At 60.5% G+C, this 55,945-nt stretch carries 55 protein-coding genes and 1 other RNA gene (1 of these 56 cut by a window edge); 33 read left to right on the top strand and 23 right to left on the bottom strand.

Features of this window, described 5'->3' with window-relative positions:
• Positions 1–610: the end of an FTR1 family protein gene (locus MF6394_RS26025; protein WP_047712049.1), read on the top strand. The gene continues 1,286 nt to the left of window position 1, outside the view; the window shows 610 of its 1,896 coding nt (coding positions 1,287–1,896); the start codon falls outside the window, past its left edge; its stop codon occupies positions 608–610.
• A gap of 1 nt (position 611) precedes the next feature.
• The gene (locus tag MF6394_RS26020; RefSeq protein WP_032894581.1) at positions 612–1,067 is read left to right on the top strand and encodes a YaiI/YqxD family protein; all 456 of its coding nucleotides are present in this window, start codon (positions 612–614) and stop codon (positions 1,065–1,067) included.
• Between the two features lie 106 nt (positions 1,068–1,173).
• On the opposite strand, the gene elbB is transcribed toward MF6394_RS26020, so the two are convergent.
• A complete protein-coding gene (elbB, locus tag MF6394_RS26015) occupies positions 1,174–1,839 on the bottom strand; it encodes an isoprenoid biosynthesis glyoxalase ElbB (protein WP_044269766.1) in 666 nt (221 codons plus the stop codon).
• Between the two features lie 115 nt (positions 1,840–1,954).
• Between elbB and MF6394_RS26010 the strand changes: the two genes are divergently transcribed.
• Positions 1,955–3,190: a sterol desaturase family protein gene (locus MF6394_RS26010; RefSeq protein ID WP_047712048.1), complete on the top strand. Its 1,236-nt coding sequence runs from the start codon at positions 1,955–1,957 to the stop codon at positions 3,188–3,190.
• On the opposite strand, the gene MF6394_RS26005 is transcribed toward MF6394_RS26010, so the two are convergent.
• Positions 3,171–3,806: a DedA family protein gene (locus MF6394_RS26005; protein ID WP_047712047.1), complete on the bottom strand. Its 636-nt coding sequence runs from the start codon at positions 3,804–3,806 to the stop codon at positions 3,171–3,173. The genes MF6394_RS26010 and MF6394_RS26005 overlap by 20 nt on opposite strands.
• Before the next feature lie 208 nt (positions 3,807–4,014).
• Between MF6394_RS26005 and hemB the strand changes: the two genes are divergently transcribed.
• Together hemB and ppk1 are read left to right on the top strand one after the other, a co-directional pair.
• On the top strand, positions 4,015–5,028 hold the full coding sequence (gene hemB / locus MF6394_RS26000) for a porphobilinogen synthase (RefSeq protein ID WP_032894586.1): 1,014 nt from the start codon (positions 4,015–4,017) through the stop codon (positions 5,026–5,028).
• Between the two features lie 18 nt (positions 5,029–5,046).
• Positions 5,047–7,269 carry a polyphosphate kinase 1 gene (ppk1, locus tag MF6394_RS25995; RefSeq protein WP_032894587.1) on the top strand — a complete coding sequence of 741 codons (2,223 nt, stop codon included), beginning with the start codon at positions 5,047–5,049 and terminating at the stop codon, positions 7,267–7,269.
• A gap of 137 nt (positions 7,270–7,406) precedes the next feature.
• Here the strand turns inward: ppk1 and ppx are convergent, their stop codons facing one another.
• Positions 7,407–8,909 (bottom strand): exopolyphosphatase, encoded by a 1,503-nt coding sequence (ppx, locus tag MF6394_RS25990; RefSeq protein ID WP_044269760.1) that lies wholly within the window; start codon positions 8,907–8,909, stop codon positions 7,407–7,409.
• Between the two features lie 479 nt (positions 8,910–9,388).
• On the opposite strand from ppx, the gene MF6394_RS25985 reads away from it, so the two are divergent.
• The 4 genes from MF6394_RS25985 (at position 9,389) to MF6394_RS25970 (ending at position 13,889) form a co-directional block, all read left to right on the top strand.
• Complete coding sequence (locus tag MF6394_RS25985) at positions 9,389–10,036, top strand: DUF1120 domain-containing protein (protein WP_078467842.1); 648 nt, start codon at positions 9,389–9,391, stop codon at positions 10,034–10,036.
• 176 nt (positions 10,037–10,212) lie between these two features.
• Positions 10,213–10,842 carry a fimbria/pilus chaperone family protein gene (locus tag MF6394_RS25980; RefSeq protein WP_044269865.1) on the top strand — a complete coding sequence of 210 codons (630 nt, stop codon included), beginning with the start codon at positions 10,213–10,215 and terminating at the stop codon, positions 10,840–10,842.
• A gap of 7 nt (positions 10,843–10,849) precedes the next feature.
• On the top strand, positions 10,850–13,348 hold the full coding sequence (locus MF6394_RS25975; protein WP_238597318.1) for a fimbria/pilus outer membrane usher protein: 2,499 nt from the start codon (positions 10,850–10,852) through the stop codon (positions 13,346–13,348).
• Positions 13,314–13,889 (top strand): hypothetical protein, encoded by a 576-nt coding sequence (locus MF6394_RS25970; protein ID WP_411829316.1) that lies wholly within the window; start codon positions 13,314–13,316, stop codon positions 13,887–13,889. Before MF6394_RS25975 ends, MF6394_RS25970 begins: the two co-directional genes overlap by 35 nt.
• Here the strand turns inward: MF6394_RS25970 and MF6394_RS25965 are convergent.
• From MF6394_RS25965 to MF6394_RS25950, 4 genes are read right to left on the bottom strand one after another with little or no spacing between them, the layout of a single operon-like run.
• Positions 13,861–14,598, bottom strand: coding sequence for an amino acid ABC transporter ATP-binding protein (locus MF6394_RS25965; RefSeq protein WP_032894589.1), 738 nt, complete (start codon positions 14,596–14,598; stop codon positions 13,861–13,863). The two genes, MF6394_RS25970 and MF6394_RS25965, sit on opposite strands and share 29 nt — an antisense overlap.
• Entirely contained in the window at positions 14,585–15,235 is a 651-nt protein-coding gene (locus MF6394_RS25960) for an amino acid ABC transporter permease (RefSeq protein ID WP_078467841.1), read from the bottom strand. Before MF6394_RS25960 ends, MF6394_RS25965 begins: the two co-directional genes overlap by 14 nt.
• Positions 15,232–15,900 carry an amino acid ABC transporter permease gene (locus tag MF6394_RS25955; RefSeq protein WP_017736949.1) on the bottom strand — a complete coding sequence of 223 codons (669 nt, stop codon included), beginning with the start codon at positions 15,898–15,900 and terminating at the stop codon, positions 15,232–15,234. The genes MF6394_RS25960 and MF6394_RS25955 overlap by 4 nt, the downstream gene beginning before the upstream one ends.
• Positions 15,901–15,914: 14 nt before the next feature.
• Complete coding sequence (locus MF6394_RS25950; protein WP_044269753.1) at positions 15,915–16,700, bottom strand: transporter substrate-binding domain-containing protein; 786 nt, start codon at positions 16,698–16,700, stop codon at positions 15,915–15,917.
• Between the two features lie 255 nt (positions 16,701–16,955).
• Between MF6394_RS25950 and MF6394_RS25945 the strand changes: the two genes are divergently transcribed.
• The 6 genes from MF6394_RS25945 (at position 16,956) to MF6394_RS25920 (ending at position 24,229) form a co-directional block, all read left to right on the top strand.
• A complete protein-coding gene (locus MF6394_RS25945; protein WP_078467840.1) occupies positions 16,956–17,651 on the top strand; it encodes a FadR/GntR family transcriptional regulator in 696 nt (231 codons plus the stop codon).
• Between the two features lie 120 nt (positions 17,652–17,771).
• Complete coding sequence (gene trxA, locus MF6394_RS25940; RefSeq protein WP_044269751.1) at positions 17,772–18,101, top strand: thioredoxin TrxA; 330 nt, start codon at positions 17,772–17,774, stop codon at positions 18,099–18,101.
• 234 nt (positions 18,102–18,335) lie between these two features.
• The gene (gene rho / locus MF6394_RS25935) at positions 18,336–19,595 is read left to right on the top strand and encodes a transcription termination factor Rho (protein WP_003176825.1); all 1,260 of its coding nucleotides are present in this window, start codon (positions 18,336–18,338) and stop codon (positions 19,593–19,595) included.
• A gap of 157 nt (positions 19,596–19,752) precedes the next feature.
• A complete protein-coding gene (locus MF6394_RS25930) occupies positions 19,753–21,735 on the top strand; it encodes an acyltransferase family protein (protein ID WP_078467839.1) in 1,983 nt (660 codons plus the stop codon).
• 59 nt (positions 21,736–21,794) lie between these two features.
• Positions 21,795–23,261, top strand: a complete 1,467-nt coding sequence (gene ubiD, locus MF6394_RS25925) for a 4-hydroxy-3-polyprenylbenzoate decarboxylase (RefSeq protein WP_003195329.1) — start codon at positions 21,795–21,797, stop codon at positions 23,259–23,261.
• Positions 23,261–24,229 (top strand): CDP-6-deoxy-delta-3,4-glucoseen reductase, encoded by a 969-nt coding sequence (locus tag MF6394_RS25920; protein WP_078467838.1) that lies wholly within the window; start codon positions 23,261–23,263, stop codon positions 24,227–24,229. The genes ubiD and MF6394_RS25920 overlap by 1 nt, the downstream gene beginning before the upstream one ends.
• A gap of 577 nt (positions 24,230–24,806) precedes the next feature.
• Here MF6394_RS25920 and MF6394_RS25910 read toward each other — a convergent pair.
• Positions 24,807–25,289 carry a sn-glycerol-3-phosphate transporter gene (locus MF6394_RS25910; RefSeq protein ID WP_078467837.1) on the bottom strand — a complete coding sequence of 161 codons (483 nt, stop codon included), beginning with the start codon at positions 25,287–25,289 and terminating at the stop codon, positions 24,807–24,809.
• 250 nt (positions 25,290–25,539) lie between these two features.
• Here MF6394_RS25910 and MF6394_RS25905 point away from each other — a divergent pair, with 250 nt between their 5' ends.
• A complete protein-coding gene (locus tag MF6394_RS25905) occupies positions 25,540–26,193 on the top strand; it encodes a gamma-glutamylcyclotransferase (RefSeq protein WP_032894602.1) in 654 nt (217 codons plus the stop codon).
• On the opposite strand, the gene glpT is transcribed toward MF6394_RS25905, so the two are convergent.
• Complete coding sequence (gene glpT, locus MF6394_RS25900) at positions 26,190–27,527, bottom strand: glycerol-3-phosphate transporter (RefSeq protein WP_032878817.1); 1,338 nt, start codon at positions 27,525–27,527, stop codon at positions 26,190–26,192. The two genes, MF6394_RS25905 and glpT, sit on opposite strands and share 4 nt — an antisense overlap.
• A 291-nt stretch (positions 27,528–27,818) precedes the next feature.
• The gene (locus MF6394_RS25895; protein WP_044269739.1) at positions 27,819–28,796 is read right to left on the bottom strand and encodes an NADPH:quinone oxidoreductase family protein; all 978 of its coding nucleotides are present in this window, start codon (positions 28,794–28,796) and stop codon (positions 27,819–27,821) included.
• Between the two features lie 150 nt (positions 28,797–28,946).
• On the opposite strand from MF6394_RS25895, the gene MF6394_RS25890 reads away from it, so the two are divergent.
• A complete protein-coding gene (locus MF6394_RS25890) occupies positions 28,947–29,354 on the top strand; it encodes a flagellar basal body-associated protein FliL (RefSeq protein WP_014720413.1) in 408 nt (135 codons plus the stop codon).
• A gap of 38 nt (positions 29,355–29,392) precedes the next feature.
• Here MF6394_RS25890 and MF6394_RS25885 read toward each other — a convergent pair whose 3' ends face one another.
• Complete coding sequence (locus MF6394_RS25885) at positions 29,393–29,842, bottom strand: EVE domain-containing protein (RefSeq protein ID WP_044269738.1); 450 nt, start codon at positions 29,840–29,842, stop codon at positions 29,393–29,395.
• Positions 29,843–30,037: 195 nt separating this feature from the next.
• Between MF6394_RS25885 and MF6394_RS34360 the strand changes: the two genes are divergently transcribed.
• Positions 30,038–30,187, top strand: a complete 150-nt coding sequence (locus tag MF6394_RS34360; protein WP_010207387.1) for a hypothetical protein — start codon at positions 30,038–30,040, stop codon at positions 30,185–30,187.
• A gap of 12 nt (positions 30,188–30,199) precedes the next feature.
• Here the strand turns inward: MF6394_RS34360 and MF6394_RS25880 are convergent, their stop codons facing one another.
• The 4 genes from MF6394_RS25880 to MF6394_RS25865 form a co-directional block, all read right to left on the bottom strand.
• Entirely contained in the window at positions 30,200–30,829 is a 630-nt protein-coding gene (locus tag MF6394_RS25880; protein WP_069558541.1) for a 5-formyltetrahydrofolate cyclo-ligase, read from the bottom strand.
• A gap of 56 nt (positions 30,830–30,885) precedes the next feature.
• Positions 30,886–31,064, bottom strand: a non-coding RNA gene (gene ssrS, locus MF6394_RS25875) — 6S RNA.
• A gap of 30 nt (positions 31,065–31,094) precedes the next feature.
• A complete protein-coding gene (locus MF6394_RS25870; protein WP_014720410.1) occupies positions 31,095–31,412 on the bottom strand; it encodes a cell division protein ZapA in 318 nt (105 codons plus the stop codon).
• Positions 31,409–31,618 (bottom strand): TIGR02449 family protein, encoded by a 210-nt coding sequence (locus MF6394_RS25865; protein WP_003177365.1) that lies wholly within the window; start codon positions 31,616–31,618, stop codon positions 31,409–31,411. Before MF6394_RS25865 ends, MF6394_RS25870 begins: the two co-directional genes overlap by 4 nt.
• A 138-nt stretch (positions 31,619–31,756) precedes the next feature.
• Between MF6394_RS25865 and MF6394_RS25860 the strand changes: the two genes are divergently transcribed.
• From MF6394_RS25860 to gcvH, 9 genes are all read left to right on the top strand, one after another.
• Entirely contained in the window at positions 31,757–32,314 is a 558-nt protein-coding gene (locus tag MF6394_RS25860) for a YecA/YgfB family protein (protein WP_044269733.1), read from the top strand.
• A 20-nt stretch (positions 32,315–32,334) separates the two neighbouring features.
• Positions 32,335–33,657 (top strand): Xaa-Pro aminopeptidase, encoded by a 1,323-nt coding sequence (gene pepP / locus MF6394_RS25855; protein ID WP_044269731.1) that lies wholly within the window; start codon positions 32,335–32,337, stop codon positions 33,655–33,657.
• Positions 33,654–34,841 (top strand): 2-octaprenyl-6-methoxyphenyl hydroxylase, encoded by a 1,188-nt coding sequence (gene ubiH / locus MF6394_RS25850; RefSeq protein WP_069558540.1) that lies wholly within the window; start codon positions 33,654–33,656, stop codon positions 34,839–34,841. The genes pepP and ubiH overlap by 4 nt, the downstream gene beginning before the upstream one ends.
• Complete coding sequence (locus MF6394_RS25845; RefSeq protein WP_060763919.1) at positions 34,834–35,319, top strand: DUF4442 domain-containing protein; 486 nt, start codon at positions 34,834–34,836, stop codon at positions 35,317–35,319. Before ubiH ends, MF6394_RS25845 begins: the two co-directional genes overlap by 8 nt.
• Positions 35,320–35,327: 8 nt before the next feature.
• Positions 35,328–36,545 (top strand): 2-octaprenyl-3-methyl-6-methoxy-1,4-benzoquinol hydroxylase, encoded by a 1,218-nt coding sequence (locus tag MF6394_RS25840; protein ID WP_171905491.1) that lies wholly within the window; start codon positions 35,328–35,330, stop codon positions 36,543–36,545.
• 219 nt (positions 36,546–36,764) lie between these two features.
• Positions 36,765–37,769 (top strand): extracellular solute-binding protein, encoded by a 1,005-nt coding sequence (locus MF6394_RS25835; protein WP_047712039.1) that lies wholly within the window; start codon positions 36,765–36,767, stop codon positions 37,767–37,769.
• Positions 37,770–37,919: 150 nt separating this feature from the next.
• Complete coding sequence (locus MF6394_RS25830; protein ID WP_078467836.1) at positions 37,920–39,536, top strand: ABC transporter permease; 1,617 nt, start codon at positions 37,920–37,922, stop codon at positions 39,534–39,536.
• A 156-nt stretch (positions 39,537–39,692) separates the two neighbouring features.
• Positions 39,693–40,775: a glycine cleavage system aminomethyltransferase GcvT gene (gcvT, locus tag MF6394_RS25825; protein WP_044269722.1), complete on the top strand. Its 1,083-nt coding sequence runs from the start codon at positions 39,693–39,695 to the stop codon at positions 40,773–40,775.
• A gap of 52 nt (positions 40,776–40,827) precedes the next feature.
• On the top strand, positions 40,828–41,211 hold the full coding sequence (gene gcvH, locus MF6394_RS25820) for a glycine cleavage system protein GcvH (RefSeq protein WP_044269720.1): 384 nt from the start codon (positions 40,828–40,830) through the stop codon (positions 41,209–41,211).
• Between the two features lie 128 nt (positions 41,212–41,339).
• Here the strand turns inward: gcvH and MF6394_RS25815 are convergent, their stop codons facing one another.
• The 6 genes from MF6394_RS25815 to MF6394_RS25790 all read right to left on the bottom strand — a co-directional run bounded on the left by MF6394_RS25815 (position 41,340) and on the right by MF6394_RS25790 (position 46,602).
• Complete coding sequence (locus tag MF6394_RS25815) at positions 41,340–42,485, bottom strand: DegT/DnrJ/EryC1/StrS family aminotransferase (protein ID WP_044269718.1); 1,146 nt, start codon at positions 42,483–42,485, stop codon at positions 41,340–41,342.
• A gap of 164 nt (positions 42,486–42,649) precedes the next feature.
• Positions 42,650–42,964, bottom strand: coding sequence for a DUF2388 domain-containing protein (locus MF6394_RS25810; RefSeq protein WP_003176799.1), 315 nt, complete (start codon positions 42,962–42,964; stop codon positions 42,650–42,652).
• Positions 42,965–43,032: 68 nt separating this feature from the next.
• Positions 43,033–43,479, bottom strand: a complete 447-nt coding sequence (locus tag MF6394_RS25805; RefSeq protein ID WP_044269716.1) for an NfeD family protein — start codon at positions 43,477–43,479, stop codon at positions 43,033–43,035.
• 10 nt (positions 43,480–43,489) lie between these two features.
• Positions 43,490–44,410: an SPFH domain-containing protein gene (locus tag MF6394_RS25800; protein ID WP_003195285.1), complete on the bottom strand. Its 921-nt coding sequence runs from the start codon at positions 44,408–44,410 to the stop codon at positions 43,490–43,492.
• 76 nt (positions 44,411–44,486) lie between these two features.
• Positions 44,487–46,181, bottom strand: a complete 1,695-nt coding sequence (locus MF6394_RS25795; protein WP_078467835.1) for a GspE/PulE family protein — start codon at positions 46,179–46,181, stop codon at positions 44,487–44,489.
• Positions 46,182–46,263: 82 nt separating this feature from the next.
• A complete protein-coding gene (locus tag MF6394_RS25790) occupies positions 46,264–46,602 on the bottom strand; it encodes a hypothetical protein (RefSeq protein ID WP_034134021.1) in 339 nt (112 codons plus the stop codon).
• A gap of 127 nt (positions 46,603–46,729) precedes the next feature.
• On the opposite strand from MF6394_RS25790, the gene MF6394_RS25785 reads away from it, so the two are divergent.
• On the top strand, positions 46,730–47,200 hold the full coding sequence (locus MF6394_RS25785) for an Lrp/AsnC family transcriptional regulator (RefSeq protein ID WP_069558544.1): 471 nt from the start codon (positions 46,730–46,732) through the stop codon (positions 47,198–47,200).
• Between the two features lie 563 nt (positions 47,201–47,763).
• On the opposite strand, the gene MF6394_RS25780 is transcribed toward MF6394_RS25785, so the two are convergent.
• The gene (locus MF6394_RS25780; protein WP_078467834.1) at positions 47,764–49,131 is read right to left on the bottom strand and encodes a CYTH domain-containing protein; all 1,368 of its coding nucleotides are present in this window, start codon (positions 49,129–49,131) and stop codon (positions 47,764–47,766) included.
• A 158-nt stretch (positions 49,132–49,289) separates the two neighbouring features.
• Here MF6394_RS25780 and argE point away from each other — a divergent pair, with 158 nt between their 5' ends.
• Positions 49,290–50,438, top strand: a complete 1,149-nt coding sequence (gene argE / locus MF6394_RS25775) for an acetylornithine deacetylase (RefSeq protein ID WP_003195275.1) — start codon at positions 49,290–49,292, stop codon at positions 50,436–50,438.
• 133 nt (positions 50,439–50,571) lie between these two features.
• A complete protein-coding gene (gene argA, locus MF6394_RS25770; RefSeq protein WP_003195273.1) occupies positions 50,572–51,870 on the top strand; it encodes an amino-acid N-acetyltransferase in 1,299 nt (432 codons plus the stop codon).
• 133 nt (positions 51,871–52,003) lie between these two features.
• On the opposite strand, the gene tauA is transcribed toward argA, so the two are convergent.
• Positions 52,004–52,990 carry a taurine ABC transporter substrate-binding protein gene (gene tauA, locus MF6394_RS25765; RefSeq protein WP_078467833.1) on the bottom strand — a complete coding sequence of 329 codons (987 nt, stop codon included), beginning with the start codon at positions 52,988–52,990 and terminating at the stop codon, positions 52,004–52,006.
• 370 nt (positions 52,991–53,360) lie between these two features.
• Between tauA and MF6394_RS25760 the strand changes: the two genes are divergently transcribed.
• The 3 genes from MF6394_RS25760 (at position 53,361) to MF6394_RS34355 (ending at position 55,794) form a co-directional block, all read left to right on the top strand.
• On the top strand, positions 53,361–54,704 hold the full coding sequence (locus MF6394_RS25760; protein ID WP_044269685.1) for an OprD family porin: 1,344 nt from the start codon (positions 53,361–53,363) through the stop codon (positions 54,702–54,704).
• Positions 54,705–54,978: 274 nt separating this feature from the next.
• The gene (locus MF6394_RS25755) at positions 54,979–55,617 is read left to right on the top strand and encodes a peroxiredoxin (RefSeq protein ID WP_003195267.1); all 639 of its coding nucleotides are present in this window, start codon (positions 54,979–54,981) and stop codon (positions 55,615–55,617) included.
• 33 nt (positions 55,618–55,650) lie between these two features.
• On the top strand, positions 55,651–55,794 hold the full coding sequence (locus MF6394_RS34355) for a hypothetical protein (protein ID WP_177345157.1): 144 nt from the start codon (positions 55,651–55,653) through the stop codon (positions 55,792–55,794).
• The last annotated feature ends 151 nt before the right edge of the window (positions 55,795–55,945 follow it).

The following is a 55,945-nucleotide window of genomic DNA, read 5'->3' as shown; positions in this document are numbered from 1 at the left end:
GGCGGCCTATGTCATCGACGTCAGCGGTGCCCAGCGAGAATTGCTCGAAGGCTGCACGGCGCTGTTCGCCAGTGTGATGGTGCTGTGGCTCGGCGTGTGGATGCACGACCGGCGGCACGCGGCGGCCTGGCAGGACTACATCAAGAGCAGCCTGGTGGGCGGCGGTGGGCGTTTCGGTTTTGCCGTGCTGGCGTTCTTCTCGGTGTACCGTGAACTGTTCGAAGTGATCCTTTTCTACGAAACCCTGTGGCTGCAGGCCGGCCCTGCCGGGCACAACGCGGTGCTGGCCGGTGGTGCCACGGCGCTGGTGCTGCTGGTGGGCCTGGCCTGGGTGATCCTGCGCGGTTCGGCGAAGCTGCCGCTGGCGCTGTTCTTCGGCATCAACGCCGCGTTGCTGTGTGCGCTGTCGGTGGTGTTCGCCGGGCACGGTGTGAAAGCCTTGCAGGAAGCAGGCATCTTCGGCACGCGGCCGGTGGCGTTCTTTGACTTCGATTGGCTGGGCATTCACGCCGATGCGTATTCGCTGGGCGCGCAGGCTGTGGCGATCCTGGCGATTGTGGTGCTGTATGGCCGTAGTCGACTGAGCGAAAAGCGCCGGGTGGCGGCGTAGCATGCGGGTGTGGATCGACGCCGACGCCTGCCCTCGGGCGGCCAAGGACCAGGTGGTGAAGTTCGCCCTCAAGCGCCAGTTTGAGGTGGTGCTGGTGGCAGGGCAAAGCCAGATCAAACCGAGCTTTGCCTGTGTGAAGTTGATTGTGGTGCCCAGCGGGCCGGATGCCGCCGATGATTACCTGGTGGAGCATGCCGTGCCCGGCGAACTGGTGATTTGCAGCGACGTGCCCTTGGCCGACCGCCTGGTAAAGAAGGGGGTCACGGCCCTTGACCCGCGTGGCAAGGAATTCAGCCCGGCGAACATGAGCGAGCGGTTGGCGGTGCGTAACCTGTTTACCGACCTGCGCGAGCAAGGCCAGATGGGCGGCGGCCCACCGCCCCACGGCGAAAAGGACAAGCAGGCGTTTGCCAATGCACTGGACCGTATCCTCACCCGCTTGATGAAGCCTCTGTAGGAGCGAGCTTGCTCGCGAAAAACGTCAACGATAACGCGGGCACTCTGGATGAACGCGGCGCTCTCAGGTTCTTCGCGAGCAAGCTCGCTCCTACAGAAAGAGGGCGTCAGTCGTTCTCGTGGGTCAATTCCAATACCCGATCCACCAGCTTGTTGATGCCTGACGCCACCTCGCTGATGTTCTTGCCCAGCATATAGGCCGGCGTACTTACCAGCTTGCGCGCCGGGTCCTCGACGATGTCCTCCACCGTGCATTCGACGTGGGTGGCGCCCATCTTGTCCAGGGCTGCGGCAGTGTCGGCGTCGTTACCGATGGTGCAAGTCACGCCAGGGCCGTAGATCTTGGCGGCCAGGGCCGGCGAGATGCAGATCAACCCCACCGGCTTGCCCGCTTCGGCAAAGGCTTCAGCCAGCGCCAGCACCTGCGGGTTGATGCTGCAGCCGGCGCCTTCCACGGCAAAGTTCGACAGGTTCTTGGCCGCGCCAAAACCGCCCGGCACGATCAGCGCATCAAAGTCTGCGGCGTTGGCTTGGCCAATATCCTTCACGGCGCCACGGGCGATGCGCGCAGATTCCACCAGCACATTGCGCGACTCGGGCATTTCTTCGCCCGTGAGGTGGTTGATCACGTGCAACTGCGCAACGTCGGGTGCAAAGCATTCCACTTGAGCGCCGCGCTGGTCCAGGCGCAGCAGGGTGATCACGCTCTCATGGATCTCTGCGCCGTCGTACACGCCACAGCCGGAAAGGATCACTGCAATCTTTTTGCTCATGGGCATTTCTCCTGATTCATGGCGTTAAATGTCTACTAATTTGTAACCTGTTGCCAATGGGATCTCACGTCGCTGCACCTAATCTTGATGTAACAAAAATAGACCGGACTAGCCCATGGACTTTGTGCCTTACGCAGTACCGTTTTTTATTGCCCTGATCGTGGTGGAGTTGTTGGCCGACCGTTGGCGCGGCGTGCGTAACTACCGGGTGGCGGATGCCATCAACAGCCTCAGCACCGGTGTGCTGTCCACCACCACCGGCTTGCTCACCAAGGGCGTGGGCCTGCTGACCTACGCGTTCGCCCTCAAGCACTTGGCGCTTTTTGACTTGCCGGCCCAGAGTGCCTGGACCTGGGTATTCGCCTTCGTGTTCTATGACTTCTGCTACTACTGGCTGCACCGTATGGGCCATGAGCGCAACATCCTGTGGGCCGCGCATTCGGTGCATCACCAGAGCGAGGACTACAACCTCAGCACTGCCTTGCGCCAGACCAGCACCGGTTTCCTGCTGAGCTGGATCTTCTACCTGCCGCTGGCGGTGGCCGGCGTGCCGCTGGTGGTGTTTATCAGCGTGGCGTCGCTCAACCTGCTGTATCAATTCTGGGTCCATACACGCCATGTTCCCAAGCTCGGCTGGGTCGAATGGTTTTTCGTCACGCCGTCCAATCATCGGGCCCACCATGCACAGAACGCTCTCTACATGGATCGCAACTACGGCGGGGTGTTCATTATTTGGGACCGGCTGTTCGGCACCTTCCAGGAGGAAGACGACAACGAACCGGTGATTTTCGGCGTGACCACACCCCTGGCCAGCTGGAACCCGCTGTGGGCTAACCTGCAGTTTTATGCGCAGCTCTGGAGTGACGCCCGGCGCACTGAGCGTTGGTGGGACAAGCTGCGCATCTGGTTCATGCGCACCGGTTGGCGGCCGGCGGACGTCAAGGCCCAGTACCCGATGGCCAAGCCGGACCTGAGCCAGTTCCGCAAATTCGAGGTGCCGCTGGACGTGCGCCAACAGGTCTACATCGCCTTGCAGTTTGCGGCTTATGTGGGGTTTGGCAGCTATCTGATGAATTTCGGTGAGGGCTTGCCCACCTCGGCGCTGGTCCTCGGCTGGGGCACGATGGCGCTGGGGCTGTTTACTCTGGGGGTGGCGCTGGAGAATCGGCCATGGGCACTGAAGGCCGAGCTGGCGCGCCTGGCGCTGAATGTGCCCTTGGTATGGCTGGCGCCGCTGGTGGGGTTGTGGCCCGCCAGCAACCTGGGCTGGCTGGGCCTGGCGAGCTACAGCCTGCTCAGTATCATCGGCCTCTACTGTTGCAGAAGCCGGCTTACTCGGTTGGCGTCTTAGGCGTTTCGACCGGGGCTGGCTCGTTGGCCAGCCGAGCCTTGGCCTCGACACAGGCTTGGCGGGCGATGCGGGCATTCTTGAAGCGACGGCGCAGCCACAGGCCAAAGCCCAGCACCAGCAAGGCGCCCAGCACCCACAGCTCGTATTTCTTGACGCTGCCGAGCATGCCTTCCAGCACCGCGCCGAAGTGATAGGCCGCCGCCCCCAGTGCCGCGGCCCAGATCGCCGCGCCAATACCGTTGAGGACCAGGTAGCGCAACGGTGGATAGCCAGACAAGCCAATCGCCACGGGCATCACCGTGCGCAAGCCGTAGACGAAGCGGAAACTCAATACCCAGATATCCGGATGCTTGCGGATATGTTCCAGTGCCTTGTCGCCCATCAATTGCCAGCGCGGCTTGCGCGCCAGCAACTTGCGGCCGTGCTTGCGCCCCATGTAGTACCAGAGCTGGTCGCCGGCGTAGCTGCCAAAAAAGGCAACGACCACCACCAGGTTGATATCCATGTAGCCACGGAACGCCAGGAAGCCTGCGAGTACAAGGATGGTCTCGCCTTCGAAGAACGTGCCGAGAAAAAGGGCAAAGTAGCCGAAGTCATGCAGAAATTGTTGAAGCATGGTCTAGGGTGCTGGCGAAATGAACGCGCAGCCTACGCCTTCACGAAGATTCATGAAAGTATCGAGATGTGTCACGAAGTGAACAATTCCTACGCAAATGACGAATGGGACTACAGGTCGCGTCGATAAGCACAACTGTCATTCATTCGTCATAATGGCCGCTTATAACTGCAACGCTCGCCCGTAAACACGGGCTCAGGAGTCTGTCGTGAGCTTTACCCCTGCCAATCGCCTGTTCCCCGCCACCCGTCTGCGTCGCAATCGTCGTGATGATTTTTCTCGTCGCCTGGTACGTGAAAATGTACTGACCACGAATGATCTGATCCTGCCGGTTTTCGTGCTTGACGGTGAAAATCGTCGGGAAGCGGTGGCGTCGATGCCGGGTGTGGAGCGTCTGACCATTGATTTGTTGCTTGAAGAAGCGGCGAATTGGGTCGAGTTGGGCATTCCGGCGCTGGCGCTGTTTCCGGTGACTCCGGCGGAACTCAAGTCCCTGGACGCCGCTGAAGCCTGGAACCCCGAAGGGATTGCCCAGCGTGCCACCCGTGCCCTGCGCGAGCGCTTCCCGGAACTGGGGGTGATCACCGACGTGGCGCTGGACCCGTTCACCACTCACGGCCAGGATGGCATTCTTGACGAAGACGGTTATGTTCAGAACGACATCACCGTCGATGCACTGGTCAAGCAGGCGTTGTCCCACGCCGCGGCAGGCGCCCAGGTGGTTGCACCGTCTGACATGATGGACGGACGCATCCAGGCGATCCGCGAAGCCCTTGAGCTGGCTGGCCACGTCAATGTACGGATCATGGCCTACTCGGCCAAATACGCCAGCGCCTACTACGGCCCATTCCGCGATGCGGTAGGCTCGGCGCTGAACCTGGGCAAGGCCAACAAGGCCTCGTACCAGATGGACCCGGCCAACAGCCAAGAGGCCCTGCACGAAGTGGCAGCCGACCTGGCCGAAGGCGCCGATATGGTGATGGTCAAGCCGGGGATGCCCTACCTGGACATTCTTTACCGGGTCAAAGAGGAATTCAAAGTGCCGACCTTTGTCTATCAGGTCAGCGGTGAATACGCCATGCACATGGCGGCAATCCAGAATGGTTGGTTGAGTGAAGGGGTGATCCTCGAATCCCTGACTGCCTTTAAACGTGCCGGCGCTGATGGCATTCTGACCTACTTCGCCGCCCGCGCCGCCCAATTGCTTAGAGAGCAACAATAGCCCTCACAGGAACACTCGATGAATACCGAAGGACTCTCAGAAGTTGCCGTAAAAGACGCTCACCCGGTGGTTGAACAAGTCGCCCAGACCCCGCCGGAGCTGGAGCCCGCACCGCCTGCGGTGGTGGCTGAAGCTCCCGCGCCGGCGCCGGTGCCCGTGGTCACCAACCTGGATGACAGCAGCCTGTACATCCACCGCGAGTTGTCACAACTGCAATTCAACATCCGTGTGCTCGAGCAGGCGCTGGATGAGTCCTACCCCTTGCTGGAGCGGCTGAAATTCCTGCTGATCTTCTCCAGCAACCTGGACGAGTTCTTCGAGATCCGTGTTGCCGGCCTCAAGAAGCAGATCACCTTCGCCCGTGAACAAGCCGGTGCCGACGGCCTGCAACCGCACCAGGCCCTGGCGCGCATCAGTGAACTGGTGCACGGCCATGTGGACCGCCAGTACGCGATCCTCAACGATATCCTGCTGCCGGAACTGGAAAAGCATCAGGTCCGCTTCATTCGTCGTCGTCACTGGACCGCCAAGATCAAGACCTGGGTGCGCCGTTACTTCCGGGACGAGATTTCGCCGATCATCACGCCTATCGGCCTCGACCCGACGCACCCGTTCCCCTTGCTGGTGAACAAGAGCCTCAACTTCATCGTCGAGCTTGAAGGTATCGACGCCTTTGGCCGCGACTCGGGCCTGGCGATCATCCCGGCACCGCGTCTGTTGCCACGCATCATCAAGGTACCGGAAGAGGTGGGTGGCGCTGGCGACAACTATGTATTCCTGTCGTCGATGATCCACGCGCACGCCGATGACCTGTTCCAGGGCATGAAGGTCAAGGGCTGCTATCAGTTCCGCCTGACCCGTAACGCCGACCTGGCGCTGGACTCCGAAGACGTCGAAGACTTGGCCCGTGCCCTGCGTGGCGAGCTGTTCTCACGGCGCTACGGCGACGCGGTGCGCCTGGAAGTGGCGGACACCTGCCCCAAACACCTGTCGGACTACCTGCTCAAGCAGTTCAACCTGGCAGAGTCGGAGCTGTACCAGGTCAACGGCCCCGTGAACCTGACGCGCCTGTTCAGCATCACCGGCTTGGACAGCCACCCGGAGCTGCAATACAAGCCGTTCACCCCGCAGATCCCGAAACTTTTGCAAAACAGCGAGAACATCTTCAGCGTGGTGAGCAAGCAGGACATCCTGCTGCTGCACCCCTTCGAGTCGTTCACCCCGGTGGTCGACCTGTTGCGCCAGGCCGCCAAAGACCCGCATGTGCTGGCCGTGCGCCAGACCCTGTACCGCAGCGGCGCCAACTCGGAAATCGTCGATGCGCTGGTGGATGCGGCGCGTAACGGCAAGGAAGTCACCGCGGTGATCGAGCTGCGTGCACGTTTCGACGAAGAGTCCAACCTGCAACTGGCCAGCCGCTTGCAAGCGGCCGGTGCGGTGGTGATCTACGGCGTGGTCGGCTTCAAGACCCACGCCAAGATGATGCTGATCCTGCGCCGTGAAGCCGGTGAGATCGTGCGCTACGCCCACTTGGGTACCGGCAACTATCACGCCGGCAACGCCAAGCTCTACACCGACTACAGTTTGCTGACGTCCGACGACGCGCTGTGCGAAGACGTCGGCAAATTGTTCAGCCAGTTGATCGGCATGGGCAAGACCTTGCGCATGAAGAAACTGCTGCACGCGCCGTTCACGCTCAAGAAGGGCATGCTCGACATGATTGCCCGTGAGACCCAGTTCGCCCTTGATGGCAAACCTGCGCACATCATCGCCAAGTTCAACTCGCTGACCGACCCGAAGATCATCCGCGCGTTGTACAAGGCCAGTCAGTCCGGTGTGCGCATCGACCTGGTGGTGCGTGGCATGTGCTGCCTGCGTCCCGGCATTGTGGGCGTGTCGCATAACATCCACGTGCGCTCGATCATTGGCCGCTTCCTGGAGCACACCCGCGTGTTCTACTTCCTCAATGGTGGCGAAGAGCAGATGTTCCTCTCCAGCGCCGACTGGATGGAGCGCAACCTCGACAAGCGCGTGGAGACCTGCTTCCCGGTGGAAGGCAAGAAGTTGATCATGCGGGTCAAGAAGGAGCTGGAAAGCTACCTGACCGACAACACCCACAGCTGGAGCTTGCAGTCGGATGGGCGCTACGTGCGTAATACCCCGACCGGCAACCAGAACCCGCGCAGCGCGCAGGCGACGTTGTTGGAGAAGTTGGGTAGCCCGATTCTTGCGGTGAACTAAAACCCAACGCAGTTCAAAAGGTGGGAGCGGGCTTGCCCGCGATAGCGGTAGGTCAGTCAAAGATGCATTGGCTGACACTCCGTCATCGCGGGCAAGCCCGCTCCCACATGTGTTTTGCAGAATGCTTTTAGATTTGCTTAGCGCAGGTTCAGGCTGAACCCTACCCGCGTCAGCCATTCCGCTTCCTGGGCGAAGTCCGCCTGGGTCAGCTGGTTTTCATCCAGCCAGCCTTTGGGGAACATCACTTCCAGGCTGTCGCCATCGGCGCGCAGTTTGACCTGAGGCATTTCCTGGGTGCCACGGATGTGGTGGAACAGGATTGCAAAGCGCAGCAGCGCACACAGGCGGATCAGCTTGATGCCGTCTTTACCGAACTCGGCAAACTTGTCCTTGGGAATATTGCGACGATGACCGCGCACCAACAGCGCGAGCATTTGCTGGTCTTCCCGTGAGAAACCGGCCAGGTCCGAGTGTTCGATCAGGTAGGCGCCGTGCTTGTGGTAATGGTAGTGGGCGATGTCCAGGCCCACTTCGTGCACCTTGGCTGCCCAGCCCAATAGCTCGCGCCAGACGCCGTCTTCCAGGTCCCAGTCCTCGGCCACCTGGTCAAAGGCGTGCAAGGCTTTGCGCTCCACACGGGCGGCTTGTTCCAGGTCGACGTGGTAACGCTCCATCAGCGAGCTGAGGGTGCGCTCGCGCACGTCTTCATGGTGATGACGGCCCAGCAGATCGTAGAGCACACCTTCGCGCAGGGCGCCGTCACAGTGGTCCATGCGTTGCAGTTCGAGAGCGTCGAAGATCGCTTCGAGAATCGCCAGGCCCGCAGGGAAAATGGCGCGACGGTCGGGCTTGATGCCGTCGAAGTCGATTTTCTCTGCATCCCCCAGCTTGAACAGCTTGCGCTTGAGCCACGCCAGGCCTTCGGCGTTCACCTCGCCGGTGCCATGGCCGCCGGCTTTCAAGGCCAGGCCAATGGCACGGATGGTGCCGGACGAGCCGATGGCTTCATCCCAGGTCAGGCGGTGCAGGGCATGTTCGATGCTCATGATTTCCAGGCGCGCTGCGGTGTAAGCCTGGGCGTAGCGCGCCGGGGTGATCTTGCCATCCTTGAAATAACGCTGGGTGAAACTCACGCACCCCATCTGCAGGCTTTCACGCAGCAGTGGTTCGAAACGCTGGCCGATGATGAACTCGGTGCTACCGCCGCCAATGTCGGCCACCAGGCGTTTGCCGGGGGTATCGGCCAGGGTGTGGGACACGCCGAGGTAGATCAGGCGCGCCTCTTCACGGCCCGAGATGACTTCCACCGGATGCCCGAGGATTTCCTCGGCGCGATGGATGAACTCGTTGCGGTTGCGCGCTTCGCGCAAGGCGTTGGTGCCTACGATACGCACCGCGCCAGGGGGCATGCCGTTGATCAACTGGGCGAAACGCTTGAGGCAATCGAGCCCGCGCTGCATGGATTCTTCATTGAGCTTGCGCTCGTCGTCGATCCCGGCGGCCAGTTGCACTTTCTCGCCGAGCCGCTCAAGGATGCGGATCTCGCCGTTCTGGGCCTTGGCCACGACCATATGAAAGCTGTTGGAGCCCAGGTCGATGGCGGCGATCAAGGACAGATTCTTGGCTTGGGATTGCGGCATGGTTTGGGGATCTCGGTCGATAACCTTGCCATCGTGCCACGATCGACCGCTGACGCCAACGCGTTGTGCTTCGGTAATTGGCCCGATGTTGCCCGCGGGGAAATATCTGGGAAGTGTAGGGCGGCTTCGCGCACTTTAAGCGAATAGGTAATCCGATACTGTAAGACGTTTTAACTGTATGTCGTCGTAAGTTGCGTACGACACTGCCTACAAGTAATCGGGGTAGTAGATGATTTGGTTGCAGGTAGAGGACTACTTTGCTGGTGGAATAAAGTCGCTTCCAGACTTAATAGAGGCCACAGTAAATACCGTGTTGTCTGATTTTTTTACCAAGCACCCAAGCACCAGACTGTCAGTCGGCAATTTTGCCTGGGTGTTATTTATTTATAGTTTTGTATTACGGAAAATAAGGTGTTGGGCGATGGAGTCGCCAGAACCGAAATAAAGAACGCCTGTTAATTCCAAATGACAGGACGAACATGAAAAAGATTATTGGATTAACCGTCGGTATGGCGTGCCTGGCTGCGGCCCTCAATGCCCAGGCAACCACCAGTGCGCAGTTGGTCGTCAGGGGCACGATTACACCGGCTGCCTGCAACCTCAGCCTGGCAGGCAGTGGCATCATCGACTACGGCACGATTCGCTCGGGTGAGTTGTCCCGCACGGCATTCAACCCGCGCGAAGAGAGGACCACTTCGCTGGTGATCAATTGCGGCACCACGCCTGCCAGGTTCGGGCTCACGTTTACCGATTTGCAAGCGGGCAGCAAGGTGACGGGCATCCTCGGCGCGGGCTTCACCGAAGCACAGAACTATGGTTTGGGTATGGTGGGCGCCCGGCGTACCGGTGGCTATTCGGTCACTCTCAGGGACCTCAGGTCGTCCGGCACGACGCTGTTTCCGATCATGCGCACCGGCCTTGGGGCCTGGTACAACAGCGATGGCAAGGTGGCCCAGTCGCCCAGCCAGTACTCCTGGCGTAATGGAGCGGCGATTACCCCTGCCGCTATCAGCCAATTGACCGGCACGCTTGCGGTGAAAGCGGTGATCAATAAGGCTCAGGATCTGGATTTAAGCCGCGACATTTCCATTGATGGGCGCGCCACGCTTGTATTGAGCTACATCTAAATAACCCAAAACAGCCGATCAAGAAACTGACCCTTTCTTATTGGCTGTTTTTCTATGGGCGCGTAATTACCAATCGTCAACGGCATGAGTGAGGGGAATATTGAGTGCGTGGGTTTTTAATAAGTTGTGCGCTGTTGTGGCATCTGTTTTTCAGTACTGTTGCCGCCGCCGACGGTATGTTGCCGGAAACGACAGTGGTGGTGCTTTATGAAGAGGACGGCGAAGCTACTCTTAGTATCAAGAACACCGATGCGGGGCCGGCGCTGCTGCATTCCGTTGTTGAGAATGTGCCTGAAGACCTGGAGCCGCTGCTGATTGTCACACCGCCGGTTACCCGTGTGGAGGCAGGCGACACCCAGCTGGTGCGTTTTATCAGCACCCTGAAACAGCCGCTCAAGACCCAGCGGCTCAAGCGCGTGTCGTTCGAGGGCATACCCCAGGCGCGTGCTGCCGGTGGTGCGACCATCGGCATCACCCTGCGGCAGAATTTGCCGCTGATCCTGCACCCGCAAGGCCTGCCACGGCACCACACGCCCTGGGAGTTGTTGACGTGGAAGCGCGTCGGGGACCGGCTCAGCGTCCACAACGACAGCGCCTATGTAGTGCGCCTGGCGCCGGATGTGCAACTGCTGCCACAAGGCACACTGGCGACATTGCCGCGCACTTACATTTTGCCAGGTGAGGCATTGGTGGCGAAGGGCGAAGGTCCGTTGGGCAATGTGGCTCACGTAGAGATCCAGCCCGCCACGGTCTACGGTTTTTCGGTAGATAACTACCGAGCGCCGGTCACCACCGATGAAGGTTGATCGGTTCATGATCCCTTCGAGGCGGGGCATCGCTGGTACTGCCTGGCCCGGTCGGTCCAAGTTGTCCATCGGCTTCGCGGCGCTCTGGAGTTTGCCTGGTATCGCGACCGCACTGGAACTCGGTGAAGGGTTTGACCTGGCGGCCCTCACCACCCACGGCATAGACCCCAAGGTTGCCGATTACTTTCGCAGTGCGGCGCGCTTTCGCGAAGGTGTCCAGGTGGTGGGGTTGCGGGTCAATGGCAACCCGCTTGGGCGGGTGGATGCTCGTTTTGGTCCACAGGGGGAGTTATGTTTCACCCCTGGGTTACTGGAGAAGGCCGGGCTGGTGAAACCCGGCGCAATCCTGCAGCCAGGCGCCCGGCCAGACCAGGCCTGTCATGATTTTCTCGGCGCATTTCCAGCGACGATGGCGCGCCTGCGTCCCGGTACCGACGAAGTGGTGTTGGTGGTGCCGACCCAGGCCTTGCGCGAACCCGAGTGGGATAGCGGGGATTTTTCCCAGGGTGGCGCGGCAGCGTTGTTCAACTATGACGTGCTGGGTTACGACAGCCATTCGCGCAGCGGACCCAGCCGGTTCGTGTCGGCCCACACTGAAGCGGGTTTCAACCTCGACGATTGGATTGTCCGCAGCCGCCAGTTCTACGTGTCGGACAACGGCCAGACCCGTACCGAACACTTGCACGCTTATGCCCAGCGGGATATCGCCGCGTTGCGTTCGACGTTCCAGGCAGGCCAGCTCTCCAGTAATAACCCGCTGTTTGGCGGGATCCAACTATCGGGCGTGCAGTTCTCCCCCGATGGGCAGTCCAGAACACCCGCAGGCGGCAATCTCGCCGTGGTCGAGGGGTTGGCCCAAAGCCAATCGCGGGTCGAAATACGCCAGTCCGGTGTGTTGGTCCACAGTACGTTGGTGCCTGAAGGACCGTTCCGGCTGGCGGGCTTGCCCCTGCTCAACGCCACCAGCGACCTTGAGGTCAGCGTGATTGATGTGCGGGGCGCCAAGCGCAGTTTCGTGGTACCGGCGGCATCATTCGCGGGGGCTGCCCCGGCGGCGCCTGGTTACTATTTATCGGTGGGCGAACTGCGCAGAGCGGCGGGTGAGGAAGGGCCATCCCCGGTGATCGCCATGGCCAGTGGCACCTGGGGGCTGGGGAGCCACTCGTCTGCGGGTTTTGGCTTGTTGAGTACCGATGACTATTGGGCGGCAGGGGGCACCCTGAGCAGCGTGTTTTTCCAGCGGGTTTCTGTCAACGCACGCCATAACCTGTCCCGGGACAGCCATAAGGCCGTGTCCGGCTCACGCAGCAGCCTGTCACTGAGCAGCCCGGTCGGGGCCAATATCGACGTCAACCTCAGCGCCACCACGCAGACGCGTGGTTATCGCGAAGTCACGGAGGTGGGCCAGTCGCTCAGGGCCGATGATCTCAATTCGCACTTCAAAAACCAGTACACCGCGGGCGTGAGCTGGGCCGAACCCACGCTGGGCGTCTTTTCTTTGAATTACACCCGCAGCGCGCAATTTGGCGGGCAAACCAGCGAGCATGTGTTTGCCTCATGGAACAAGTCGTTTGGCCGGGCCGATGTGGCACTGATCGCTGACTCCCAAGTGGGCGGCTCACGGGCTCGCCGTGACGCCAACTATGCCGGTAGCCGGCGTGATCGTGCGGTAGATAACGACGTGTCCCTGCGGTTGCAGGTCAGTGTGCCCCTGGGCGGCGATCGCCGTGTGAGCAGCTACACCAGCCGCCGGGGGGAGCAATTTACCGCCGGCACTGCACTGAGCGAACGGGTCAACGAGTATGTGAACTACGAAGTGGCTGTGGAGCGTGACATGCGAGCCCGGGAGCAATCGTTGCGTGGGCAAGTGGACGTGTTGCCACGCTATGCACGAGTGGGCCTGGGCGTCAGCCGCGACCCGTTGGGTAGCAGCTACACAGGCCAGTTGCAGGGGGGCGTGGTGGCTCACGACGGCGGGCTGACCTTTTCGCCGTACAGCGTGCAGGACACGTTTGGCATCGTCTCGGTCGGCGATATCGGCTCGGCGAAAGTAGAGACGCCACAAGGCCCGGTATGGACCGACTTCAGCGGCCAGGCGGTGATCGCCGGCTTGCCGGCCTACACCAACAGCCGCGTCCAGGTGCAGACCCCTTCGTTGCCCAAGCAGGTAGACCTGAAAAACGGCACCCAGGTCATTTCGGCGGGCCGAGGCTCATTCAATCACGTGGATTTTGACGTGGTGAAAGTACGCCGGATGCTGGTGACCGCCAATGATCAGCACGGCCGGCCATTGCCTCAGGGCGCCTCGGTGTTCGGCAAGGACAATCGCTTTGTCACCAGCGTGGTGGGCGAGGGCATGATTTTTCTCAACGACGTCTCCGAGTCGCAAAACCTGAGGGTTTCATTGCCCGACTCTTCCACTTGCCTGTTGCACATCGACCCCGAGGCCAAGCCCGACAATGACAAATTCTATGAAGCTGCATCGGCGGTATGCCAGGGTGGTTAAGCGTACCAGCCTGCCCTTGGCGCTCTCTTGCATGCTGCTGGCAACGCTCGATGCGCAAGCTGAAAACTGTCGGCTATCGCTGAGCCAGTCGCACGTCGACTATGGCGCAATACGCCGCGATGCAGTGGTCGAAAACGCCGCTGTGGTGCTGGCCACTCGCACGTTCAACCTGACTGTGCTCTGCGTTGAGCCGGCGGCAATGGCCCTGCGTTTTGTCGCAGCGCCTGCCGATGGGCAAGGGTTTCGGTTTGGGCGTGAGGGGCGTTTTCGCTTGCGTCTCAAGCATGCCCAGGTCGACGGGCGAGCTGTCGGCTGGGTGTCTGCTCAAGCACCTGATGAGTCGGCCAAAGGCCAGTTGTTACCCGGCCAGGCCTTGATTGCGCGCGCCGCAGGTGTGCCGGTGACAGGGCGGCGACTCACAGCCCAGGTCGATATCGACACCGAACTGCCCTTCGATGCGTTGATGGTGCGCGGGGAGGCGCGCCTTGAAGGGCAGGGCAGTTTCGAACTGATCAGCCAGGCTGTTCCACCGAGCCAATGAAGTTGGCGAGCTCGACTGTTTGCGGGTTGGCGAACAACACCTTCGGGTCACCGGTTTCATGCACCTTGCCCTGGTGCATGAACACCAGCTTGTCGCCGACCTCACGGGCAAAACGCATTTCGTGAGTCACCATGATCAGGGTCATGCCGTCCTGGGCCAGTTGGCGCACCACGCTCAGCACTTCATTGACCAGTTCGGGGTCCAGGGCCGAGGTGATCTCATCGCACAGCAACACCTTGGGCGACATGGCCAGGGCGCGGGCAATGGCGACGCGCTGTTGCTGGCCGCCGGACAGGCGATCGGGAAAGGCGTCGAACTTCTCGCCCAGCCCGACCCGGTCCAGCATCTGCCTGGCCAATACGGCGGCCTTGGCCTTGGGCACTTTTTGCACCACTTGCGGCGCCAGCATCACGTTCTCGCCCACGGTCAGGTGCGGGAACAGGTTGAATTGCTGGAAGACCATGCCGACCTTTTGCCGCAGGCTGCGCAGGTCGGCGCGGGCGGCGTCGAGGTATTCGCCATCGACTTCGATGACGCCGTCGTTGATCGACTCCAGGCCATTGAGGGTGCGCAGCAAGGTGGACTTGCCCGAGCCGCTGCGGCCGATGATCGCCACCACCTGGCCTTCGTCCACCGTCAGGTCGATGCCCTTGAGTACGTGGTGATCGCCGTAATACTTATGCAGGGCAGAAATTCTAAGCAGAGGCATGCAGTCTCCTTTCCAGGTAGCGCGCACTGAGGGACAAGGGATAACAGAGCAAAAAGTAACCGAGGGCCACCAGGCCATAGACCATGAAGGGCTCAAAGGTGGCGTTGGCGAGCATGCCGCCTGTCTTGGTCAGTTCGGTGAAGCCGATGATCGAGGTCACGGCAGTGCCTTTGACCACCTGCACCGAAAAGCCCACCGTCGGCGCGACAGCAATACGCAATGCCTGTGGCAGGATCACATAGCGCAGTTGTTCAAGCGGGTTGAGGGCCAGGCTGGCCGAGGCTTCCCATTGGCCGTAGGCAATGGAGTCGACGCAGCCGCGCCATATTTCAGCCAGGTAGGCGCTGGTAAACAGGGTCAAGGCAATCGCCGCTGCCAGCCAAGGCGATATGTCCACGCCAAGCAGCGCAACGCCGAAAAACACCAGGAACAGCTGCATCAGCAGCGGCGTGCCCTGGAACAGTTCGATATAGGTGCGGGCCATATTGCGTGGGAACGCTTTGCGGCTGATGCGCAGGGTCATCACCAGTAAGCCGATCAGGCCGCCGCCCACAAACGCCACCAATGACAGCAGCAGCGTCCATTGCAGGCCGGTCAGCAGGTTGCGCACGATGTCCCAGAACGAAAAATCACTCATCGGCTGTTCCTCATGACAAACCGTCGGCCGATCCAGTTGAGCAATTGGCGAATCATCAGCGCCATGCACAGGTACACCAGGGTGGTCAGGGCATAGGTTTCAAAGGCGCGGAAATTACGCGACTGGATAAAGTTGGCGGCAAAGCTCAGCTCTTCAGTGGCGATCTGCGAACACACCGCCGAACCGAGCATCACGATGATGATCTGGCTGCTCAGGGCCGGCCACACCTTGCCCAGGGCCGGTAGCAGCACCACATGGCGGAACGCCTCGAAGCGCGTCATTGCCAGCGCCGCGGCCGCCTCCAGTTGCCCGCGTGGGATGGCCTGGATGCCCGCACGGATGATCTCGGTGGAGTACGCCCCCAGGTTGATCACCATCGCCAGCACGGCGGCTTGCCACTCGGTGATTTTCAACCCCAGGGACGGCAGGCCGAAGAAGATAAAAAACAGTTGCACCAGGAACGGCGTGTTGCGGATCAACTCGACATACACTCCAAAGAACCATGCAAACGGCTGGATCTTCCACGCCCGTACTACCGCGCCGACAGTGCCCAGGGCCACGCCGAGGATGGCGCCAATGGCCGTCAGTTCAAGGGTGAACAGCGCGCCGCGCAGGAGCAGGTCGGTATTGGCCAGCACCGGCACAAAGTCGAATTGATAGGCCATCTTTGAGCTCCGCGTCAGAGGTCGGCAGGCAGCGGTTCTTTGAGCCACTGCATCGCGTTTTTCCCCAGGCTGCCGTCAGCCTTGGCTGCCACCAGGATCTGGTTGACCTTTTCCAACAGCGCCGGCTCGTTCTTGTTCACGCCCACGTACACCGGCGAGTCCTTGAGTTTCACCTTCAGTGCCGGTACGCGTTTGGGGTTGCGTTCGCTGATGGCCACCATGACCACGTTGCCGCTGGCGATCAGGTCCACCTGGCCGGCCAGGTAGGCAGCGATGGTGGAGTTGTTGTCTTCAAAGCGCTTGATGGTGGCTTCCTTGGGGGCCACCGCGGTCAGCTCGATATCCTCGATGGCGCCACGGGTTACGCTGATGGTCTTGCCCTTGAGGTCGTCGAGGCTGGCGATGGCAGCATCAGGCGGCCCAAACACGGCAAGGTAGAACGGTGCGTAGGCGTTGGAGAAGTCGATGACCTTGGCGCGCTCGGGGTTCTTGCCCAGGCTGGAAATCACCAGGTCGACCTTGCCAGTGGTGAGGAACGGGATGCGGTTGGTACTGTTTACCGGCGTCAGTTCCAGCTTGACCTTGAGTTGGTCGGCCAGCAGCTTGGCGGTGTCGATGTCCAGACCGCGTGGCTTCATGTCCGGGCCCACCGAACCAAAGGGTGGGAAGTCCTGGGGCACGGCAACCTTCAGGGTGCCACGGGCGACGATGTCATCCAGACCATTCGCCTGGGCGGGTGCCTGGCTCAGCATCAGGCTGGCAAACAGGGCAGTGAGCAGGGCGCTGTAGCGCTTGGTCATGGCAACTCTCCGAAAATGGCGAAGGAATTTTCTGAGTTTGCCCAGTGCACAGCCCATGCCAGCACCGTTCGGATCGTCTGCAAGGCTGATGTTTGTTGAGGTGCACAGGTCTTACTGGTCTGAACAGTGGTCAGGTTTTTCGCACCCTTTTCGAGCGTCGACAAAAAGCGGCGAGCCCCTTTGGGGCGTGGCTTGCAGCCGGCCCTGAATAGTTTTACAACGGGTCACACCGCTATCTGGAACCCAGAGCTTTTTATGAATTCCATTGCCCAAGCCGTACCGGAAGCGGCCTTGCAGGCCATCCGCAAACTGATCAAGGAGCAATGCTTCGGGCCGGGCGACGCGTTGCCGTCCCAGCGCGACCTGGCGCTGCAATTGGGGGTGAGCCGGGCGTCGTTGCGCGAGGCGCTGTCGTCCCTCAGCGCCTTGGGCGTGGTCAGCGTGCAGCCGGGCAAGGGCGTGTTCGTGCAGGACATGCAAGAGGCGCCGGGGTTCGCCTGGCCCTTTGCGGCGCAGGCCACGCCGCCGGATATCTTCCAGTTGCGCTACGCCTTGGAGGGGTTTGCGGCGGGCTTGGCAGCGGTGACACTAACCCTCGATGCACTGGACAGCCTGCAAGACAATGTTCAAGCCATGCGCAAAGTGCTCAAGGCGGGCGACTTCGAAGCGGCTGCCCGCCTGGACTTCGAGTTTCACCAGCGCATTCTGCTGGCCAGCGGTAACCAGGCCATGGTGAGCATCCTCAGCGCCAGTGCCGAGGTGTTTCTGGAAAGTCAGAAGCTACCGTTCATCCGGCCGGAGCGGGCCATGGAGACCTGGCAGGAACATCGCAGAATCCTGCGCGCCCTGGCCCGCCGCAGCAGTACGGCGGCGCAGAAAACCATGCAGGAACATATACGTAATGCAGCGTTGCGCACGGGCATTGCGTTCGTGACGCCCGCTACGCCGTGACGGGGTCATACCCACACTCATTCAAGTTCATAGCAAGACTCAATCAGACGCGGCTTCCTGAACAGGGGAAGGGCAGCTATGATGGGCAACGTTTTTTTTGCTTACAATCCGGAGACATCCATGAGCAGCGATCTTATCAAGCACGTCACCGACGCGTCCTTTGAAGCCGAAGTCCTCAAGGCTGACGGCCCGGTGCTGGTTGACTACTGGGCTGAATGGTGCGGCCCTTGCAAAATGATCGCTCCGGTCCTGGACGACATTGCAACCACTTACGCAGGCAAACTGACCATTGCCAAGCTGAACATCGACGAGAACCAGGAAACCCCGGCCAAGCATGGCGTGCGTGGTATCCCGACTCTGATGCTGTTCAAGAATGGCAATGTCGAAGCGACCAAAGTGGGCGCGCTGTCGAAGTCCCAACTGCAAGCTTTCCTCGACGCAAGCCTCTAAGCGTCGTCAAAAAAGCCCCGCAAATTGCGGGGCTTTTTCGTAAAGCAGGGCTAGACGCTCCGAAATCCAGGTGGTACATTCGGCCCCGCAGTGGTTTCTCCACTGCCCCCTGCAAGCCGTCGCCGACGCATTCCTTTTCGATTAGTACGCGATCCTGTCGCCTTCTCTGCGGCGCGGCCTCATTAAGCCAAAAGCTTAATTTCCCCCCTCCATAAATGATTACGTCATTCCTATATGAATCTGACTGAACTCAAGCAAAAGCCGATTACCGACCTGCTCCAACTGGCCGAAGAAATGGGCATAGAAAATATGGCCCGTTCGCGCAAGCAGGACGTGATTTTCTCCCTGCTCAAGAAGCACGCGAAAAGCGGCGAGGAAATCTCCGGTGATGGCGTGCTGGAGATTCTCCAGGACGGCTTCGGCTTCCTCCGCTCTGCAGACGCGTCCTATCTCGCCGGCCCAGACGATATCTACGTCTCGCCGAGCCAGATCCGTCGCTTCAACTTGCGCACCGGTGACACCATCGTTGGCAAGATCCGTCCTCCGAAGGAAGGCGAGCGTTACTTCGCCCTGCTCAAGGTCGACACGATCAACTTCGATCGCCCCGAGAACGCGAAAAACAAGATTCTCTTCGAGAACCTGACTCCGCTGTTCCCGACCGTGCGCATGAAGATGGAAGCCGGTAACGGCTCCACCGAAGACTTGACCGGCCGTGTGATCGACCTCTGCGCTCCAATCGGCAAAGGCCAGCGTGGCCTGATCGTCGCCCCGCCCAAAGCCGGCAAGACCATCATGCTGCAGAACATCGCCGCGAACATTGCGCGTAACAACCCTGAAGTTCATCTGATCGTGCTGTTGATCGATGAGCGTCCGGAAGAAGTGACCGAAATGCAGCGCACCGTGCGCGGCGAAGTGGTTGCCTCGACGTTCGATGAGCCGCCAACCCGTCACGTGCAGGTTGCCGAAATGGTGATCGAAAAGGCCAAGCGCCTGGTCGAGCACAAGAAAGACGTGGTGATCCTGCTCGACTCCATCACCCGTCTGGCCCGTGCCTACAACACCGTGATCCCGAGCTCCGGCAAGGTGCTGACCGGTGGTGTCGATGCTCATGCCCTGGAGAAACCGAAGCGTTTCTTCGGCGCTGCGCGCAACATCGAAGAAGGCGGCTCGCTGACCATTATCGCCACCGCGCTGGTTGAAACCGGCTCGAAGATGGACGAAGTGATCTACGAAGAGTTCAAGGGTACCGGCAACATGGAACTGCCTTTGGATCGTCGCATCGCTGAAAAGCGTGTGTTCCCTGCGATCAACATCAACCGTTCCGGCACCCGCCGCGAAGAGTTGCTGACCGCAGACGACGAACTGCAGCGTATGTGGATCCTGCGCAAGCTGCTGCACCCGATGGACGAAGTCGCTGCCATCGAGTTTTTGATCGACAAGCTGAAAACCACCAAGACCAACGACGAGTTCTTCCTGTCGATGAAACGTAAGTAAATACTGCGTTTCTGGTCCAAAAAAATGGCGCCCCCCAGGGGGCGCCATTTTTTTTGCGTCGAGTTTGTGTGGTTTTTATGGCATAAGTATCAGTTAAGTAACAAAAATTGACGCGTGACTACGCTCATTCCTTTCGTCACAGACTGACCACATTCATATGACCACTCTTGCTTACCGCAGAGACATCGACGGCCTGCGTGCCATCGCTGTCCTCGCAGTCGTGTTGTTTCACTTTGGCGTTCCAGGCATTACTGGCGGTTTTGTTGGCGTTGATGTGTTTTTCGTCATTTCCGGCTTTCTAATCACGTCAATTATCTGGCGTGAGCGTCAAGCTGGACGCTTCAGCTTCATCGACTTCTGGGCTCGCCGCGCCCGGCGTATCTTGCCGGCACTGTTTGTGATGATTGCGGCGACACTGGCAGTGGGTTGGTTTCTGTTGGCGCCCAAGGACTATGAAGAGTTGGGGCGGTCTGCGCACTATCAGGTGACTTTTACCTCGAACCTGTTGTTCTCGCGTCAGCACGGATACTTTGATGCCTCATCGGACATCAAGCCGTTGCTGCATACCTGGTCATTGGCGGTAGAAGAGCAGTTCTATATTTTCTTCCCGTTGCTGCTGGCTTTGCTTTCCAGCCGTTTGAAGCACTGGCGCCTGGCATTGTTCGCGGTGCTGCTGGTGTCGTTTGGCATGAGCGTCTGGGCGGTTCAGCATGAGCCGCAGAAAGCTTTCTTCTTATTGCACCTGCGGGCCTGGGAACTACTGGCCGGTGCAATGCTGGCGGTGCAGCCCAAGCGTGAATGGCGCGCCTCGCCGGCCTTGGCCCAAGGCGTCAGCCTGGCTTCGCTGGCATTGATCCTCATCGCTGTACTGGGTTACGACGCGAAAACGCCGTTCCCAGGCGCGACCGCGTTGTTGCCCGTGCTGGGGGTGGTCGGGTTGATCTGGGCCAACGGCCAGCAACCGACCTGGGTCGCTCGCCTGTTGGGCACACGGATCATGGTGGGTATCGGGCTGATTTCTTATTCCTGGTACCTCTGGCACTGGCCGGTGTTCGTGTACGCCAACTATGCCGCAGTGGATGGCTTGAGCGCGCTGGAGTTGGCGGGGCTGATGCTGCTTTCGCTGGTGCTGGGTTACCTGTCCTGGCGCTTCGTGGAAACGCCGTTCCGGGAAAAACGTTTGCTGGCTTCGCGTAAGGCGATTCTGGCGTCAGCCATGGTCGGCATTCTGGGGCTGGGCTTCACTGGCCTTGCGATACGCGAAGCTGACGGCGTGCCTTCGCGCTTGTCCGAACAGGCGTTGCGCTTTGCCCAGGCCAAGAAGTGGAGCCCGGACCTGCTGGCGTGCATGGCCGACAAAGATACGCCCGATGAACGCTTGTTCTGCCATTTCGGCCCCAAAGGCCAATCGGTTTCAGCGCTGGTGTGGGGCGACAGCCACGCCACCGCGCTGATACCGGCACTCAAAGAGGGCGCTGATCGCCACGATATCAGCCTGGTCGAAGCCAGTTTTGCCGGCTGTATTCCCCTCGATGGCCTGGAAAATATTGCCCGCTGCGCGCATTTCAACCGTCGCGTCGAGAAGGCCATGGCCGAGCAGACATTCAGCGATGTGGTGTTGGCCGCCCGCTGGAGCCTGTATGTGTATGGGCAAATGTCCGGTGACAAGGAGCATGCGCTCAAAGACCCGGGCACCGGCCAGTATGTGCGTGCCGTCGCCGAACAACGCTTTGCCCAGGGCTTGCGCGAGCGCATCCAGGGCTTGCGCGCTGCCGGGCACAAGGTCTGGCTGGTCAAGGAAGTGCCGCTGCAGGAAATCATCGTGCCTTACCGTCTCAGCCGTCTGGCCATGATGAACCGCCCCGTGGACGGTGAAGGGCTCGCATTGGCTGAGCATGTGAAACGCCAGGCCTTTATCACGCAATTGTTTGATGAGTTGGCGGCTGCTGACAGGGGTGTCGCGGTGCTGGACCCCGCGCCATTGCTGTGCGGCGCCGATGGGTTGTGCCGGGTCGAACTCAATGGCCGCGCGCTGTATACCGACGATAATCACCTTTCAGACGTCGGCGCGCGACACATCGAAGCCTTCCTGGAGCCGTTGTTCAGTTCTTTGCAATCACGCGGTTTGACGGCCAATTAAGCTGCCAGCCGCCCTCAGAGCAGGTAGGATGTACGCCTATTTTACGGGTGGCATGGTTAATGAAATTCAAGGATCTTCGGGATTTCGTGCAGCAACTTGAGCAGCGCGGAGAGTTGAAACGTATCCAGATGCCGATTTCTCCGGTGCTGGAAATGACTGAGATTTGCGACCGTACCTTGCGCAACAAGGGCCCGGCGCTGTTGTTCGAAAACCCGACCGGCTTTGATATCCCGGTGCTGGGCAACCTGTTCGGCACTCCCGAGCGCGTGGCCTTTGGCATGGGCGCCGAGTCCGTCAGCGAACTGCGCGAGATCGGCAAGCTGCTGGCCTTTCTCAAGGAGCCCGAGCCGCCCAAGGGCTTGAAGGACGCTTGGTCCAAGCTGCCGATCTTCCGCAAAATCATCGCCATGGCCCCCAAGGTGGTCAAGGACGCGGTGTGCCAGGAAGTGGTCATTGAAGGCGATGATGTCGACCTGGCCATGCTCCCGGTGCAAACCTGCTGGCCCGGCGACGTCGGCCCGCTGATCACCTGGGGCCTGACCGTCACCAAGGGCCCGAACAAGGACCGCCAGAACCTCGGTATCTACCGTCAGCAAGTCATTGGTCGTAACAAAGTGATCATGCGCTGGCTGAGCCACCGCGGCGGCGCCCTCGACTTCCGCGAGTGGTGCGAGAAGCATCCCGGCAAGCCGTTCCCGGTTTCCGTAGCCCTGGGTGCTGACCCTGCGACCATCCTCGGCGCAGTGACACCCGTACCTGACAGCCTCTCCGAGTACGCCTTCGCCGGCTTGTTGCGCGGTAATCGCACGGAGCTGGTGAAGTGCCGCGGTAATGACCTGCAAGTGCCGGCCACCGCCGAGATCATTCTTGAAGGCGTGATTCACCCAGGTGAAATGGCCGATGAAGGCCCGTATGGCGACCACACCGGGTACTACAACGAAGTCGACAGCTTCCCGGTGTTCACCGTCGAGCGCATCACCCATCGGGTCAAGCCGATCTATCACAGTACCTACACGGGCCGTCCGCCCGATGAGCCGGCCATCCTCGGCGTGGCGCTCAACGAAGTGTTCGTGCCGATCCTGCAAAAGCAATTCCCGGAGATCACCGACTTCTACCTGCCGCCCGAGGGCTGTTCGTACCGCATGGCCATCGTGACCATGAAGAAGTCGTATCCGGGGCATGCCAAGCGGGTAATGCTCGGTGTGTGGTCGTTTTTGCGACAGTTCATGTACACCAAGTTCGTTATTGTCACCGACGACGACATCAATGCCCGGGACTGGAACGACGTGATCTGGGCTATCACCACGCGCATGGACCCCAAGCGCGACACGGTGATGATCGACAACACGCCCATCGACTACCTCGACTTCGCGTCGCCGGTATCGGGCCTGGGCTCAAAGATGGGCCTGGATGCCACGCATAAATGGCCGGGCGAAACCACGCGTGAGTGGGGCCGGGTGATCGTCAAGGATGAAGCCGTCACGGCGCGGGTCGATGCGATCTGGAAAGAATTGGGAATAGATTGATGCGTGTAATCCTGCAACCTTCCGGTGCTGTGCTGGAACTGGCCCCTGGCGAGCGAATCCTCGAGGGCGCACGCCGCCTGGGCTATGAGTGCCCCCAAGCCTGTCGCAATGGCGTGTGCCATGTGTGCGCGGCGTTGCTGGTGGAGGGCCGCGTACAGCAAGCCGGGGAGGTGCGCGATCATGGTGAGTTCTACACCTGTATCGCCGAGCCGCTGGAGGACTGCGTGGTGTTGTGGGATGGCGTTCTGGCGCCGGGAGAGTTGCCGTTGCGCAAATTGTCGTGCCAATTGACCGAGTGTGTGCAAGTGGGTGGCGATGTGTGGCGTGTGCGGCTGCGCGCCCCGGCAGGCAAGGCGGTGCGTTACCACGCCGGGCAATACCTGATGATCGAGCGGGACAGCGGCGAGAAATCGGCGTTCTCCCTGGCCTCGGCGCCCCATGGCGGGCGTGAGTTGGAGTTGCATGTACTGGCACGGGAAGCCAGTGCGCGCAGTCTCATCGAGCAGTTGCAGCGTAACCAGATGGCCCGCGTCGAGCTGCCGTTTGGTGACACTCACCTGGCTGAACTGCCAGACGGTCCCCTGGTACTGATGGCCGCCGGCACCGGCATGGCGCAGATGCACAGCCTGATCGAGCATTGCCGCGCTTCAGGCTTCAAACACCCGGTGCATCTGTACTGGGGCGTGCGCCTGCCGGAAGATTTCTACGAAATCGAGCACTGGGATCAATGGCTGCATTTACCCAACCTGTTCCTGCACAAAGTGGTCAGCGACCTGTGTGGTTGGGAAGGGCGCTGTGGTTTGCTGCATGAGGCGGTGTGCGAAGACATTGCGGACCTCAATAGCGTGCACGTCTACGCCAGCGGTTCGCCGGCGATGATCTACGGCACCCTGGACGCACTGGTCAACGCCGGCATGGATGCGCACCGGATGCGCGCCGACGTCTTCGCCTACGCCCCAAGGCCCTAATGTGGGAGCTGGCTTGCCTGCGATGGCGGCCTGCTAGCCGAAGCCTATCTACCTGACACCCCTCGATCCAACTGTGGGAGCGGGCTTGCTCGCGAAGGCGGCCTGGCAGTCAACAGGGTTGGATTGTGTGCATATCCATTGCTGCGGTAACGGCCGCTTAGGGTTCCGCCTGACGGCGGGTCACTTTGGAAAAGAGCCCCAAAGTAACCAAAGGGCTCTTGCCCCACCACTCGGCACCTCGCCTGGGCTCGGTGTGCCCGTAATCCGCCAGTGATTTGGGGGGCCGCCGCCACGCGCCATCCATGGCGCGTGGCGGCTAAACCGGCATCCCTGCCGGTTTACCCCCCAAATCCCTGTCGAATTCCGGCCAGCGTGGTTTGACGGGGCGCCTAAGATCAAAAGCAGATCAAGAGCAAGATCAAGAGCGACTCGCTTCGCATCGTGGTTACCGTCTGCTGTTAAAACCCACGAAGTTGTGTAGATACCTATGCTGCGATAGCGGTGGGTCAGCGCCTCATTTGATGACTGGCACACCGCTATCGCAGGCAAGCCAGCTTCCAGCCGGGACCTTGCTGTGTCAGAAGCGCACTCCAGTCGTCACCATTGCCGCGTTGAACCCGAGCAATACCAGCTCAGCCGCCACTGGCCCGTAATGCGTGCCCACCGATGGAATGATCACCGGCGCCACGCCGAATCGGTTCAACGGGATCTTGTCGCGGTACTCGCCGCGATAGCCCTGGAGCAGCCCGCCGGTCAATTTTGCATACACCGGATAGTCGGCCATGTCATAGCGCTTGCCCACATAGGCGTAGTACGAGCGCTGGCGGAACGAGTTACGAAAGGTCACCCCACCGTACAGCAGGCCCGATGCCTCGTTGCGTTCCAGGCCGATCAAGTCCTGCTTGTTGTTGTGCTCAGGGTCGGGTGCGAAGTGCCGGGTGTAGACGCTGGTCTGGGCGTACCAGAAGCCTTTGTCGTCGTTGGCAGGTGGGGTTTCGCTCGCCAGAGCGCTGGTGGCTTGGGCCAGGAACAACAGCCCAGGCAATCGAAATTTTTTCATGGGGCGACCTCGATAGTCGATGTGATGAACGGCTAAGTGGGTCGTTGTGTGCGCGCTATTTTGACGGCTTGGCGCCCGCCCAGGCTGAACCGGGGCTGACAGTAGCGGGATTAACCGTGCAAATCCTGACGAGTGGTGGGCGTTGATTATGCCCAGTGGTACTTTTTCGCCGTACGGTTACAGCGCTGCGTTTTATTACGGTAAAGTCGCTTACAGCTGGTAACACACAGGAGGCGCACCGCATTTCGCCATGACCGTCATTGAAACCGATCTTCTGCAATTGGCTTACCCTCCGCGACTCGATCTTGGGCCGCAACTCACCCACGAACAGTTAATGAGCTCGATGCAGGCCACCATGGCTCGGCATAAGGGTGGGCCGGTGTGGCTATTTGCTTATGGTTCGCTGATCTGGCGCCCTGAATGTTCATCCACCGAACGCGTACGGGCGCGGGTCCACGGTTATCACCGGGGCTTGTACCTGTGGTCCCATGAGCATCGGGGTACGCCGGAGTTGCCGGGTTTGGTGTTCGGGCTGGATCGCGGGGGTTCCTGCAGCGGGTTTGCTTACCGTTTGCCGGAAGACCAGTTGGAGGCCTCGCTGTATGCTCTGTGGCAGCGCGAGATGCCTTACCCCTCTTACCGGCCGCACTGGCTCAGCTGCCGATTGCAAGATGGCAGTACCGTGCAGGCGTTGGGGTTTGTGTTGGAGCGGCATTTGCCCAGCTATGCCGGCAACTTGCCCGATATCGTGCTTAACCATGTACTGCAAAGCGCTTGCGGGCGTTACGGCACCACTCGCGATTATGTCGAGCAGACCGTGAACGCCCTGCGTAGCCACGCCATGCCAGATAAAAACCTGGAGGCGCGGCTCAAGCGTTGTGCCAAGGATTGCCCGGGCGGTTAGCGCGCCGAGCTGACACTATTGGTGTGCCACAGCGTAGGGATCAGGAACGCGATCGCCAGTACGCAGGCGCCAATCAGCAGTACGAAACCACCGTCCCAGCCGAAGTGGTCAACTGTGTAGCCCATGGCCGCACTGGCCGCTACCGAACCGCCCAGGTAACCGAACAAGCCGGTGAAGCCTGCTGCGGTGCCGGCGGCTTTCTTCGGTGCCAGCTCCAGCGCCTGCAGGCCGATCAGCATCACCGGGCCGTAGATCAGGAAGCCGATGGAGAACAGCGCAATCATGTCGATCATCGGGTTGCCCGGCGGGTTGAGCCAGTAAACCAGGGTTGCCACTGTTACCAGGGCCATGAACACGATGCCGGTCAGGCCGCGGTTGCCACGGAAGATCTTGTCCGACATCCAGCCGCACAGCAGCGTGCCCGGAATACCCGCCCACTCGTAGAAGAAGTACGCCCAGGACGACTTATCGACCGTGAAGTGCTTGGCTTCTTTCAAATAGGTGGGCGCCCAGTCCAGTACGCCATAACGCAGCAGATAGACAAACACGTTGGCGAAGGCGATGTACCAGAGCATTTTGTTTCGCAGCACGTATTTGACGAAGATTTCCTTGGCGCTGAATTCGTCTTCGTGGCTGGCGTCGTAGCCTTCTGGGTAGTCGTTCTTGTATTTCTCGATAGGCGGCAGGCCCACCGATTGCGGGGTGTCGCGCATGGTGATGAAGGCAAACGCCGCCACTGCCAGGGCCACGGTGGCCGGCACGTAGAACGCTGCATGCCAGTCGTTGAACCACGCCATGCCCAGCAGGAACAGCGGGCCGATCAAGCCACCGCCGACGTTATGCGCAACGTTCCACACGGACACCACGCCGCCGCGTTCTTTCTGCGACCACCAGTGCACCATGGTCCGCCCACTTGGCGGCCAGCCCATGCCTTGGGCCCAGCCGTTGATGAACAGCAAAATGAACATCATGGTCACGCTGGACGTTGCCCAAGGTGCGAAACCGAAAATGAACATCACCCCCGCCGAAACCAGCAGGCCGAAGGGCAGGAAATAGCGTGGGTTGGAGCGGTCGGACACCAGGCCCATCAGGAATTTGGACAAGCCGTAGGCAATCGCAATCGCCGACATTGCCAGGCCCAGTTCGCCACGGGTGTAACCCTCGTCGATCAGATAAGGCATGGCTAGGGAGAAGTTTTTACGCAGCAGGTAGTAGCCGGCGTAACCAAAGAAAATACCCGCGAAGATCTGCCAGCGCAGTCGTCGGTAGGTACTGTCTATTTTTTCTTCAGGCAGGGGCGCCTGGTGTGCGGCAGGTCGAAAGAAAGCAAACATTCAAGAGCTCCAAATTTCTTGTTTTGACTGCGGATGCGAATGTTACAGTTTCGTTACCGAAAATAGCATCGCCTCTTATCCGCAAACACAGGAAACACGAGCAATTGCATGTTCTTTTACGAACATGTCGCTAATAGATAAGTTGTGGGCGTGATTAGGTCCTAAGACCACTGAGTAACCACTGTGGGAGCTGGCCTGCCTGCGATGGCGGTCTTTCAGGTTCATTTGTAGCAGCTGACCCACCGCTATCGCAGGCAAGCCAGCTCCCACATGGATTGCATTTCAGGTGTGTTATCGGGTTTGGACAACTATTTTACCCACCGCCTTGCGCTGTCCCAGGTCATTGATCGCCTGTGCCGCCTGTTCCAGCGGATACACCTGCGACACCAAAGGCTTGAGCTTGCCCTCGCCATACCAGGTGAACAATTGCTGGAAATTCGCCGCATTGTCCTGTGGCTGGCGTTGGGCAAACGAGCCCCAGAACACCCCGACCACCGCTGCGCCCTTGAGCAACGCCAGGTTCACCGGCAGTTCAGGAATACGCCCGCTGGCGAAACCTACCACCAACAGCCGACCGTTCCAGGCGATCGAACGAATGGCCTGGTCAAACAGGTCACCACCCACTGGGTCGTAGATAACATCGGCGCCGTTGCCATCGGTCAGGCGCTTGACCTCATCCTTGAGGCTGGCTTCGCTGTAGTTGATCAGCTCATCGGCGCCGGCGGCCTTGGCCACTGCAAGTTTATCGGCGCTGCTGGCAGCAGCAATCACCCGGGCGCCCATGGCCTTGCCGATCTCTACGGCAGCCAAGCCCACGCCGCCGGACGCGCCAAGCACCAGCAGGGTCTCGCCGGGTTGCAGGTTGGCGCGTTGTTTCAGCGCATGCATGGAGGTGCCGTAGGTCATGCTGAAGGCGGCGGCGGTGTTGAAATCCATGCTCGGCGGGATCGGCAGCACGTTATAGCCGGGCACCGCGACCTGCTCGGCAAAGCTGCCCCAGCCGGTCAGGGCCATCACGCGGTCACCGGCTTTCAGGTGGCTGACTTTCTCACCCACCTCGCTGACCACGCCTGCCGCTTCGCCACCGGGTGAGAACGGAAAGGGCGGCTTGAACTGGTATTTGCCTTCGATGATCAGCGTGTCCGGGAAATTCACCCCGGCCGCATGCACGTCCAACAGGATTTCGTTCTTCTTGATCGCCGGGCTGGCGATCTCTTCCAGCACCAGGGTTTCGGCGGGGCCGAAGGCTTTGCACAGCACAGCTTTCATCGGACTATTCCTTTTGGCGTCGTGGCCGATAAGTGTAGGAGGGTACGCCCGTGGGTCAACGAGCATGCCCACGCCTGATAAGCCCCCATAAGCTTGTGCTCAGCCTTGCTAGCGTTATGCTACCCGGCAACCGAATTCGAGGAATGAACTGTGAAAGCGTGGATCCTGTTGATGCTGGCCCTGACCTTGCCGATGGCAGCCCAGGCCGAAGAGGCCAAAGAGGGCGAGGCGCCGAAGGTCAGCTATATCAGCCTGAGCCCGCCGTTCGTGGGCAATTACGGCCTGGATGGCACCGCCAAGCTCAAGGTCTACAAGGCCGACATTGCGCTGCGCGTGACCGGTGATGAAGCGGCGAAGTTGGTCAAGGCTAACGATCCGTTGATTCGTAACCAACTGGTGGCGCTGTTTACCCAGCAGACCAACGAGACCATGAGCAGTGTGGAAGGCAAGGAAAAGCTGCGCCAAGAGGCGTTGAAGCAAACGCAGCAGGTGATGAACGATGAAACCGGCAAGCCGGTGGTGGAAGACCTGCTGTTCAACAACCTGATCATCCAGTAGGAGCGAGCAAGCTCGCTCCTACAAGAAGCCGGGGCCAGTTAAAGCAGATGAAGGACCGCTGCCCACTGCTCCGGTGTGACCGCCATGACAGAAAGCCGGCTGCCCTTCTGCACCAGCGGCATTTCAGCCAGTGCGGTTTGTTGCTTTAGATAGCCCAGGCCCAGCACCTTGGGGAAGGTCTGCACATGGGCGACATCGATCGCACTCCACGGGTTTTTCTCCGGCGTGGCCTTGGCGTCGAAATAGTGGCTTTCTGGTTCCAGCGCAGTGGGGTCCGGGTAGGCGGCCTGAATGATTTTGCCGATGCCGGCAATCCCTGGCTCCGGGCAGCTGGAGTGGTAGAAGAAAAATTCATCGCCCACGGCCATAGCGCGCAAAAAGTTGCGGGCCTGATAGTTGCGTACGCCGTCCCAGCGCGCTTCGCCGAGCTTTTCCAGGCCGTTGATGGAGAGTTCGTCGGGCTCGGATTTCATCAGCCAGTAGGCCATTTTTGGGCTCCTGAAAAAGGCATTGGGCAAGTTGTCGGGCAATTGCATGACAAACCGACAGTCGGTTGGCGTCAAGGTTTGCGTGTTGGTTCACGTTACCGCAGAATGCGCGCTTTTAAGCTTGACGCAGCTGCAACGGACTACTTTGGAACGTTGTTGTCATCGTGTACGAGGTGCCTGAAAGGGGGGCAATCGATGCAACGTAAGCCGGATTTACTATGGATTTTGGTTATTTTGTTTGGTCTGGGCGTCGTGACCACCGGTTATGCCCAAAGCCTGTGGTCGAACAAGACCGATGCACCGGTTGAACTGGCTCAGCAGCAGCCACAACCGTTCAAGCGTTAACTCAAGCATTCACTAAGGCGCCGCTGTTTCCAGCGGCGTTTGTGCGACATACCACTGCTTATCGGTGACCGTCCCCGCCAACGGCACATCCCAGCTGGCCTGCGCCAGGCGTCCGACTTTCTGGCATTCATGGGCCAGCCCTAGCAGCGTTGGCTTGCGCCAGCTCTGGCGCCGAGAAAGATAGGCCAGGCTGCGGTCGTAAAACCCGCCGCCCATGCCCAGGCGCCCACCCACATCATCGAACCCCACCAACGGCAACAACACCAGGTCCAGCGCCCAGACTTGGCGTTGGCGATGGGCATTGACCCGTGGTTCAAGGATGCGAAAGCGGTTGGGCAGCAACTTATCCCCAGGGCGTACGCGCTGGAACACCATCTTGGTGCGCGGCCAGGCGCTGAGCACCGGCAGGTAAGTGGCTTTGCCGCGGCGCTGGGCTGCACGCAGCAGCAGGCGCGGATCGATTTCACCGTCTGTAGGCAGATATAAAGAGATATGTTTGGCCCGGCGAAACAGCGGGTGCTGTGCCAGTTGCCGGTACAGGCCGTGAGCGGCCTGGCGCTGCTCGCTTGGCGTGAGGGCGCGGCGGGCCTTGCGCAACATGCGTCGAAGGTGCGGACGAGATAGCGGCGCAGGTTCGGTCATGATTTCGGCTCATAAAACAATGCCAGTCCGGGGACTGGCATTGAGTTTGGGAATTCAGGCTCCCCGACAGAGCCGCTGTCGACTTAGCCCTTGAACCCGAAAGTTCAAGGTGGAAGAAGCAGTAGGCTTTAAGGCTTTCCGTCTAGCGGACATGCACACCAGCCCAACGTGCAACTTCCAGGGTAGTGCGAATCGGCTCAGGGACATCGCCGACTGGCAAACACGCCAGGGAGTGGGGCGAGTATACCTTAAACCTGCTCGGCAATCAGCCCTTGGGTGTGTCTGAATCGGTGGAAAGCACCAGATCCACGCGATCGAGCAGGTCACGCACCTGCTCGCGCGTCGAGCCGCTGGCCTGTACGTCAGGGCGCTCCTGCTTATGCAGCAGGTCGTGGGTGATATTCAGCGCGGCCATCACGGCGATGCGGTCGGCGCCGATCACTTTGCCGCTGCTGCGGATTTCGCGCATCTTGCCATCCAGGTAGCGGGCAGCGCTCACCAGGTTGCTGCGTTCTTCCTGAGGGCAGATGATCGAATATTCTTTGTCGAGGATCTGCACGGTAACGCTATTGCTTGAACTCATGAGTCTTGCTCCAGGGCCTTCAGGCGCGAAATCATCGATTCGACCTTACGCCGGGCGATTTCGTTTTTTTCAATGAGGTGAGCGCGTTCCTCGCGCCAGGTCTTTTCCTGAGCTAATAGGAGTCCGTTTTGACTCTTAAGTTGCTCGACCCGATCAATTAGCAGTTCGAGTCTGGCCATCAGCGCTTGCAGGTCGGTGTCTTCCATTGGGTTCCACTGGATTTGTCTGATGAATGGCAACTGCAGGATAAACGATCTGACGCCCTCGATAGTCTTGGTGCGTCTGCCGGTGCTAGGATACAGCGCTCCATTCTAGACATTGCGCCGTCTGGCGCCTAGCTCACCATGCCCATTCAGAACTCCCCGTACGATGCTTTTTCCAAACTGCTGAGCGCCAGCGGCCATCCATGCTCGCCTGCTGAACTGCACGGCGTGCTGTTGGGCCGCAGTTGCACCGGTGTCGGCTTTGATGCCGACACCTGGTTGGCCGATGTGGCCGAGCTGCTGGAAACCGAACCCACCGACAATGTGCGCAACGCATTGATCGGCCTGCAAGAAATGGTCAAGGGCGAGCTGACCGGTGATGACGTCACCGTGGTCCTGCTACTGCCCACCGACGACGCCCCGCTGGCTGATCGCGCTGCCGCGCTGGGCCAATGGTGCCAGGGTTTCCTCCATGGTTTCGGCGTGAATGCCGGCGGCCTGGAGCTGAGCACCGACGCCAAGGAAGTGCTGCAGGACCTGGCGGCCATCTCCCAGGTGCAAGATGCCCTGGAAGAATCCGAAGACGGCGAAGGCGACTACATGGAAGTCATGGAATACCTGCGTGTCGCGCCGCTGCTGCTGTTCACCGAGACCCGCAAGTCCGCTGAGCCCGTCGCACCCAAGCCGTCGCTGCACTGAGAAAGGACACCCATCTGCCCATGATCCATATCCCCAAAGCGGAATACACCCGGCGTCGCAAGGCGCTCATGGCGCAGATGGAACCCAACAGCATCGCGATCCTGCCGGCCGCCGCCGTGGCCATCCGCAACCGCGATGTCGAGCATGTCTACCGCCAGGACAGCGATTTCCAGTACCTGAGCGGTTTCCCCGAGCCCGAAGCGGTGATCGTGCTGATGCCCGGTCGCCAGCACGGCGAGTACGTGCTGTTCTGCCGCGAGCGCAATGCCGAGCGCGAATTGTGGGACGGCCTGCGTGCCGGCACCGAGGGCGCGATCCGCGACTTTGGCGCTGACGACGCATTCCCCATTACCGATATTGACGACATCCTGCCCGGCCTGATCGAAGGTCGCGACCGCGTGTACTCGGCCATGGGCAGCAATGCCGAGTTCGACCGGCATGTGATGGAGTGGATCAACGTGATCCGTTCCAAAGCGCACCTGGGCGCCCAGCCGCCGAACGAATTCGTTGCCCTGGATCATTTGCTTCACGATATGCGCCTGTATAAATCGGCGGCAGAAGTGAGGGTGATGCGCGAGGCGGCGCGAATTTCCTGTGTGGCTCATGTGCGGGCGATGCAGGCCAGTCGTGCCGGTTTGCATGAGTTCAGCCTGGAAGCCGAACTGGATTACGAGTTCCGCAAGGGCGGCGCGAAAATGCCCGCCTATGGCTCCATCGTCGCCGCCGGGCGCAACAGCTGCATCCTGCATTACCAGCAGAATGACGCGGTGCTCAAGGACGGCGATCTGGTGCTGATCGACGCCGGGTGCGAGATCGATTGCTACGCCAGCGACATCACCCGTACCTGGCCGGTCAATGGCAAGTTTTCGCCCGAGCAAAAGGCGATCTACGAGATTGTGCTGGCCTCCCAGGAAGCCGCCTTCAAGCAGATCGCGCCGAACAAACATTGGAACCAGGCCCACGAGGCGACCGTGCAGGTCATCACCGCCGGCCTGGTGAAGTTGGGGTTGTTGCAAGGTGACGTTGACGAACTGATCGCCAGCGAAGCCTACCGCGCCTTTTACATGCACCGTGCCGGCCACTGGCTGGGCATGGATGTGCATGATGTGGGCGAGTACAAAGTGGGCGGTGAATGGCGCGTGCTGGAAGTGGGCATGGCCTTGACCGTGGAGCCGGGCATCTATATTTCCCCGGACAACCAGAACGTGGCAAAGAAATGGCGCGGCATTGGCGTGCGCATCGAGGACGACGTGGTAGTGACCAAGCAAGGCTGTGAAATCCTGACCGGCGGTGTGCCCAAGACCGTTGCCGAGATCGAGGCGTTGATGGCGGCTGCCCGATGAGCCGGGTCAACCTGGCGATTATCGGCGGTGGCCTGGTGGGCGCCAGCCTGGCCCTGGCATTGCAAGCCGGGGCCAAGGCGCGGGGTTGGAAGATCGTGCTGATCGAACCCTTTGCACCGGGCGACAGCTACCAGCCGAGCTACGATGCGCGCTCTTCTGCGCTGTCGTTTGGCGCACGCCAGATTTACCAGCGGCTGGGCCTGTGGCAAGCCATTTCCCGGCGCGCCGAGCCGATCAAGCAGATCCACGTTTCGGACCGTGGGCGTTTCTCCACCGCGCGCTTGTCCGCGATGGAGGAGGGTGTGCCGGCCCTGGGTTATGTGGTGGAAAACGCCTGGCTCGGCCAATGCCTGTGGCAAGGCTTGGACAAGGACGTGGTGAGCTGGCGCTGCCCGGCGGAAGTCACGCGCATGGAGCCGCTGCCCGATGGCTATCGCCTGACCCTCAACGATGAAACCGTGCTGGAATGCGACCTTGCCGTATTGGCTGATGGCGGCCGCTCCGGCTTGCGTGAGCAACTGGGCATTGGCGTGAAAACCCGGCCCTACAACCAGAGCGCGCTGATCGCCAACATCACCCCGAGCGAAGCCCACAATGGCGAGGCGTTCGAGCGCTTTACCGATGAAGGCCCCATGGCCTTGCTGCCGCTGCCGGACAACCGTTGCGCGCTGGTCTGGACCCGCATCGGCATGGACGCCCAGCGCCTGGCCAACCTTGACGAACGTAGCTTCCTGAGCGAGTTGCAGGGTGTGTTCGGGTATCGCCTGGGCACCCTCAAGCAAGTGGGCGCCCGCCACCTGTACCCGTTGACCCTGGTGGAAGCCGAAGAACAAGTGCGCTCGCACCTGGCCGTTCTCGGCAATGCCGCCCACAGCCTGCACCCGATTGCCGGGCAGGGGTTCAACCTGTCCCTGCGCGATGCCAGTGCCTTGGCCGAAGCGCTGTTGGCCGGGCCGGCGGTGCCGGGTGACTTGGCGACGTTGCAAGGCTATCGCGAGCGTCAGCGCCTGGACCAGCAACTCACCGTAGGCTTCTCCGACCAGGTCACGCGCCTGTTCGGCAGTGCTCAGCCGTTGGTGGCGCTGGGCCGCAATATGGGCTTGCTCGGCCTCGACCTGTTGCCCCCGGCCAAACGCTGGTTCGCCCGTCAGGCCATGGGCCTGGGTACGCGTTCCGATGCGTAAGTGGCTAACCCAACGCGTGGGCAAGGCGCGCCTGTTGCGCTGGTTCCTCACCCTGTACCCGCCGTACCTCGGCGCCGGGGTGCGGGTGCAGGCACTGAGTGCCGACTTCCGGCATGCCAAGGTGCGCATGGGCCTGGGTTGGTACAACCGCAATTACGTCGGTACGCAATTTGGCGGCAGCCTGTATTCGATGGTCGATCCGTTCTACATGTTGCTGTTGATGGAAAACCTGGGCCGCGACTACATCGTGTGGGACAAGGCTGCGAGTATCGACTTCATCTCGCCGGGCAAAGGCCCGGTGTATGCCGAATTCTCCATCGACGACACTTTGCTCGATGAAATCCGGCGCCAGACCGCAGGTGGCGAGAAATATCTGCCCCACCTCAAGGTCGAGATTCATGACGGCTCCGGCACCCTGGTGGCGCGGGTCGACAAAACCCTTTATGTGCGGCGCAAGCCGCCAGCGAGACAGGCTTGAATATGGACATGCGCGCAGATGTGCTGATTGTCGGGGCCGGAATGGTCGGAAGCGCCCTGGCGCTGGCGTTGCAGGGCAGTGGCCTGCAGGTGCTGCTGCTCGACGGCAGCCCGTTGAGCGTCAAGCCGTTTGAACCGGCTGCGGCGTTTGAACCGCGGGTGAGCGCGCTGTCGGCGGCCAGCCAGCGCATTCTTGAGCGCCTGGGCGTGTGGGACGGCATCGTAGAGCGGCGTGCCAGCCCCTATGGCGAAATGCAGGTATGGGACGGCAGCGGCACTGGGCAGATCCACTTCTCGGCGGCCAGTGTGCATGCGGAGGTGCTTGGGCATATCGTCGAGAACCGCGTGGTGCAGGATGCCTTGCTCGATCGCCTGCATGACTGCGACCTCGGCCTGCTGGCCAATGCGCGCCTGGAACAGATGCGCCGATCCGGCGATGACTGGTTGTTGACCCTGGCCGACGGCCGCAAGCTGCGCGCGCCGCTGGTGGTGGCCGCCGACGGTGCCAACTCCGCCGTACGCCGCCTGACCGGTACACCTACCCGCGAATGGGATTACCTGCACAACGCCATCGTCACCAGCGTGCGCAGCAGTCAGCCGCACCAGCGCACCGCGTGGCAACGTTTCACCGACACCGGCCCGTTGGCGTTCCTGCCGCTGGTGCGCGATGGGCAGGAAGACTGGTGCTCGATTGTTTGGTCGACCACGCCCGCGGAGGCTGAGCGCTTGATGGCGCTGGATGATGAACGCTTCTGTCGGGAACTGGAACGTGCCTTCGAGGGACGCTTGGGCACTGTGGTCAGTGCCGACCCGCGTGTGTGCGTACCGTTGCGCCAGCGCCATGCCAAACGCTATGTGGCCGAAGGCTTGGCGTTGATCGGCGACGCCGCCCACGTCATCCACCCGTTGGCGGGGCAGGGCGTCAACCTGGGCTTCCTCGATGCGGCCGTGCTGGCCGAAGTGCTGTTGGCAGCGACCGAGCGTGGCGAGCGCCTGGCCGATGTGAAAGTGCTGAGCCGTTACGAGCGACGTCGTATGCCCCACAACCTGGCGCTGATGGCGGCGATGGAAGGCTTCGAACGCTTGTTCCAGGCCGATCAACTGCCGCTGCGCTGGCTGCGCAACGCGGGTTTGAAAATCGTCGACCAGATGCCCGAAGCCAAAGCCGTGTTTGTGCGCCAGGCACTGGGTTTGACTGGCGATCTTCCCGAACTCGCCAAACCCTGAACTGAAATGCGTCCGTTCGGGCTTGTGTGGGAGCGGGCTTGCTCGCGAATGCAGTGGGTCAGTTGATATTTCTATAACTGACACTCCGTTTTCGCGAGCAAGCCTGCTCCCACAAAGGTGAATAAAAGCACCTGCAACATCTGGTAACGCCTCCACCAAGCGTTACCAAATGTGAGTCCTTATCATTTGCCCTCCATTTGCAAATGAGAGACCGCACCCATGTTGGCACCCAAGCGCCTCCTGACTGCCCTGGCACTCACCCTGATCGGCAGCACCACCGTGCAGGCGGCCGACGAAGTCGTGGTCTACTCCTCGCGTATCGACGAACTGATCAAGCCCGTGTTCGACGCCTACACCAAAAAGACCGGCGTACAGGTCAAGTTCATTACCGACAAGGAAGCCCCGTTGATGCAGCGCATCAAGGCCGAGGGCGAGAACGCCACCGCCGACCTGCTGCTCACCGTTGACGCCGGCAACCTCTGGCAGGCCGAACAGATGGGCATCCTGCAACCCTTCACCTCGCCTGTCATCGACAAGAACATTCCTCTGCAATATCGCTCATCGGCCCACGCCTGGACCGGTTTGAGCCTGCGTGCGCGGACGATCGCCTACTCCACCGACCGGGTAAAGCCGGGCGACCTGACCACCTACGAAGCCCTGGCCGACAAGCAGTGGGAAGGCCGTCTGTGCCTGCGCACGGCGAAAAAAGTCTACAACCAGTCGCTGACCGCCACGTTGATCGAAACCCATGGCGCGGCCAAGACCGAAGAAATCATCAAGGGTTGGGTGAATAACCTCTCCACCGACGTGTTCTCCGATGACATCGCCGTGCTAGAGGCCATCAACGCCGGGCAATGCGACGTGGGTATCGTCAATACCTATTACTACGGTCGCCTGCACAAGCAGAAGCCAGACCTGGCCGTGAAATTGTTCTGGCCGAACCAGGGCGATCGCGGTGTGCACGTGAACCTCTCCGGCATCGGCCTGACCCAGCACGCACCGCACCCGGAAGCCGCCAAGGCGCTGGTGGAGTGGATGACCACGCCTGAGGCACAGCAGATCTTCGCCGACGTCAACCAGGAATTCCCGGCCAACCCGGCGGTACCGCCATCGGCGGAAGTGGCGACCTGGGGCAAGTTCGTGGCCGATACCTTGCCAGTGGAAGTGGCAGGCAAGCGCCAGGCCGAGGCGATTCGCCTGATGGATCGCGCTGGCTGGAACTGAAGCTGCGCCGCTTAACTGTGGGAGCTGGCTTGCCCGCGATTGCATCACTTCGGTATCACTGATACACCGAGGTGCTTGTATCGCAGGCAAGCCAGCTCCCACATTGGTTAGTGGCCGCTTCAACATCTTTATTTTTCTGAGAGCTTTTCCTTGGCCCACCCCGCCCAACGTCGCTGGTACCTGCCGGTTTTCAGCGTCGCCGCCCTGGTGCTGTTGCCGCTGAGCGTGCTGCTGCTGTCCTGGCAAAGCATCGACCCACAGATCTGGGCGCACCTCTGGGACACTCAGATGCCCCGCTTGCTGGGCAACACCTTGACCCTGGTGCTCGGTGTCGGCCTGGGCGTGACGCTGCTGGGCGTCAGCCTGGCCTGGCTGACCAGCCTGTGCGAATTCCCCGGGCGGCGCTGGCTCGATTGGGCATTGATGTTGCCCTTTGCAATCCCTGCCTATGTGCTGGCCTTCGTGTTCGTGGGCCTGCTGGATTTTGCCGGGCCGGTGCAAACCCTGCTGCGCGAGTGGTTCGGCACCGGGCTGCGTTTGCCGCGGGTGCGCTCCACCAGCGGCGTGGTCATCGTGCTGGTGCTGGTGTTCTATCCCTATGTCTACCTGCTGGCGCGTAGCGCGTTCCTGGCCCAGGGCAAAGGCTTGATGGAAGCGGCGCGGGTACTAGGGCAATCGCCATGGCAAGCGTTCTGGCGCGTGGCGTTACCAATGGCGCGGCCAGCGATTGGTGCCGGTGTGGCCCTGGCGTTGATGGAGACGCTGGCGGATTTTGGCGCGGTCTCGGTGTTCAATTTCGACACCTTCACCACCGCTATCTATAAAACCTGGTACGGCTTTTTCAGCCTGTCCAGCGCCGCGCAACTGGCCAGCCTGCTGCTGCTGGTAGTGATGCTGGTGCTGTATGGCGAGCGACGCGCGCGCGGGGCCAGCCGACCGAGCAATGAGCGCCCACGGGGCAAGGCGTTGTACCACTTGCGCGGATTCAAGGCACTGGCGGCCAGCGCTTGGTGCGGTCTGGTTTTCGCCTGTGCATTCGTGATTCCGATGCTGCAACTGGTGGCGTGGTTCTGGCAGCGTGGCCGCTTCGACCTGGATGAGCGTTACACCGGGCTGATCGTGCATACCCTCTACCTGGGCGGGATCGCAGCGCTGATCACGGTCAGCGTGGCGCTGATACTGGCCTTTGCAAATCGTCTGGCGCCGACCCGCGCGATTCGCTCCGGTATCAGCCTGGCCAATGTCGGCTATGCCTTGCCGGGCTCGGTGCTGGCGGTGTCGATCATGCTGGCGTTCAGTTACCTGGACCGCGAGCTGGTGGTGCCGGTCTCCGGCTGGCTGGGCGGGGCGGGCAAGCCTTTGCTGCTGGGCAGCCTGTCGGCACTGGTGCTGGCGTACCTGGTGCGGTTCCTGGCGGTGGCCTACGGGCCGCTGGAAAACAGCCTGGCGCGCATCCGTCCGTCTTTGCCCGAAGCGGCACGCAGCCTTGGGGTAAGCGGCCCACGACTGTTTTGCAAAGTGTATCTGCCGTTATTGCTGCCGGGCGCGTTGAGCGCAGCGCTTCTGGTGTTCGTGGATGTGCTCAAGGAAATGCCTGCCACCTTGCTGATGCGCCCGTTTGGCTGGGACACCCTGGCGGTGCGGATCTTTGAAATGACCAGTGAAGGCGAATGGGCGCGGGCGTCTTTGCCGGCGCTGACCCTTGTGCTGGTCGGCTTGTTGCCGGTCATCGGGCTGATCCGCCGCTCGGCTCGGCAAATCGGTTAGGTGCCAGTCCTACGGCTTGAGGCTACAATGCGCGGCATTCGGTGCGCTCCGTCTTTCGGATCGACCTGCTGTATGTGGCTGCGGGCCTTGTAATACAAGGTGTTCGGCGCAAGTGGCAGCTCTGCGCGCCTTCGCCAAGCCCGGAAGGAGAAACCCATGGGACAGCGTACGCCTCTGTATGACCTGCATCTCGCCCTCGGCGCGAAAATGGTAGATTTTGGCGGTTGGGATATGCCTTTGCATTACGGCTCGCAAGTTGAAGAACACCATCAGGTGCGACGCGACTGCGGGGTCTTCGATGTATCTCATATGACCGTGATCGATGTCACCGGCCCCCAGGCCAAGGAATGGCTCCAGTACCTGCTGGCCAATGATGTCGACCGACTGCACGGCTGTGGCCGAGCGTTGTACAGCGCCATGCTCAACGAGCAGGGCGGGGTGGTGGATGACATGATCGTCTACCGCACCGAAACCGGTTACCGCCTGGTGGTCAACGCCGCCACGCGCGATCAGGACATGGCCTGGATGCAGGCGCAACTGGGCAGCTACTCAGTGCACCTGCATGAGCGCTCCGAGTTGGCCATGCTCGCCATCCAAGGCCCCCACGCCCGGCAGAAAATCGCCGAACTGGTGACCCAGTCCCGTGGCATCCTGATCCATCAGCTCAAACCGTTCGAAGGCCGGGCCGACGGCGACTGGTATATCGCCCGCACCGGCTATACCGGCGAAGACGGCCTCGAAATAGTGCTGCCGGCCGATCAGGCTCCAGGCTTTTTCAACGACCTGGTAGGCGCTGGCATTTCTCCCATCGGCCTCGGTGCGCGCGACACCTTGCGCCTGGAGGCCGGCATGAACCTGTATGGCCAGGATATTCACCAGGCCGTCTCACCCCTGGCGGCCAACATGGCTTGGAGCATCGCCTGGGAACCTGTGGAGCGTAACTTCATTGGCCGCGCCGCGCTGGAAGCAGAAAAAGCAGCCGGCGTGCAGTTCAAACTGGTGGGGCTCGTCCTCGAAGAACGGGGTGTGCTGCGCGCTCACCAAGTGGTTCGTATCGCCAATGTTGGCGAAGGAGAGATCACCAGTGGTAGTTTCTCGCCTACGCTAAGCAAATCCATTGCGCTGGCGCGTGTGCCGACGGCGACTGCCGACCGGGCCGAAGTGGAAATCCGCGGCAAGTGGTATCCGGTTCGAGTGGTCAAGCCGACCTTCGTGCGCCATGGCAAAACCTTGATCTAACCAATTCCGGCAGGCCGAAGGCCGCTGACATTTCATCTTGAGGACACAGACTATGAGCAATATCCCTGCCGACCTGCGTTTTGCCGAAAGTCACGAATGGGCCCGTCTGGAAGCTGACGGCACCGTGACCGTCGGGATCTCCGACCATGCACAGGAAGCTTTGGGTGATGTGGTGTTTGTTGAATTGGCAGAAGTGGGTGCCCATTTTGAAGCGCAAGGCCAGGCGGGTGTGGTTGAGTCGGTGAAAGCAGCCTCGGATATCTACTCGCCGGTTGCCGGCGAAGTGATTGCTGTCAACGAAGAGCTGAGTGGCAGCCCTGAGCTGTTGAACTCGGACCCGTACGGCGCCTGGATCTTCAAGCTCAAGCCAAGCGACAAGGCCGAGCTGGACAAGCTGCTGGATGCCGCCGGCTACAAAGCCGTCATCGGCGAATAAACGCCTGCCCCAATACAGGCGCGGGCTAATGTGGGAGCGGGCTTGCTCGCGAATGCGGTGGTTCAGTCATTGATGTATTGACTGACACTCCGCATTCGCGAGCAAGCCCGCTCCCACACTGTACTGCATCAACCTTGAGTGTTCAGTACGGCTTTAACCGCCGCTACAGCTCGCTCCACATCCGCCTCTGTCATCGCCGTGAACATCGGCAACGACACGATCAAACGCCCAACACGCTCTGCCACCGGGAACATGCCTTCCTTGAAACCCTGTGCCCGATACAGGCTCAGCAGGTGGATCGGTGGGTAGTGATAGCCGATACCCACGCCGTGGGCCTGCATCTTTTCCATGAACGTCGCACGGGCTGGCAGGCCATCCTGGCGCTCTGGCAACACCAGTTGGAACAGGTGCCAGTTGCTGTTTTCGAAGTCGGCCGGCGGCAGTTGCGCGCCGTATTGGGCTTCGAAATCGCTGCCCAAGCACTTGAAATAGTGCCGTGCCAGGTTCTGGCGATGGGCGGTGATCTTCTCGATGTGCGCGAATTGCCCCAGGCCGATGGCGGCGGCAATGTCGGTCATGTTGAACTTGCCCCCCAGCACATCCACATCCAGACCATCGAAGCCGCTGCGGGTGACGCCTTGCAGGCGGTACTTCTCGGCCAGACGGGCCTCCTCGGCGTTGTTCAACACCAGGCAGCCGCCTTCGGACGACGTGATGTTCTTGTTCGCCTGGAAGCTGAAAGACACGAAGTCGCCGGTTGCGCCGATGCGTTCCCCATCCCAGCTGGACCCCAGGGCCTGGGCGGCATCTTCAACAATGCGCAGGTTGTACTTGTTGGCCAGCGCGTAGAGCATCGGCATATCCAGGGGCAAGCCGGCCAGGTAGACCGGGATGATCGCCTTGGTGCGAGGGGTAATGGCGGCTTCCACCTGGGCCAGGTCGATATTGCGCGTCACCGGGTCGATGTCGGCAAAAACCGGAGTGGCGCCGACTTCGAGAATCACGTTGGCCGTGGCAACCCAGGAGATTGGCGTGGTGATGACTTCATCCCCAGGCCCGATTCCGGCGATGCGCAAGGCGATCTCCATGGTGCAGGTGCCCGAGTTGAAGGTGCGCACCGGACGGCCGCCAAAATACTCCGACAACTGTGCTTCGAACGCCTGCACCTTTGGCCCGCTGGTGATCCAGCCGGAACGCAGAACATCACCGACCGCCGTGATGGTGGCTTCATCAATGGTCGGTTTGGAAAACGGCAGGAAGGGCTGTTGGCTCATGACGAAGAAGGCATCCGTTTCAGGTAGGCGATGAAAAATACACGTGTCAGTGGGGCATGGTTGCACGCTGAGACTGAATATAGCCTGTCATCCATGAACGATTCGTCATACAACAGGCAAAAAAATGCCGCTTGAAAAAGCGGCATTTTTTATGAGGGCAGTTATTACTCGGTGACAGCATTCTTCGCCAGGATGGCGTTAGCCAGTTCCATGTCCGTGGCTTGGAGGCCAGGGTTGTCGGCGCGGACCTTCTGCATCGCCGCTTCCAGGTACGGGCCGCGAATGCCGCCGTCGCTGGCGACGAAGCTGCCTGCGTCGTCCTGGGCCGCGACCACCAGCTTGTGGTCCTTGAACGTCAGGTAAGTCGAGCCAGTGGTGGCGCCCGACGAGATGACATTACGCCAGAAGCTATCGGCCATGGCTGAGCCGACAGGTAGGGAAAGCACAGCGAGGGTTGCGACAGCATATTTGAGACGCATGATGGGTGACTCCGGTGGGTTATCTGTACGTTTTGATTGTAGTTAACCCGATCCAGTTCCATCACTGACTAAACAGTTTCAACCTTTAAAATCACCCCATCCTGCCCAACCACGCGGACTTGAGCGCCCACGGGGGCGTCGGCACCGGTGACCATCCACACGCCATCGCCGACTTTGACCTTGCCGCGACCATCCACAATGGCTTGATGCACCACGAAAGTGCGCCCCACCAACTCTGAACCGCGCTCGTTCAACCCCGGTTGATCACTGGCCTTGGCGCTGCTGCGCTGGCGTTTCCACCAGTACACGGCAGTCAGTATCGACAACATCGCAAACAGCAGCAGTTGCCATTCCAGCCCGAGCGGTGGGAACAGGAACTTGATCACGCCCACGGCAGCGGCGGCGATACCCATCCACAGCAGGTAGCCTCCGGCACCGAACACCTCGAGAATCAACAGCACGGTGCCCAGTGCCAACCAGTCCCAGAACGACAAATGCAGCAGGAAGTCCCACATGGTGATGGCCTCAGCCTTTCTGGTTGCCGAAGGTTGCCTTGACGATTTCGCCGATACCGCCCACGGCGCCAATCACTTGGCTGGCTTCTAGCGGCATCAGGATGACCTTGCTGTTGTTGGCCGACGCAAGCTTGCCCAAGGCGTCGATGTATTTTTGCGCGACGAAGTAGTTCACCGCCTGCACATTGCCGGACGCGATGGCTTCGGACACCACTTGTGTCGCCCGCGCTTCGGCTTCAGCCTGACGCTCACGTGCCTCGGATTCCAGGAACGCGGCCTGGCGGCTGCCTTCGGCTTCAAGGATTTGCGCCTGCTTTTTGCCTTCCGCTGTCAGGATCGCCGACGCCCGCAGGCCCTCTGCTTCGAGGATCTGTGCACGCTTGATTCGCTCGGCTTTCATCTGGCCGGACATGGCGGCCATCAGGTCGGCGGGCGGGCTGATGTCCTTGATCTCGATACGGGTGATCTTGATGCCCCATGGCGCAGTGGCTTCATCCACGGTGCGCAGGAGTTTTTCGTTGATGCCGTCACGCTGGCTCAGCATGGCGTCCAGCTCCATGGAGCCGAGTACGGTGCGGATATTGGTCTGCAGCAGGTTGCGGATAGCATGTTCGAGGTTGTTGACCTCATAGGCGGCCTGGGCGGTGTTGACCACCTGGAAGAAGCACACGGCATCGATCTGCACGGTGGCATTGTCGGCGGTGATGACTTCTTGAGGCGGGATATCCAGCACGCTTTCCATCACGTTGATCTTGCGACCGATGCGGTCCATGACCGGGATGATGATATTCAGGCCGGGTTTCAAGGTGTTGGTGTAGCGGCCGAAACGCTCGACGGTCCATTGGTAGCCCTGGGGCACCACTTTGAAACCCATGAACAGGATGGCGATGGCCAAGCCTACGAAAAGAAGCAGTACGGTTCCGATCTGCATAGCGATTCCCTATCTGAAGGTGTCAGTGAATGACATTAGGCCGATTGTAACGGTCTGGTCACGGATAAAGACGGTTTCATGCCCCAATAAACAAAGGATTTGTTTCTGAATCCCCTGGCGTGACCCGCAATACCTCCGTCATCGTGGTCAGCCCGGCCTTCACTTTCTCGATGCCGGCCATGCGCAGGCTGCTCATGCCCTGCGCCAGTGCTCCGCGGCGCAGGGCTTGTACGTCCGCGCCCGGGGTGACCAGCGCCTGGAGGGCTGGGTCCATGAGCATGATTTCATACAGCCCGGCCCGGCCTCGATAACCGCTGTCACGGCATTGCGCACAGCCGACAGCATCAAAGCCGCCAGCGTCCTCCTGGCCCATGGGGCGCTTGCAGTGGCTGCACAGAACCCGCACCAAGCGCTGCGCCATCACGCCTATGAGCGTGGCTTTGATCAAATAGTGAGCAATACCCAGCTCTTGCAGGCGGCTGATGGCGCTGGGCGCATCGTTGGTGTGCAAGGTCGATAGCACCAGATGCCCGGTCAGCGCGGCCTGGATAGCCATCTCTGCGGTTTCCTGGTCGCGGATTTCGCCGATCATGATGATGTCCGGGTCCTGGCGCAGCAGGGCGCGGATGCCGCTGGCGAACGTGAGGTCGATGTTGTGCTGGACCTGCATCTGGTTGAAGGCCGGCTCGACCATTTCAATCGGGTCTTCCACCGTGCACAGGTTGACCTCGCGGGTCGCCAGTTGCCTGAGGGTGGTGTAGAGGGTGCTGGTCTTGCCCGAGCCGGTTGGGCCGGTGACGAGGATGATGCCGTGGGTGCGTCGCGTCATGGCGTGCCAGCGTTGCTGGTCGGCGTTGGACAAACCCAACTGGTCAAAATCCTTGAGCAGCACCTGAGGGTCAAAAATTCGCATCACCAGCTTTTCGCCGAATGCCGTGGGCAGGGTCGAAAGCCGCAATTCCACCTCGATACCCGCAGGGTTTCGGGTCTTGACGCGGCCATCCTGGGGTTTGCGTTTCTCGGCCACGTTCATGCGCCCCAGGCTTTTCAGGCGGCTGACCACGGCCATGGTGACCTGCGGGGGAAATTGATAGACGTCATGCAGCAGCCCATCAATGCGAAAGCGCACCCGGCCCTGGTCGCGGCCGGGCTCAATATGGATATCGCTGGCCCGTTGGCCAAAGGCGTATTGCAGCAGCCAGTCGACGATGTTGACGATATGCGCGTCGTTGGCATCCGGCTCCTTGTCACTGGCGCCGAGGCTGAGCAAGTCGACATTGCCAGGCACCGTCATCTTTTGATCCGCACCGCTGACGGACTTGGCCAAGCGATAAAACTCGTTGATACAGCGTTGGATGTCCTGGGGGTTGGCAACCACGCGCTTGATCGTGCGTTTGAGCACCTGGGACAGCCCGGCTTCCCAGGCGGTGATATGGGGTTGGGCACTGGCGACCGTCACGCTGTGGGCATCCACGGCGACTGCAAGAATGCCGTGGCGCTGGGCGAAGGCGTGGGACATCAAGGGCACCACGGCCGCCACGTCGATCTGCAACGGGTCGATGCGCAGGTAAGGCTGGCCGACCTGCCGGGCCAGCCATTGGGTCAAGGTCTCCAGGCAAGGGCCCTGGGCTGCGTTGCATTCCAGGGGGTGCTGGCTGGCGGGCGCTGGCACCACCTTTTGCGCCGCCTGCGCCGTGATCAGCCCTTGCTCGACCAGCGCCGGCAACAATTGCTGCAGTTCCAAGGGGTGATCGTGGGCGATGACGGGCATGCAGGTTTTCCTGGGCGGCTCGGGGTGTAATCCCAGGCTAGCCAACCGCTGAAGATCTGGCGTGCGCGTGTATTGCAGGTTTTTACTGCGCCATCGCCGCCAGCGCTTGGGGCCGCTCGGAATCAGCTGACCACAGCTCCAGGGTGCAGACGCTGATCAGGTTTCGAATCTTTTCACCGATCACTTGGGCGCGGTGCCAGCTCAGGCCGGTCATCACGATATCGATGCTCAGCAGGTCGGCTTCCCGGTTCGCGCTGACCTGGGTGGGCGTGAGCAATTGCAGCGCGAAGTAGTTCAGCACCCGGCACAGCACGTCCGGTTCGGCCTCGGCGACGATGTGATAGTGCGCCCGGCAGTGGCTGCTATTGGCCGCCCACGCATCGACGCGGGTGGCAGGGTAGGCGGTTTCGACGGCGTGCATGCTGACTCTCCAAATTCGACTGGAGGAATTTTTACATTCGCCTCGGGAGATTTCTTATCTAAGATGAGCCTGTTTGGCGATAAATCGACTCAATCAATTCAAGATCATCCTATTAATGGGTACGTTTATGCACAGTGAGTTGGACGCCTACGACCGCCGCATCCTGGCCTTGCTGCAAGAGGATGCCTCGCTCTCCAGCGCACAGATTGCCGAGCAGGTCGGCCTGTCGCAGTCGCCGTGCTGGCGGCGCATTCAGCGGCTCAAGGACGAGGGCGTGATCCGCGGCCAGGTCACGCTGCTGGACCGCAAGAAAATCGGGCTCAACACGCAGATTTTCGCCGAGGTCAAACTCAACGCCCACGGTCGCTCCAATTTCACCGAGTTCACCGAGGCGATTCGCGGGTTTCCGGAAGTGTTGGAGTGTTATGTGCTGATGGGGGCGGTGGATTTTCTGCTGCGTATCGTCACCTCGGATATCGAGGCGTATGAGCGGTTTTTCTTCGAGAAGCTGTCGATGGTGCCGGGGATCCAGGAGGTCAACTCGATTGTGGCGCTGTCGGAGATCAAGTCCACCACCAGCCTGCCAGTATTGCGCTGACAGCGAGGGCCTCATCGCGGCATAGGTATCTACACAACTTCGAGGCGACGCTGGACCTGTGGCGAGGGAGCTTGCTCCCGTGACGGCCTGACAGTCGACGCTTATCTACCTGACGCGCCACGGTCCAAATGTGGGAGCTGGCTTGCCTGCGAAGACGGCCTGACAGTCAACACAGCTGGATTGTGTACATATCCATTGCTGCGGTAACGGCTACTTAGGGTTCCGCCCTGACGGCGGCTCACTTTTGAAAAGCGCAAAAGTAAGCAAAACGCTCTTGCCCCACCACTCGGCACCTCGCCTAGGCTCGGTGTGCCCGTAATCCGCCAGTGATTTGGGGGGCCGCCGCCACGCGCCATCCATGGCGCGGGGCGGCTAAACCGGCATCCCTGCCGGTTTACCCCCCAAATCCCTGTCGAATTCCGGCCAGCGTGGTTTAACGGGGCGCCTGAGATCAAAAGCAGATCAAGATCAAGAGCGGCTCGCTTCGCATCGTGGTTACCGTTGAGCGTTACAGATTTGTGTAGATACCTAAGCTCATCGCGGGCAAGCCCGCGATAGCGATATTACAGGCGCAGCAGGGTCTTCCAGGCACGATTCTGATACACCGCAATCGCCTGGTGCATACGCGCATCCAGGGATTCGTCGGTAATCGGCTGGTTGGCCAGGTGCGCCAGTTTGTTCAGCTCGCCGTACAAGCGGTCCAGTTCAGGAATGTCCACCACGTGGCGTGCATGGTGCAGCCAGGCCTGGATGCGTTCGATGCGCGGCAGTTGCTCGGCCAGATCTTCCGGCTGCTGCTGGTAGCGCTGCAGTTGCAGGGCGACGGCGTCGTCGGCCAACAGGCGTGGCAGCCAGTTGGTGATTTGCGCAGCGCCCTGGCGGTTGCCACGCACGTTACGTTCGGCTGTCCAGGTGCGAGCCAGCAACCAGCGCGAGAGGTTGAGTGAGAACAGGCCCCAGCGCACGTCTTGCAGCTCTTCGATGAACTGCTCAGGCGCGGCTTTGCGGATGTCTTCATCGTCGTCACCGGCCTGGACCAGCGGGCGCCAGTCTTCCAGCAACGCATCCAGGGCGCTGCGCAGTTCGCTGGTGGATTGGCGCGGCGCGGCCTGGCCGAGGCTGCCGATCAGGGCGCGCAATTCACCGAGGTTCTCGACCCAGTCTTGCAGCAGGCGCCAGTGGCCATTGAAGCGGTATTGCTCGGCCAGGCGCTGGCTGCTGCCCAGCAGGTGCCACAGGATCGCGGCGAAGGCATCGTCCAATGGCATTTCGACGTGGATCTGTGGCGCCGGCAGGCTCAGGGAGTAGCTGCTGGCGTCATACAGGCGGTAGCCGCGTTCGGCCTTGCTGATGTCGCACGGCATCAGGGCCAGGGTCGCGGCCAGCTCGGCGGCCAACTCCAGCAGGGCTGCCGGTTCGCCTTCGCGCAGTTCCAGTTCCAGCTCGCAGATTTCTTCTTTCTGCTTGCCGACCACCACGTGGCCCAGGTCCAGGGCGGCTTCGATCACCACCTTGGCCTTGCCGCGGCCCCAGGCGATTTCGGCGCGCTCACGCACGAAGTCGGTGGTAAAGATCGGCTTGAGGGTCTTTTTGTCCAGCTCGGCCAGTTGCTCGGGCCAGCACTCGCCATCGAGTTTCTTCACGTCGAGCTTGGCTTTGGGCAGGTCCCAGTTGTATTCGTTGCGTTCCGACAAGCCGGCGACGCTTTGGCCGCGGGTTTTGAGGGTCTGGATGATGTCGTCACCGTCCTTGCGCAGGCGCAGGGCAACCTTGGCCTGGGCCAGGTCGCGCTCGGGGGTATCGAAGTACTGGTTCATCAACTCACGGCGTTCCCAGCCACTTTTGTTGCGTTTTTTCAGTAACGGGTGCTCACGCAGCGCGGCGAGTGTTTCGCGGCTGACGCGTAGCTTGATTTCGGTTTCTTTCTGCATGGCCGGAAAATCCAGGATCGGGAGCGCAGCCGGGGAAAAGTGTGGCTGCCAAGGTCGTGCAGTGTACAGGACTGAGCCCGGCAACGCGCCGCAACGGTTTATTGTGTTGCGCAGATGCCTCTATAGTGAGGTTCATCCGGGAAGTTGGGAGACCGCGCATGCCGTTACCGTCCATGAAAGAGCAGTTCGCCGCCTTGATCGCCGCGCCGTCGGTGAGTTGCACCCAGGCGTCTCTCGACCAGAGCAACCGCCCGGTGATCGACCTGCTCGCCGCTTGGCTGGGCGACCTGGGCTTTGCCATCGATATCCAACACGTCAGCCCCGGCAAATTCAACCTGTTGGCCAGCTTCGGCAGCGGCCCCGGTGGCCTGGTACTGGCGGGGCATAGCGATACCGTGCCGTATGACGCGGCGCTGTGGAAAACCGACCCGCTCAAGCTGACGGAAGTCGATGGCCGCTGGGTAGGGCTGGGCAGTTGTGACATGAAGGGTTTCTTCGCCCTGATCATCGAAGCGGTGTTGCCGCTGCTCGACCAACCCTTCAAGCAACCGCTGTTGATTCTTGCCACCTGTGACGAGGAAAGCTCCATGTCCGGTGCCCGTGCGCTGGCCGAGGCGGGGCGCCCGCTGGGTCGCGCGGCGGTGATCGGCGAGCCGACCGGGCTCAAGCCGATCCGCCTGCACAAAGGCGTGATGATGGAGCGCATCGACATCCTCGGGCGCAGCGGCCACTCGTCGGACCCCAGTCTGGGCCACAGCGCCCTGGAAGCCATGCATGACGCCATCGGCGAACTGCGGGGCCTGCGCCTGGCGTGGCAGCGCGAGTACCGCAACGCGCAATTCAGCGTGCCGCAGCCGACCATGAACTTCGGCTGCATTCACGGCGGCGACAACCCCAACCGCATCTGTGGCCAGTGCTCCCTGGAGTTCGACCTGCGACCCCTGCCGGGCATGGACCCCGAGGTGCTGCGCGCCGCGATTCGCCAGAAGCTCGAACCCGTGGCCGAGCGGCATAAGGTCAAGATCGACTACGCGCCGTTGTTCCCCGCAGTGCCACCCTTTGAGCAGCCCGAAGACGCCGAGCTGGTGCGGGTGGCGGAACGTTTGACCGGTCATCGTGCCGAAGCAGTAGCGTTCGGCACCGAAGCGCCTTATCTTCAGCGCCTCGGTTGCGAAACCCTGGTGCTCGGGCCTGGCGACATTGCCTGCGCTCACCAGCCGGGCGAATACCTTGAAATGTCACGCTTGACGCCTACAGTGCGTCTATTGCGGGAACTGATCGAACACTACTGCCTGAAACCTGCATAAATTTACCCCTGCCCATTCGTACATAAGGAGAGTGAGCGTGTCGCCAAGCCTGTTCCGACGATAACCATCAGCCGCTGTGCGCTTTCACGATTGATCCTTTATTTGGCTGCTTTTTATTACAGGCCCAGGTGTTATGCCCGAATACGTCAACTGGCTTCGTCACGCTTCGCCCTACATCAACGCCCACCGCGACTGCACTTTTGTGGTCATGCTGCCCGGCGATGGTGTGGACCACCCCAACTTCGGCAATATCGTCCACGACCTGGTGCTGCTCCACAGCCTGGGTGTGCGCCTGGTGCTGGTGCACGGCTCGCGCCCGCAAATCGAAACCCGCCTTGAAGCACGCGGCCTTACCCCGGCTTACCACGAAGGCTTGCGCATCACCGATGCCGCGACGCTGGAGTGTGTGATCGACGCGGTGGGCCATCTGCGCATCGCCATCGAGGCGCGCTTGTCCATGGACATGGCGTCCTCGCCGATGCAGGGCTCGCGCCTGCGTGTGGCCAGCGGCAACCTGGTCACCGCACGGCCAATTGGCGTGCTGGAAGGCGTGGACTACCACCATACCGGCGAGGTGCGCCGGGTAGACCGCAAGGGCATCAACCGTTTGTTGGACGAACGCTCCATCGTGCTGCTGTCGCCCCTGGGGTATTCGCCCACCGGCGAGATCTTCAACCTGGCCTGCGAAGACGTCGCTACCCGCGCCGCCATCGACCTGGGCGCCGACAAGTTGCTGCTGTTCGGCGCCGATCCCGGTCTGATCGATGAGAACGGCCGCCTGGTGCGTGAATTGCGCCCACAACAAGTGCCCGCGCACTTGCAACGCTTGGGCAGCAACTATCAAGCCGAACTGCTCGATGCCGCTGCCGAAGCCTGCCGCGGTGGAGTAGGGCGCAGCCATATCGTCAGCTACGCCGAAGACGGCGCCTTGCTCACCGAGCTGTTTACCCGCGACGGCGGCGGTACGCTGGTGGCCCAGGAGCAATTCGAACTGGTGCGCGAAGCGGCGATTGAAGACGTCGGCGGCTTGCTGGACCTGATCAGCCCGCTGGAAGAGCAGGGCATTCTGGTGCGCCGTTCGCGGGAAGTGCTGGAGCGTGAGATCGAACAGTTCAGCGTGGTCGAGCGCGAAGGCATGATCATCGCCTGCGCGGCGCTGTATCAGATCGCGGATTCGGATGCGGGCGAGCTGGCGTGCCTGGCAGTGAACCCGGAATACCGCCACGGCGCGCGCGGCGATGTGTTGCTCGAACGTATCCAGACCCGTGCACGAGCGCAGGGCTTGAAAACCCTCTTTGTACTCACCACCCGTACGGCCCACTGGTTCCGCGAACGCGGCTTTGTACCCAGCAGCGTGGACCGCCTGCCGTCGGCGCGGGCGTCGCTGTACAACTATCAGCGTAATTCCAAAATCTTCGAAAAGGCTCTGTAACCCCGGCCCTTAAGAATGCTGCAGATCAAAATGTGGGAGCGGGCTTGCTCGCGAAATCGCAGTGTCAGTCAATACATCAATGACTGAACCACCGCCTTCGCGAGCAAGCCCGCTCCCACACTGGACCGCGTTTTTATTGTGGGATGAATTTGTCGGTCACATAGGCCGAATAATCCGGCAGCACCGTCTCCACCTTCCCCTGTTCCTTCAAGAACTTCGCCGTCTCCCCAATCGCCTTCGCCGTGCCGCCCTTGAGCAGCGCAGCGGTTTGCTGTGCCTGTGCATCCGGAAACGTCGTGCCCGCCAGTAGCTCCGGAATGTCGTCGGCATTGGAACCTGTCAATTTGGCGATTTTCTGCACCGGCTCCGAATCCACCGTCCAGCTGTCTTTGTGGGCGGCGTAGTCGGCAAAAGCATCCAGGGTGACCTTGGCGAACTTGGCCACTACGTCAGGATGTTTTTCCGCGAAATCCTTGCGCGCCACCCACACCTCAAATGTGGGTGCACCCCATTGGCCCACCTGCGCCGCGTCTGTGAGGGTCTTGCCGCTCTTGCGGATTTCGCCCAAGGCCGGGGACCACACAAAAGCCCCATCAATATCGCCGCGTTTCCAGGCAGCGGCGATTTCGGCCGGTTGCAGGTTCACCACTTTGACTTGCTGGGTGTCCAGCCCCCAGTGTTTCAGCGCGCCGAGCAGGCTGTAATGGGAGGTGGAGACGAACGGGGTGGCGATGGTTTTGCCGATCAGGTCTTGGGGGTTGTCGATGCCACTGCCGTTGCGCACCACCAGGGCTTCAGAAGCGTTGATCTGTGCCGATACGATAAACGCCACAATCGGCAGGTTGCGCGACGCCGCCGCCGCAAGCGGGCTGGAGCCGAGATTGCCGATGTGTACATCACCCGAAGCGATGGCCGTGACCACCTCTGGCCCGCTATTGAAGCGGCGCCAGGCGATTTTTTCGCCAATGGCTTTTTCGTAGAGGCCGTCGGCCTGGGGAACCTTGCTGGGATCGATGCCGGTCTGGTAGCCCACCGTCAGGTCGGCGGCGTTGACATCAAAAGAAAGTAATAGCGATACAAAAACTGTAACAAATTGACGGGAGGATGTGCGTTTGGCCATGATGGCGTCGCCTTTTTGATCGTGAGTGACGTATGTAACCGTACGGCCACACTAATCGATCTAAAAAAGCACCAGTAAATACCCTTTAGGAATTAGCTTATGGAGCGGCACGTCTATCCTGACCGGCCAGCTTCACGGAAAGTCTTATTCCTGGATCGTATGAAAAAGAATGAAATAATTCTTTTTGGGTGTATGAAAAACTCATTACCCTGCAGGGACCAAATCAACTGCGATTAGACGAAGGTAGTAGACACACAAGGTTACGATTGACTTGGTAGTCACTATCTGGCGCTAATCGCGCATCTGTGGATCGAGGGCGTCAGACCCGAGACCAAAGAAATACAAAAATTAGAAATGAGAGGAGCGGTACATGAAGAAGTCCACCTTGGCTGTGGCTGTAACGTTGGGCGCAATCGCCCAGCAAGCAGGCGCTGCCGGTTTCATCGAAGACAGCAAGGCCACACTGGGCCTGCGCAACTTCTACATCAACACCGATAACCGCGAAGGCACGGCCAACCCGAGCCGCAACGAAGAATGGGGCCAAGGCTTCGATCTGCGTTTCATCTCCGGTTACACCCAAGGCACCGTTGGCTTCGGTCTTGATGCTATCGGCCTGTTGGGTATCCGCCTGGATTCGGGCGGTGGTACCAACGGCGCGACTGCCAGCTCCTACGGCGGCACCGTCTTCCCGAGCAAGTCCAATGGCGAAGCCGTTGATAACTACTCGAGCCTGGGCCTGACCGCCAAGGCCAAGATCTCCCAAACCGAACTGAAGCTGGGTACCTTGCAGCCTAAGCTGCCGGTCATCGTCACCAACGATGGTCGTATGCTGCCGCAAACCTTCCAGGGTGGCCAGATCACCTCCAGCGACATCAAGGACCTGACCCTGGTTGCCGGCCAGATCGAAAAAGCCAAGGGCCGTAACTCCAGCAACAACGAAAGCCTGTCCATCTCCGGCGCCAACAGCCGTGGCGTGAACTGGCGTTCGAGCAACAAGTTCTACTACGCCGGTGGCGACTACAAGATCACCAAGGATCTGACCGCCCAGTACTACTACGGCAACCTGGAAGATTTCTACAAGCAACACTTCCTGGGCCTGACCCACAACTGGGCCATCGGTCCTGGCGTGTTGAAGTCTGACCTGCGCTACTTCAACAGCTCCGACGATGGTAACAACGGTAACCAGTCCGCTTACTTCTCGACGGGCAACTACAGCGGCGTGAACTCCGGCCGTGGCAAAGTCGACAACAACCTGTACAGCGGCCTGTTCCTGTACTCGGTGGCCGGTCACACCTTCGGTGGCGGTTACCAGGTCAGCAACGGCAGCAGCGACTTCCCTTGGCTGAACCAGGGTGACGGCTCGTCGGCTTACATCACCACCGACATGCAAATCCAGAAGTTCGCCCGTGCCGGCGAGCGTACCTGGCAAGCTCGCTACTCCTACGACTTCGCCAAAGTCGGCGTACCTGGCCTGACCGCGGGTGTGGTTTACCTGAAGGGCGACCATATCGACACCGTCGCCAGCAACCGTACCGAGTTCACCGGCCAGTCCGAGTGGGAACGTGACATCACTGTTGCCTACGTTGTACCGGAAGGTCCGCTGAAGAACGTCGGCGTGGCGTGGAAGAACGCTATGTGGCGCAGCGACATCGCCAACGCGCGTAACCAGGACGAAAACCGCTTGATCGTCAGCTACTCGATCCCGCTGTTGTAAGACTGTAAAGCCTTGCCCGGCGCAATGCCGGGCAAGGTGTCTTGCTGTTCAAGTCGGGCTCAACCCCCGCAAGCCCTTCCTGAACCCCTCTTTTTTGCAGCGTCTCAAGGCCTTCTCGAACCTTGAAAGCGATGTTGGCCTCAGGCCGTTCCCAAGTCCAATGAACTGATTTTTAATATTCTTTTATCGTCTAGATAGATCGATATTTATTCTTTTTAAATCAGCAAAAATCCATGCACAGTGGGCTCCATAAGCACTCACCAGGAGCCACACCATGAGCCTAAGACTGGGCGACATCGCCCCCGACTTCGAACAGGATTCCAGCGCCGGCAAGATTCGTTTCCATGAATGGCTGGGCGACAGCTGGGGTGTGTTGTTTTCCCACCCGGCGGACTTCACGCCGGTGTGCACTACCGAACTGGGTTTCACCGCCAAGCTCAAGGATGAATTCGCCAAGCGTGGGGTCAAGGCCATCGCCCTGTCGGTAGACCCGGTGGACTCGCACCACAAGTGGATCGAAGACATCAACGAGACCCAGAACACCGTGGTCAACTTCCCGATCTTGGCCGACGCCGACCGCAAGGTCTCCGACCTCTACGACCTGATTCACCCGAATGCCAGCGATACCCTCACGGTGCGCTCCTTGTTCGTGATCGACCCGAACAAGAAGATCCGCCTGACCATCACTTACCCGGCCAGCACCGGGCGTAACTTCCATGAAATTCTGCGGGTGATCGACTCCCTGCAACTGACCGACAACCACAAGGTGGCGACGCCCGCCAACTGGCAGGATGGGGACGAAGTGGTGATCGTGCCGTCGCTCAAGGACGAGGAAGAGATCAAGAAACGCTTTCCCAAGGGCTATCGCGCGGTGAAGCCGTACCTGCGCCTTACCCCACAACCTAATCGTTAAGGCATCCCGGACCATCCCTCTGTAGGAGCGAGCTTGCTCGCGAAAAACGTCAACGATAACGCGTGGTTTCTGGATGAGCGCGGCGCCTATGAGTTTTTCGCGAGCAAGCTCGCTCCTACACAGCAGGGGTTTTCAGGCCGTTTCGACGGCCTTTTTTTTCGCCTGGCGATTGATTAAACGCTTATGTATTTATGTAATAAACCAAGGAATAATTAATATTTATAGATCTATCACTCCGCTGAAACAGTCTAACCCATCTTGGCGCTCACTCCGTACACCGAACCCCCAACACTTCCACAAGACACACGATCCATTAGCGGCGAAACAC

The organism is Pseudomonas sp. MF6394 (assembly GCF_002018845.1).
Taxonomy (GTDB): domain Bacteria; phylum Pseudomonadota; class Gammaproteobacteria; order Pseudomonadales; family Pseudomonadaceae; genus Aquipseudomonas; species Aquipseudomonas lactis.
The sequence above is the reverse complement of the archived record's forward strand: the minus strand, read 5'-3'. Positions and strand labels throughout refer to the sequence as shown.

Excerpts from the sequence above, each read along its gene's own strand:
- MF6394_RS26020 (WP_032894581.1), top strand. The coding sequence starts at position 612 with ATGCGGGTGTGGATCGACGCCGACGCCTGCCCTCGGGCGGCCAAGGAC.
- elbB (WP_044269766.1), bottom strand. The coding sequence starts at position 1,839 with ATGAGCAAAAAGATTGCAGTGATCCTTTCCGGCTGTGGCGTGTACGAC.
- MF6394_RS26010 (WP_047712048.1), top strand. The coding sequence starts at position 1,955 with ATGGACTTTGTGCCTTACGCAGTACCGTTTTTTATTGCCCTGATCGTG.
- MF6394_RS26005 (WP_047712047.1), bottom strand. The coding sequence starts at position 3,806 with ATGCTTCAACAATTTCTGCATGACTTCGGCTACTTTGCCCTTTTTCTC.
- ppk1 (WP_032894587.1), top strand. The coding sequence starts at position 5,047 with ATGAATACCGAAGGACTCTCAGAAGTTGCCGTAAAAGACGCTCACCCG.
- ppx (WP_044269760.1), bottom strand. The coding sequence starts at position 8,909 with ATGCCGCAATCCCAAGCCAAGAATCTGTCCTTGATCGCCGCCATCGAC.
- MF6394_RS25985 (WP_078467842.1), top strand. The coding sequence starts at position 9,389 with ATGAAAAAGATTATTGGATTAACCGTCGGTATGGCGTGCCTGGCTGCG.
- MF6394_RS25980 (WP_044269865.1), top strand. The coding sequence starts at position 10,213 with ATGTTGCCGGAAACGACAGTGGTGGTGCTTTATGAAGAGGACGGCGAA.
- MF6394_RS25975 (WP_238597318.1), top strand. The coding sequence starts at position 10,850 with ATGATCCCTTCGAGGCGGGGCATCGCTGGTACTGCCTGGCCCGGTCGG.
- MF6394_RS25970 (WP_411829316.1), top strand. The coding sequence starts at position 13,314 with ATGAAGCTGCATCGGCGGTATGCCAGGGTGGTTAAGCGTACCAGCCTG.
- MF6394_RS25965 (WP_032894589.1), bottom strand. The coding sequence starts at position 14,598 with ATGCCTCTGCTTAGAATTTCTGCCCTGCATAAGTATTACGGCGATCAC.
- MF6394_RS25960 (WP_078467841.1), bottom strand. The coding sequence starts at position 15,235 with ATGAGTGATTTTTCGTTCTGGGACATCGTGCGCAACCTGCTGACCGGC.
- MF6394_RS25955 (WP_017736949.1), bottom strand. The coding sequence starts at position 15,900 with ATGGCCTATCAATTCGACTTTGTGCCGGTGCTGGCCAATACCGACCTG.
- MF6394_RS25950 (WP_044269753.1), bottom strand. The coding sequence starts at position 16,700 with ATGACCAAGCGCTACAGCGCCCTGCTCACTGCCCTGTTTGCCAGCCTG.
- MF6394_RS25945 (WP_078467840.1), top strand. The coding sequence starts at position 16,956 with ATGAATTCCATTGCCCAAGCCGTACCGGAAGCGGCCTTGCAGGCCATC.
- trxA (WP_044269751.1), top strand. The coding sequence starts at position 17,772 with ATGAGCAGCGATCTTATCAAGCACGTCACCGACGCGTCCTTTGAAGCC.
- rho (WP_003176825.1), top strand. The coding sequence starts at position 18,336 with ATGAATCTGACTGAACTCAAGCAAAAGCCGATTACCGACCTGCTCCAA.
- MF6394_RS25930 (WP_078467839.1), top strand. The coding sequence starts at position 19,753 with ATGACCACTCTTGCTTACCGCAGAGACATCGACGGCCTGCGTGCCATC.
- ubiD (WP_003195329.1), top strand. The coding sequence starts at position 21,795 with ATGAAATTCAAGGATCTTCGGGATTTCGTGCAGCAACTTGAGCAGCGC.
- MF6394_RS25920 (WP_078467838.1), top strand. The coding sequence starts at position 23,261 with ATGCGTGTAATCCTGCAACCTTCCGGTGCTGTGCTGGAACTGGCCCCT.
- MF6394_RS25910 (WP_078467837.1), bottom strand. The coding sequence starts at position 25,289 with ATGAAAAAATTTCGATTGCCTGGGCTGTTGTTCCTGGCCCAAGCCACC.
- MF6394_RS25905 (WP_032894602.1), top strand. The coding sequence starts at position 25,540 with ATGACCGTCATTGAAACCGATCTTCTGCAATTGGCTTACCCTCCGCGA.
- glpT (WP_032878817.1), bottom strand. The coding sequence starts at position 27,527 with ATGTTTGCTTTCTTTCGACCTGCCGCACACCAGGCGCCCCTGCCTGAA.
- MF6394_RS25895 (WP_044269739.1), bottom strand. The coding sequence starts at position 28,796 with ATGAAAGCTGTGCTGTGCAAAGCCTTCGGCCCCGCCGAAACCCTGGTG.
- MF6394_RS25885 (WP_044269738.1), bottom strand. The coding sequence starts at position 29,842 with ATGGCCTACTGGCTGATGAAATCCGAGCCCGACGAACTCTCCATCAAC.
- MF6394_RS34360 (WP_010207387.1), top strand. The coding sequence starts at position 30,038 with ATGCAACGTAAGCCGGATTTACTATGGATTTTGGTTATTTTGTTTGGT.
- MF6394_RS25880 (WP_069558541.1), bottom strand. The coding sequence starts at position 30,829 with ATGACCGAACCTGCGCCGCTATCTCGTCCGCACCTTCGACGCATGTTG.
- MF6394_RS25870 (WP_014720410.1), bottom strand. The coding sequence starts at position 31,412 with ATGAGTTCAAGCAATAGCGTTACCGTGCAGATCCTCGACAAAGAATAT.
- MF6394_RS25865 (WP_003177365.1), bottom strand. The coding sequence starts at position 31,618 with ATGGAAGACACCGACCTGCAAGCGCTGATGGCCAGACTCGAACTGCTA.
- MF6394_RS25860 (WP_044269733.1), top strand. The coding sequence starts at position 31,757 with ATGCCCATTCAGAACTCCCCGTACGATGCTTTTTCCAAACTGCTGAGC.
- pepP (WP_044269731.1), top strand. The coding sequence starts at position 32,335 with ATGATCCATATCCCCAAAGCGGAATACACCCGGCGTCGCAAGGCGCTC.
- ubiH (WP_069558540.1), top strand. The coding sequence starts at position 33,654 with ATGAGCCGGGTCAACCTGGCGATTATCGGCGGTGGCCTGGTGGGCGCC.
- MF6394_RS25845 (WP_060763919.1), top strand. The coding sequence starts at position 34,834 with ATGCGTAAGTGGCTAACCCAACGCGTGGGCAAGGCGCGCCTGTTGCGC.
- MF6394_RS25840 (WP_171905491.1), top strand. The coding sequence starts at position 35,328 with ATGCGCGCAGATGTGCTGATTGTCGGGGCCGGAATGGTCGGAAGCGCC.
- MF6394_RS25835 (WP_047712039.1), top strand. The coding sequence starts at position 36,765 with ATGTTGGCACCCAAGCGCCTCCTGACTGCCCTGGCACTCACCCTGATC.
- gcvT (WP_044269722.1), top strand. The coding sequence starts at position 39,693 with ATGGGACAGCGTACGCCTCTGTATGACCTGCATCTCGCCCTCGGCGCG.
- gcvH (WP_044269720.1), top strand. The coding sequence starts at position 40,828 with ATGAGCAATATCCCTGCCGACCTGCGTTTTGCCGAAAGTCACGAATGG.
- MF6394_RS25815 (WP_044269718.1), bottom strand. The coding sequence starts at position 42,485 with ATGAGCCAACAGCCCTTCCTGCCGTTTTCCAAACCGACCATTGATGAA.
- MF6394_RS25810 (WP_003176799.1), bottom strand. The coding sequence starts at position 42,964 with ATGCGTCTCAAATATGCTGTCGCAACCCTCGCTGTGCTTTCCCTACCT.
- MF6394_RS25805 (WP_044269716.1), bottom strand. The coding sequence starts at position 43,479 with ATGTGGGACTTCCTGCTGCATTTGTCGTTCTGGGACTGGTTGGCACTG.
- MF6394_RS25800 (WP_003195285.1), bottom strand. The coding sequence starts at position 44,410 with ATGCAGATCGGAACCGTACTGCTTCTTTTCGTAGGCTTGGCCATCGCC.
- MF6394_RS25795 (WP_078467835.1), bottom strand. The coding sequence starts at position 46,181 with ATGCCCGTCATCGCCCACGATCACCCCTTGGAACTGCAGCAATTGTTG.
- MF6394_RS25790 (WP_034134021.1), bottom strand. The coding sequence starts at position 46,602 with ATGCACGCCGTCGAAACCGCCTACCCTGCCACCCGCGTCGATGCGTGG.
- MF6394_RS25785 (WP_069558544.1), top strand. The coding sequence starts at position 46,730 with ATGCACAGTGAGTTGGACGCCTACGACCGCCGCATCCTGGCCTTGCTG.
- MF6394_RS25780 (WP_078467834.1), bottom strand. The coding sequence starts at position 49,131 with ATGCAGAAAGAAACCGAAATCAAGCTACGCGTCAGCCGCGAAACACTC.
- argE (WP_003195275.1), top strand. The coding sequence starts at position 49,290 with ATGCCGTTACCGTCCATGAAAGAGCAGTTCGCCGCCTTGATCGCCGCG.
- argA (WP_003195273.1), top strand. The coding sequence starts at position 50,572 with ATGCCCGAATACGTCAACTGGCTTCGTCACGCTTCGCCCTACATCAAC.
- tauA (WP_078467833.1), bottom strand. The coding sequence starts at position 52,990 with ATGGCCAAACGCACATCCTCCCGTCAATTTGTTACAGTTTTTGTATCG.
- MF6394_RS25760 (WP_044269685.1), top strand. The coding sequence starts at position 53,361 with ATGAAGAAGTCCACCTTGGCTGTGGCTGTAACGTTGGGCGCAATCGCC.
- MF6394_RS25755 (WP_003195267.1), top strand. The coding sequence starts at position 54,979 with ATGAGCCTAAGACTGGGCGACATCGCCCCCGACTTCGAACAGGATTCC.